At 72.5% G+C, this 57,671-nt stretch carries 44 protein-coding genes, 1 tRNA gene and 1 pseudogene (1 of these 46 cut by a window edge); 32 read left to right on the top strand and 14 right to left on the bottom strand.

Going from position 1 to position 57,671, the window contains the following annotated elements; genetic code table 11:
* On the top strand, positions 1 to 1,052 hold the 3' portion of the coding sequence (locus ACIBW6_RS27605) for a MarP family serine protease (protein WP_399064174.1). Its footprint begins 148 nt before the window's first position; only the last 1,052 of its 1,200 coding nucleotides appear in the window; the start codon falls outside the window, past its left edge; the stop codon is at positions 1,050 to 1,052.
* Between the two features lie 166 nt (positions 1,053 to 1,218).
* Here ACIBW6_RS27605 and ACIBW6_RS27600 read toward each other — a convergent pair whose 3' ends face one another.
* From ACIBW6_RS27600 to ACIBW6_RS27575, 6 genes are all read right to left on the bottom strand, one after another.
* Positions 1,219 to 1,404: a hypothetical protein gene (locus tag ACIBW6_RS27600; RefSeq protein ID WP_399064172.1), complete on the bottom strand. Its 186-nt coding sequence runs from the start codon at positions 1,402 to 1,404 to the stop codon at positions 1,219 to 1,221.
* 118 nt (positions 1,405 to 1,522) lie between these two features.
* Positions 1,523 to 2,476 carry an alpha/beta fold hydrolase gene (locus ACIBW6_RS27595; protein ID WP_399064170.1) on the bottom strand — a complete coding sequence of 318 codons (954 nt, stop codon included), beginning with the start codon at positions 2,474 to 2,476 and terminating at the stop codon, positions 1,523 to 1,525.
* On the bottom strand, positions 2,473 to 2,991 hold the full coding sequence (locus tag ACIBW6_RS27590) for a phage holin family protein (protein WP_399064168.1): 519 nt from the start codon (positions 2,989 to 2,991) through the stop codon (positions 2,473 to 2,475). Before ACIBW6_RS27590 ends, ACIBW6_RS27595 begins: the two co-directional genes overlap by 4 nt.
* A 64-nt stretch (positions 2,992 to 3,055) precedes the next feature.
* The gene (nhaA, locus tag ACIBW6_RS27585) at positions 3,056 to 4,456 is read right to left on the bottom strand and encodes a Na+/H+ antiporter NhaA (protein ID WP_399064166.1); all 1,401 of its coding nucleotides are present in this window, start codon (positions 4,454 to 4,456) and stop codon (positions 3,056 to 3,058) included.
* A gap of 210 nt (positions 4,457 to 4,666) precedes the next feature.
* Entirely contained in the window at positions 4,667 to 6,679 is a 2,013-nt protein-coding gene (gene acs, locus ACIBW6_RS27580) for an acetate--CoA ligase (RefSeq protein ID WP_399064164.1), read from the bottom strand.
* Between the two features lie 124 nt (positions 6,680 to 6,803).
* On the bottom strand, positions 6,804 to 9,179 hold the full coding sequence (locus ACIBW6_RS27575) for a bifunctional SulP family inorganic anion transporter/carbonic anhydrase (protein WP_399064162.1): 2,376 nt from the start codon (positions 9,177 to 9,179) through the stop codon (positions 6,804 to 6,806).
* Positions 9,180 to 9,519: 340 nt separating this feature from the next.
* Between ACIBW6_RS27575 and ACIBW6_RS27570 the strand changes: the two genes are divergently transcribed.
* Positions 9,520 to 10,812: a hypothetical protein gene (locus ACIBW6_RS27570; RefSeq protein WP_399064160.1), complete on the top strand. Its 1,293-nt coding sequence runs from the start codon at positions 9,520 to 9,522 to the stop codon at positions 10,810 to 10,812.
* A gap of 6 nt (positions 10,813 to 10,818) precedes the next feature.
* Here ACIBW6_RS27570 and ACIBW6_RS27565 read toward each other — a convergent pair whose 3' ends face one another.
* Entirely contained in the window at positions 10,819 to 11,799 is a 981-nt protein-coding gene (locus tag ACIBW6_RS27565) for an ATP-binding protein (protein WP_399064159.1), read from the bottom strand.
* 101 nt (positions 11,800 to 11,900) lie between these two features.
* Between ACIBW6_RS27565 and ACIBW6_RS27560 the strand changes: the two genes are divergently transcribed.
* Positions 11,901 to 12,725: an oxidoreductase gene (locus ACIBW6_RS27560; protein WP_399064157.1), complete on the top strand. Its 825-nt coding sequence runs from the start codon at positions 11,901 to 11,903 to the stop codon at positions 12,723 to 12,725.
* 540 nt (positions 12,726 to 13,265) lie between these two features.
* Positions 13,266 to 14,222, top strand: coding sequence for an IS481 family transposase (locus ACIBW6_RS27555; RefSeq protein WP_399064155.1), 957 nt, complete (start codon positions 13,266 to 13,268; stop codon positions 14,220 to 14,222).
* Here ACIBW6_RS27555 and ACIBW6_RS27550 read toward each other — a convergent pair.
* A complete protein-coding gene (locus ACIBW6_RS27550) occupies positions 14,219 to 15,067 on the bottom strand; it encodes an HAD family hydrolase (RefSeq protein WP_399064153.1) in 849 nt (282 codons plus the stop codon). The genes ACIBW6_RS27555 and ACIBW6_RS27550 overlap by 4 nt on opposite strands.
* A 594-nt stretch (positions 15,068 to 15,661) precedes the next feature.
* On the opposite strand from ACIBW6_RS27550, the gene ssd reads away from it, so the two are divergent.
* From ssd to ACIBW6_RS27515, 7 genes and pseudogenes are all read left to right on the top strand, one after another.
* On the top strand, positions 15,662 to 16,810 hold the full coding sequence (gene ssd, locus ACIBW6_RS27545; RefSeq protein WP_399064151.1) for a septum site-determining protein Ssd: 1,149 nt from the start codon (positions 15,662 to 15,664) through the stop codon (positions 16,808 to 16,810).
* A 286-nt stretch (positions 16,811 to 17,096) separates the two neighbouring features.
* Positions 17,097 to 18,275, top strand: a complete 1,179-nt coding sequence (locus ACIBW6_RS27540) for a TadA family conjugal transfer-associated ATPase (RefSeq protein ID WP_399064149.1) — start codon at positions 17,097 to 17,099, stop codon at positions 18,273 to 18,275.
* Entirely contained in the window at positions 18,269 to 19,117 is an 849-nt protein-coding gene (locus ACIBW6_RS27535) for a type II secretion system F family protein (protein ID WP_399064252.1), read from the top strand. The genes ACIBW6_RS27540 and ACIBW6_RS27535 overlap by 7 nt, the downstream gene beginning before the upstream one ends.
* Before the next feature lie 68 nt (positions 19,118 to 19,185).
* The gene (locus ACIBW6_RS27530; RefSeq protein WP_399064147.1) at positions 19,186 to 20,118 is read left to right on the top strand and encodes a type II secretion system F family protein; all 933 of its coding nucleotides are present in this window, start codon (positions 19,186 to 19,188) and stop codon (positions 20,116 to 20,118) included.
* A 318-nt stretch (positions 20,119 to 20,436) separates the two neighbouring features.
* Entirely contained in the window at positions 20,437 to 20,574 is a 138-nt protein-coding gene (locus ACIBW6_RS27525) for a DUF4244 domain-containing protein (RefSeq protein WP_399064146.1), read from the top strand.
* Complete coding sequence (locus ACIBW6_RS27520; protein WP_399064144.1) at positions 20,561 to 20,935, top strand: TadE family type IV pilus minor pilin; 375 nt, start codon at positions 20,561 to 20,563, stop codon at positions 20,933 to 20,935. The genes ACIBW6_RS27525 and ACIBW6_RS27520 overlap by 14 nt, the downstream gene beginning before the upstream one ends.
* Positions 20,932 to 21,402, top strand: a pseudogene (locus ACIBW6_RS27515) (Rv3654c family TadE-like protein); the annotation flags it as partial. The gene ACIBW6_RS27520 and the pseudogene ACIBW6_RS27515, both read left to right, overlap by 4 nt.
* A 40-nt stretch (positions 21,403 to 21,442) precedes the next feature.
* On the opposite strand, the gene ACIBW6_RS27510 reads toward ACIBW6_RS27515, so the two are convergent.
* Positions 21,443 to 24,328, bottom strand: coding sequence for a DEAD/DEAH box helicase (locus ACIBW6_RS27510; protein WP_399064142.1), 2,886 nt, complete (start codon positions 24,326 to 24,328; stop codon positions 21,443 to 21,445).
* An 82-nt stretch (positions 24,329 to 24,410) separates the two neighbouring features.
* On the opposite strand from ACIBW6_RS27510, the gene bldG reads away from it, so the two are divergent.
* The 6 genes from bldG (at position 24,411) to ACIBW6_RS27480 (ending at position 31,284) form a co-directional block, all read left to right on the top strand.
* Complete coding sequence (gene bldG / locus ACIBW6_RS27505) at positions 24,411 to 24,752, top strand: anti-sigma factor antagonist BldG (protein ID WP_003975386.1); 342 nt, start codon at positions 24,411 to 24,413, stop codon at positions 24,750 to 24,752.
* Between the two features lie 105 nt (positions 24,753 to 24,857).
* Positions 24,858 to 25,289 carry an ATP-binding protein gene (locus ACIBW6_RS27500; protein WP_399064140.1) on the top strand — a complete coding sequence of 144 codons (432 nt, stop codon included), beginning with the start codon at positions 24,858 to 24,860 and terminating at the stop codon, positions 25,287 to 25,289.
* Between the two features lie 547 nt (positions 25,290 to 25,836).
* Entirely contained in the window at positions 25,837 to 28,236 is a 2,400-nt protein-coding gene (locus ACIBW6_RS27495; protein ID WP_399064138.1) for a sodium-translocating pyrophosphatase, read from the top strand.
* 246 nt (positions 28,237 to 28,482) lie between these two features.
* Positions 28,483 to 29,064 carry a small secreted protein gene (locus ACIBW6_RS27490; protein ID WP_399064136.1) on the top strand — a complete coding sequence of 194 codons (582 nt, stop codon included), beginning with the start codon at positions 28,483 to 28,485 and terminating at the stop codon, positions 29,062 to 29,064.
* Between the two features lie 272 nt (positions 29,065 to 29,336).
* Positions 29,337 to 30,860 carry a methyltransferase gene (locus ACIBW6_RS27485; RefSeq protein ID WP_399064134.1) on the top strand — a complete coding sequence of 508 codons (1,524 nt, stop codon included), beginning with the start codon at positions 29,337 to 29,339 and terminating at the stop codon, positions 30,858 to 30,860.
* A 226-nt stretch (positions 30,861 to 31,086) separates the two neighbouring features.
* Positions 31,087 to 31,284, top strand: a complete 198-nt coding sequence (locus ACIBW6_RS27480) for a hypothetical protein (RefSeq protein WP_399064132.1) — start codon at positions 31,087 to 31,089, stop codon at positions 31,282 to 31,284.
* 168 nt (positions 31,285 to 31,452) lie between these two features.
* Here the strand turns inward: ACIBW6_RS27480 and ACIBW6_RS27475 are convergent, their stop codons facing one another.
* From ACIBW6_RS27475 to ACIBW6_RS27465, 3 genes are all read right to left on the bottom strand, one after another.
* Positions 31,453 to 31,737 carry a TM2 domain-containing protein gene (locus ACIBW6_RS27475; RefSeq protein ID WP_356489477.1) on the bottom strand — a complete coding sequence of 95 codons (285 nt, stop codon included), beginning with the start codon at positions 31,735 to 31,737 and terminating at the stop codon, positions 31,453 to 31,455.
* Between the two features lie 196 nt (positions 31,738 to 31,933).
* A complete protein-coding gene (locus tag ACIBW6_RS27470) occupies positions 31,934 to 32,332 on the bottom strand; it encodes a DUF2752 domain-containing protein (RefSeq protein WP_399064130.1) in 399 nt (132 codons plus the stop codon).
* A gap of 8 nt (positions 32,333 to 32,340) precedes the next feature.
* Positions 32,341 to 32,823, bottom strand: a complete 483-nt coding sequence (locus ACIBW6_RS27465; protein WP_399064128.1) for a TM2 domain-containing protein — start codon at positions 32,821 to 32,823, stop codon at positions 32,341 to 32,343.
* A gap of 383 nt (positions 32,824 to 33,206) precedes the next feature.
* On the opposite strand from ACIBW6_RS27465, the gene topA reads away from it, so the two are divergent.
* Positions 33,207 to 36,029 carry a type I DNA topoisomerase gene (gene topA / locus ACIBW6_RS27460; RefSeq protein WP_399064126.1) on the top strand — a complete coding sequence of 941 codons (2,823 nt, stop codon included), beginning with the start codon at positions 33,207 to 33,209 and terminating at the stop codon, positions 36,027 to 36,029.
* A 175-nt stretch (positions 36,030 to 36,204) separates the two neighbouring features.
* Positions 36,205 to 39,609: a dTMP kinase gene (gene tmk, locus ACIBW6_RS27455; RefSeq protein WP_399064125.1), complete on the top strand. Its 3,405-nt coding sequence runs from the start codon at positions 36,205 to 36,207 to the stop codon at positions 39,607 to 39,609.
* Between the two features lie 54 nt (positions 39,610 to 39,663).
* Here the strand turns inward: tmk and ACIBW6_RS27450 are convergent, their stop codons facing one another.
* Positions 39,664 to 40,122 carry a GNAT family N-acetyltransferase gene (locus ACIBW6_RS27450; protein ID WP_399064123.1) on the bottom strand — a complete coding sequence of 153 codons (459 nt, stop codon included), beginning with the start codon at positions 40,120 to 40,122 and terminating at the stop codon, positions 39,664 to 39,666.
* A gap of 211 nt (positions 40,123 to 40,333) precedes the next feature.
* Between ACIBW6_RS27450 and ACIBW6_RS27445 the strand changes: the two genes are divergently transcribed.
* The 10 genes from ACIBW6_RS27445 (at position 40,334) to ACIBW6_RS27400 (ending at position 50,472) form a co-directional block, all read left to right on the top strand.
* On the top strand, positions 40,334 to 41,539 hold the full coding sequence (locus tag ACIBW6_RS27445) for a DNA polymerase III subunit delta' (protein ID WP_399064121.1): 1,206 nt from the start codon (positions 40,334 to 40,336) through the stop codon (positions 41,537 to 41,539).
* Positions 41,540 to 41,821: 282 nt separating this feature from the next.
* Positions 41,822 to 43,399, top strand: a complete 1,578-nt coding sequence (locus tag ACIBW6_RS27440) for an alpha/beta hydrolase (protein WP_399064119.1) — start codon at positions 41,822 to 41,824, stop codon at positions 43,397 to 43,399.
* A 138-nt stretch (positions 43,400 to 43,537) separates the two neighbouring features.
* Positions 43,538 to 43,611: transfer RNA gene (locus ACIBW6_RS27435), tRNA-Thr, on the top strand.
* A 472-nt stretch (positions 43,612 to 44,083) separates the two neighbouring features.
* Positions 44,084 to 44,221 carry a hypothetical protein gene (locus ACIBW6_RS27430; protein ID WP_399064117.1) on the top strand — a complete coding sequence of 46 codons (138 nt, stop codon included), beginning with the start codon at positions 44,084 to 44,086 and terminating at the stop codon, positions 44,219 to 44,221.
* Positions 44,218 to 44,892: a hypothetical protein gene (locus ACIBW6_RS27425; RefSeq protein WP_399064116.1), complete on the top strand. Its 675-nt coding sequence runs from the start codon at positions 44,218 to 44,220 to the stop codon at positions 44,890 to 44,892. Before ACIBW6_RS27430 ends, ACIBW6_RS27425 begins: the two co-directional genes overlap by 4 nt.
* The gene (locus tag ACIBW6_RS27420; protein ID WP_399064114.1) at positions 44,892 to 46,883 is read left to right on the top strand and encodes a putative T7SS-secreted protein; all 1,992 of its coding nucleotides are present in this window, start codon (positions 44,892 to 44,894) and stop codon (positions 46,881 to 46,883) included. The genes ACIBW6_RS27425 and ACIBW6_RS27420 overlap by 1 nt, the downstream gene beginning before the upstream one ends.
* 477 nt (positions 46,884 to 47,360) lie before the next feature.
* Positions 47,361 to 48,398 carry an ADP-ribosylglycohydrolase family protein gene (locus tag ACIBW6_RS27415; RefSeq protein WP_399064250.1) on the top strand — a complete coding sequence of 346 codons (1,038 nt, stop codon included), beginning with the start codon at positions 47,361 to 47,363 and terminating at the stop codon, positions 48,396 to 48,398.
* A gap of 18 nt (positions 48,399 to 48,416) precedes the next feature.
* Positions 48,417 to 49,136, top strand: coding sequence for a toxin glutamine deamidase domain-containing protein (locus tag ACIBW6_RS27410; protein ID WP_399064113.1), 720 nt, complete (start codon positions 48,417 to 48,419; stop codon positions 49,134 to 49,136).
* Between the two features lie 95 nt (positions 49,137 to 49,231).
* The gene (locus ACIBW6_RS27405; protein WP_399064111.1) at positions 49,232 to 49,702 is read left to right on the top strand and encodes a hypothetical protein; all 471 of its coding nucleotides are present in this window, start codon (positions 49,232 to 49,234) and stop codon (positions 49,700 to 49,702) included.
* Positions 49,703 to 49,965: 263 nt separating this feature from the next.
* The gene (locus ACIBW6_RS27400) at positions 49,966 to 50,472 is read left to right on the top strand and encodes a hypothetical protein (protein ID WP_399064109.1); all 507 of its coding nucleotides are present in this window, start codon (positions 49,966 to 49,968) and stop codon (positions 50,470 to 50,472) included.
* A gap of 73 nt (positions 50,473 to 50,545) precedes the next feature.
* On the opposite strand, the gene ACIBW6_RS27395 is transcribed toward ACIBW6_RS27400, so the two are convergent.
* Complete coding sequence (locus ACIBW6_RS27395; RefSeq protein WP_399064107.1) at positions 50,546 to 52,246, bottom strand: bifunctional 3'-5' exonuclease/DNA polymerase; 1,701 nt, start codon at positions 52,244 to 52,246, stop codon at positions 50,546 to 50,548.
* A gap of 257 nt (positions 52,247 to 52,503) precedes the next feature.
* Here ACIBW6_RS27395 and bla point away from each other — a divergent pair, with 257 nt between their 5' ends.
* The 3 genes from bla (at position 52,504) to ACIBW6_RS27380 (ending at position 57,427) form a co-directional block, all read left to right on the top strand.
* Positions 52,504 to 53,391: a class A beta-lactamase gene (gene bla, locus ACIBW6_RS27390; protein WP_399064248.1), complete on the top strand. Its 888-nt coding sequence runs from the start codon at positions 52,504 to 52,506 to the stop codon at positions 53,389 to 53,391.
* A gap of 144 nt (positions 53,392 to 53,535) precedes the next feature.
* Positions 53,536 to 54,642: a DUF2786 domain-containing protein gene (locus tag ACIBW6_RS27385; RefSeq protein ID WP_399064105.1), complete on the top strand. Its 1,107-nt coding sequence runs from the start codon at positions 53,536 to 53,538 to the stop codon at positions 54,640 to 54,642.
* A 409-nt stretch (positions 54,643 to 55,051) separates the two neighbouring features.
* The gene (locus ACIBW6_RS27380; protein ID WP_399064103.1) at positions 55,052 to 57,427 is read left to right on the top strand and encodes an FUSC family protein; all 2,376 of its coding nucleotides are present in this window, start codon (positions 55,052 to 55,054) and stop codon (positions 57,425 to 57,427) included.
* Positions 57,428 to 57,671 lie beyond the last annotated feature (244 nt).

Below are 57,671 nucleotides of genomic sequence, written 5' to 3'. Positions count from 1 at the left end.
GCGCCGCCACCAGCGACGCCCAGGTCACCACGGTCGCCGCGGTCGTCGCCGTCGTCGTCGTGATCGTCTGCGCCTCGGTCGGCCAGGCCTTCACCACCCACCTGGGCAACAAGCTGCGGCGGTACATCACCTGGTCCCCGGCCCGCGCCGTCGACGCGACGGGCGGCGCCCTGGTCAACGTGGGGGCGATGCTCCTGGTCGCCTGGCTCATAGGCTCCGCCCTCGCCGGTACGGCGCTGCCCACCCTCGGCACCGAGGTGCGCGGCTCCAAGGTGCTGCTCGGGGTCGCGCGGGTGCTGCCCACCCAGGCGGACACCTGGTTCGCCGACTTCTCCTCCACGCTCGCGCAGAACGGTTTCCCCCAGGTCTTCAGCCCGTTCGCGAACGAGCCGATCACCGAGGTCCGGGCGCCCGACCCGGCGCTCGCGCACAGCCGGGCCGCACGCACCGCCCAGCGCTCGATCGTCAAGGTCGTGGGGCAGGCGCCCAGTTGCGGCAAGGTCCTCGAAGGCACCGGCTTCGTCTTCTCCGACCGCCGCGTGATGACGAACGCGCACGTGGTCGGCGGCGTCGACGAGCCCACCGTGCAGATCGGCGGTGAGGGCATCAAGTACGACGCCAAGGTCGTGCTCTACGACTGGAAGCGCGACATCGCCGTCCTGGACGTGCCTGAGCTGACGGCGCCCCCGCTGCGGTTCACGGCGACGGACGCGGAGCGCGGCGGCGGCGCGATCGTCGCGGGCTTCCCGGAGAACGGCGCGTACGACGTGCGCCCCGCGCGCGTGCGCGGCCGCATCACCGCGGACGGCCCCGACATCTACCACCGCGGCACGGTTAAGCGCGGCGTCTACTCGCTGTACGCGACGGTCCGTCAGGGCAACTCCGGCGGCCCGCTGCTGACCCCGGACGGCCAGGTCTACGGCGTGGTCTTCGCCAAGTCCCTGGACAACACGGAGACGGGCTACGCGCTCACCCGGGACGAGATCGACACCGACATCACCCAGGGACGCCGGGCGGTCCAGCAGGTCGACACGGACGCCTGCGCCCTGTAACCGCACCCGGGGCCGCGCGCACGGCACGGCCCGCCGCCAGCCAGGTACGCGGAAGGCCCTCGGGTCCGTAGCAACCCTGAGGTACGTGGAAAGCCCCGGGTACGCAGCACCCCTGAGGTACGCGGAAAGCCCGCAGGTACGTAGTAGCCCTGAGGCAGGTGAGGAGTCAGCCGCGCCCGCTGTGGCGCAGCCGGGCCGACACCCACCGGGCCCGCCGCCGCAGGATGCGCGGAATGCCCAGCCGGGGGTCGTGCGCCACGTACTCCTGCGGCGCCCCCCTCTGGAAAGAGCCCAGCGTCATCGCTGGGCGGCGATTGCGTGCTGCGTCACTGTAGTCGTGCGTCCAGCCCATACACCGACGTCTGCCCGGGCCCCATGGTCGGTAACCTCGCGCACGCCCCCCAAATTGGCCTATGCGGCAGGCATTTGGCTGTTCGTAGGACAGGCGTTCCCACCCGGGTCCCGGTCGCTCACCGGTCGGGTTCGGGGTCCCGCAGCCAGCTCACCAGTTCCTTGGAGAACGCGGCCGGATCCTCCTCGTGCGGGAAGTGGCCGAGGCCGTCGAAGAGCCGCCACCGGTACGGCGCTTCGACGTACTCGCCGGACCCCGCGGCGCTGCGCGTACGCATCACCGGGTCGAGCGAGCCGTGCAGATGCAGCGTGGGCACCCGCACCGGACGCTTCATGCGCCGGTTGAACTGGATGCCGTCGGGCCGCGCCATCGAGCGCACCATCCACCGGTACGGCTCGATCGAGCAGTGCGGGGTCGACGGGATGGACATGGCCCGCTGGTAGGTCTCGACGGTCTCGTCGTCGGGCTGTCGCGGCCCCGACCAGTCGCGGACCAGGCGGCCCACCAACGCCGCGTCGTCGGCCGCCAGTTGCCGCTCGGGCAGCCACGGCCGCTGGAAGCCCCAGATGTACGACCCCGCGGTGGTCTGCTTCACGTCGGACAGCATGGCCGAGCGCCAGCGGCGCGGGTGCGGCATCGAGGAGACGGCGAGCCGGCGCACCAGCTTGGGCCGCATCACCGCCGCCGTCCACGCGAGGTAGCCGCCGAGGTCGTGCCCGACCAGCGCGGCGTCCGGCTCGCCGAGCGAGCGCACCACCCCGGTGATGTCGAGCGCGAGGTTCGCGGGGTCGTACCCGCGCGGCGTACGGTCGCTGCCGCCCACGCCCCGCAGGTCCATCGCGACGGCCCGGAACCCGGCGTCGGCGAGGGCGCCCAGCTGGTGGCGCCACGTCCACCAGAACTGCGGGAAGCCGTGCAGCAGCAGCACGAGCGGCCCGTCGCCCAGCTCCGCGATGTGGAAGCGCGCGCCGTTCGCCGCGACGTCCCGGTGGATCACGTCGTAACCACCGGGGACGTCGAGCCGTACGACAGAGGAAGGCGGTTGGGCCGAAGGAGTGGCGGGGTCCGTCATGAAGACGAGCGTGCCACAGCCTCGATGGCCTCGGGGACACGGTCGTCGGCCGTCACCTGACGGGGGTGCGGCTTGGCGTTCTGCAGTACGCCCGCCGACTCCTTGACCGAGGCGGCGACCTTCTGCGGGCCCTTGCCCTTCTTGGCCTTCTTGGCGAAGGTCGAGCCGATCAGCGCGAGCAGCCCGGCGAGGAGCAGGCTGGCGGCGAAGGAGAGCAGGAAGCACCAGGCGAGGTTCCAGCCGCCGTTGCCGTTGTGCCCGCCCGTCCAGGCGTTGATGCCGTAGGCGAGCGCGAAGCTCAGCATCGGCAGCGAGAAGATCAACACCGTCAGCGCCGCCGAGAAGGCGCCACCGCTGACCGCGCCCTTCTTCACGTCCTGCTTGAGCTGCGCCTTCGCGAGGGCGATCTCGTCGTGCACCAGTGCGGACATCTCGGTCGTCGCCGAGGCGAACAGCTGGCCGATGCTGCGTTCGGCGCCGACTGTGCTGACCGTGCTGCCGTCGGGTGCGCTCATCGCGTACTCCCTGTTCTCCTGTAGAAGCCTGTGGATGCTCCGGATGTGCGGACTTGTTGTCAGATCATGCCGGACGCTCGCCCCCGGCGCCTTCCCCGGCCGCCACTTCGGCAAGCCTTCGGTGCTCCGCGGCCTTCTCCTCGTGGAGCGCCGCCATCCGCAGGTGGTACTCCGGACGGCCCACCTGGTAGATGTCGGGCACCCCGTCCTCGTCCTCGTCGCGCTCCTCCGCCTCCCACAGGGCCCGGTACTTGGCGTTGCGGATCTTCAGCAGGACGCCGCTGATCAGCGCCGCGATGACGGAGCCGACGAGCACGGCGGCCTTGACCTCGTCGGTGAGCAGGGCGTCGTCGGCGAAGGCGAGTTCGCCGATCAGCAGTGAGACGGTGAAGCCGATCCCGGCGAGCGAGGCGACCGCGAACACGTCGGGCCAGGCCAGCTCGGAGGAGAGCGAGGCGCTGGTGAAGCGGGCCGTCAGCCAGGTGCCGCCGAAGATGCCGAGGGCCTTGCCGACGACGAGGCCGAGCACCACCCCGAGCGTCTCGGGCCGGGCGAACACGTCGCCGAGCGCACCACCGGAGACCATCACACCCGCGCTGAACAGGGCGAACAGCGGCACCGCGAAACCGGCCGAGAGCGGGCGCACCAGATGCTCGATGTGCTCGCCGGGGGAGTACGCCTCACCCTCCCGGCGGTGGCAGCGCAGCATCAGCCCCATGGCGACACCGGCGATCGTGGCGTGGACGCCGCTGTTGTACATCAGCCCCCAGATGACGAGGGCCAGCGGCACGTAGACGTACCAGCCGCGGACACCCTTGCGCAGCAGCACCCAGAAGAGGAGGAGACCGGCGGCGGCGCCGCCGAGCGCGGCGAAGTTCAGGTCGTCGGTGAAGAAGACCGCAATGATCAGGATGGCCAGGAGGTCGTCGACGACCGCCAGGGTGAGCAGGAAGGCGCGCAGGGCGCCGGGCAGCGAGGTGCCGATGACGGCGAGGACGGCCAGCGCGAACGCGATGTCGGTCGCGGTCGGCACCGCCCAGCCGCCGAGGGACCCGTCCCCGAAGGCGTTCACCAGGGTGTACACCAGGGCGGGCGCGGCCATGCCGCAGACGGCGGCGACGACCGGGAGAGCGGCGGCGCGGGGATCGCGCAGGTCGCCCGCGACGAGTTCGCGTTTGAGTTCGATGCCGGCGACGAAGAAGAAGACGGCCAGGAGGCCGTCGGCGGCCCAGTGTTCGAGCGAGAGGTTCAGGCCGAGCGCGCCGGGCCCCAGATGGACGTCGCGGACGGTCTCGTAACTGTGGTGCAGCGCCGGAACGTTCGCCCAGACGACCGCCGCGACGGCGGCGACGAGCAGCAGCAGCCCGCCGACGGTCTCGGTCCGCAGGGCGTCGGTCAGGTAGGTCCGCTCGGGCAGGGAGAGCCGGCCGAAGATGGTGCGGTCGCTTTTCTGGGGGGCGCTCACTGAGGGGACCTCCGGTCGGGTACGGCTGATGACTTCGCCGACCAGACTTCCCGGCACACCCTGTGGACTGCTTACGCGTTCGTGACGCGTCTTCACCCTACCGGGTGTACCGGACGTGCCTGTTGATCATCACGATACGCACGGAACGGGCATCCGGCGCGCTCGCCGGATGCCCGTTCCGTCTGCCGCCGCCCTGGGCGGGGCGGCCGCTCAGTCCTCGCTCGGTGCTGCCGGCAGCTTGGTCTGGATGAGGTCCATGACGGAGGAGTCGGCGAGGGTGGTGACGTCGCCGACCGCGCGGTTCTCCGCGACGTCGCGCAGGAGGCGGCGCATGATCTTGCCGGAGCGGGTCTTGGGGAGTTCGGCGACGGGCAGGACCCGCTTGGGCTTGGCGATCGGGCCGAGTACGGAGCCGACGTGGTTGCGCAGCTCGGCCACGAGGCCTTCGTCGTCGGCGTTCGCGCTGGAGCGCAGGATGACGAAGGCGACGATGGCCTGGCCGGTCGTGGCGTCGTTGGCGCCGACGACGGCGGCCTCGGCGACGGCCGGGTGGGAGACGAGCGCGGACTCGACCTCGGTGGTGGAGATGTTGTGGCCGGAGACGAGCATGACGTCGTCGACCCGGCCGAGGAGCCAGACGTCGCCGTCGTCGTCCTTCTTGGCGCCGTCACCGGCGAAGTACTTGCCTTCGAAGCGGGACCAGTAGGTGTCGATGAACCGCTGGTCGTCGCCCCAGATGGTGCGCAGCATGGAGGGCCACGGTTCGGTGAGGACGAGGTAGCCGCCGCCTCCGTTGCCGACCTCGTGGGCCTCGTCGTCGACGACGGTCGCGCAGATGCCGGGCAGGGCGCGCTGGGCGGAGCCGGGCTTGGTCTCGGTGACGCCGGGCAGCGGCGAGACCATGATGGCGCCGGTCTCGGTCTGCCACCAGGTGTCGACGATCGGGCAGCGGTCGCCGCCGATGTTCTTGCGGTACCAGACCCAGGCCTCGGGGTTGATCGGCTCGCCGACCGAGCCGAGCACGCGCAGGCTGGACAGGTCGAACTTGGCGGGGATGTCGTCGCCCCACTTCATGAACGTGCGGATCGCGGTGGGCGCCGTGTAGAGGATGCTGACGCCGTACTTCTGCACGATCTCCCAGAAGCGGCCCTGGTGCGGGGTGTCCGGGGTGCCCTCGTAGATGACCTGCGTCGCGCCGTTGGAGAGCGGCCCGTAGGTGATGTACGAGTGGCCGGTGACCCAGCCGATGTCGGCCGTGCACCAGTACACGTCCGTCTCGGGCTTGAGGTCGAAGACGGCGTGGTGGGTGTAGGAGGCCTGGGTGAGGTAGCCGCCGGAGGTGTGCAGGATGCCCTTGGGCTTGCCCGTCGTGCCCGACGTGTACAGGATGAACAGCGGCTGCTCGGCGTCGAACGCCTGCGGGGTGTGCTCCGCCGACTGGCGGCCGACGACGTCGTGCCACCACACGTCCCGGCCCTCGGTCCAGGCCACGTCCTGCTTGGTGCGCTGCACGACGAGGACCTTCTCCACCGACACGCGGGTGAGGGCCTCGTCGACGGCGGGCTTGAGCGCGGAGGGCTTGCCGCGGCGGTAGCCGCCGTCGGAGGTGATGACGACCTTGGCGTCGGCGTCCTCGATGCGCTTGGCGATGGCGTCGGCGGAGAACCCGCCGAACACGACGGAGTGCGCGGCGCCGATGCGCGCGCAGGCCAGCATCGAGATGACCGCCTCGGGGATCATCGGCAGGTAGACCGCGACCCGGTCGCCCTGCTGGACACCCAGCTCGGTCAGCGCGTTCGCCGCCCGGCTGACCTCGTCCTTCAGCTCGGCGTAGGTGATCGCGCGGCTGTCGCCGGGCTCGCCCTCGAAGTGGATCGCGACCCGCTCGCCGTTCCCGGCCTCGACGTGCCGGTCGACGCAGTTGTAGGCGACGTTCAGCTTGCCGTCCTTGAACCACTTCGCGAACGGCGGGTTCGACCAGTCAAGCGTCTCGGTCGGCTCGGTCTCCCAGCTCAGGCGGCGGGCCTGCTCGGCCCAGAAACCGAGCCGGTCAGCCCTGGCCTGCTCGTACGCCTCCGCCGTGACGTTGGCGTTCGCCGCCAGCTCGGCGGGCGGCGCAAAGCGACGCTCCTCCTTCAAGAGGTTGGCCAGGCTTTCGTTGCTCACGACATCTCCCTTACGGTGCTTCGCCGGGCGACCGTTGTGTCCCAAACCACAGCTCATCAGACGCCGCCCCCCGGTGACAAGGGGGGTCGGCGAATTGGTTTAGACCTGTAGACGGCTCCCGGCCGCAGGAGCCGGGAGCCGTACGGTCTCATCCGTGGCACGGGAGAGGGAGAGGCAGGGTTCAGCTCCGCGTGGCGCCGGTGACCTCGCCGCCGACCTCGCTCTCGTCGAAGGAGGCCGCGGCGACCTGTCCGAAGACGAGGTCGGACTCCTCCAGCAGGTAGGCCTGCGCCTCACCCACGTGGAAGTACATGCCGTGCAGCTCCAATCTGCCCTGCGCCAGGGCCGCGGCCACCGACTCGTGCGCCCGCAGGTGCTCCAGCTGCTGCACGACGTTGCCGAGGCTGAGCCGCTCGACCGCGTCCGCGGGCTCCCGGCCGGCGAGCCGGGCTCCGGGCAGCCCCTGGTCGGCGAGGCGCGCCAGGCTGGGCGTGCCGTGCCGCAGCCACCGCTTGAGCGGGGTGAGCGCCCCGGTCCCGGCGGGCGGAGTGCTCAACAGGGCCTGCATGGCCCCGCATCCGGAGTGCCCGCAGACGGTGATCGACTGCACCTTGAGCACGTCCACCGCGTACTCGATGGCGGCCGCCACCGAGTCGTCGCCGCTCTCGGCGCCGGGCAGCGGGACCAGGTTCCCCACGTTCCGCACGACGAAGAGGTCGCCCGGGCCGCTCGACGTGATCATCGATGTGACCAGACGCGAGTCGGCGCAGGTCAAGAAGAGCTGCGTCGGCTGCTGTCCCTCCTTCGCCAGCCGGGCCAGCTCCTCGCGGACCAGCGGGGCCGTGTTGCGCTGGAACGCGCTGATCCCGCTGGCCAGATGGTGCCCGCCGCGCGGCGGGGCGGTCTCGGGCGCCGGGTCGGAGGGGCGGTCGCAGTGGTGGTTGCGCCACGGCGTCCAGGGGCGGCAGCAGGAGTGGCTCGCGCTCGCGGGCTCGGCGATCCGCTGCCCGCCGCGCCCCGCCAGCTCCACCTGGCCGCCCTGCGCGGTGTGTGTCTTCTCCCAGTCCTGCAGGGCCTCGTACGCGGCATGGTCCATGAATGATCCGTCCAGCTCCACGACGCACTGCGCGCCGTGCGGTACTTGGTGCAGCACCCGGCTGAGCCGCGGCACCGCGAGGAACGTCAACTGCCCGCGCACGCGCACATGGTGGCCGCCCCGCGCGTCCTCCTCGTGGGTGATGCGGGTGCGGGCGAGGCGGTGGAGCGCGACGGCGACGGCCACCGCGACCCCGAGCCCCACGCCTTGGAGAACGCCGAACACGACGACACCGAGGGTGGTCACCACGTAGACCAGGACCTCACGGTGGCGGGTGACCGTGCGGATGTGGTGGAGCGAGACCATCTGGATGCCGACCGCCATCACCAGGGCGGCGAGCGAGGCGAGCGGGATCAGCTCCAGGACGGGGACCAGGAGCAGCGTGGCCGCTACTACCCAAACGCCGTGCAGCATCGTGGAGTTCCGGCTGACCGCGCCCGCGTTCACGTTCGCCGCCGAGCGGACCGCGACCCCCGCGACGGGGAGCCCGCCGAGCGAGCCGGAGACGATGTTCGCCGCGCCCTGGCCGAGCAGCTCCTTGTTCAGGTTCGAGCGGCGGGCCGCGGGAGGCAGGTCGGGGCGGGAAGCGGCCAGCTTGTCGACGGCGACGGCCCCGAGCAGCGACTGCACGCTGCAGACCAGGGTGGTCGTCAGGACGGCGGCGGCGATCCCGAGGACGGGCCCGTCGGGCAGCCCGGCGAGCGCGTGGCTGCTCCAGGAGGGCAGGTCGACCGCGGGCAGGCGCAGGCCGAACAGGGCGGTGGCGGCGGTCGCCGAGGTCACCGCGACGAGGGCCGCGGGCACCTTGCGCAGCAGGCGTCCGGCCCGGCCCGGGATGCGTGGCCAGGAGAAGAGGACGGCGAGGGTGAGGGCGCTCACGCCGTAGGCGGCCGGCTGGGCGTCGGCCAACTGGGCCGGGAGCGCCGCCAAGTTGTCGAGGACCGCGCTTTCGGGGGTGCCGCCCAGGACGATGTGCAGCTGGGCGACGGCGATGGTGATGCCGATCCCGGCGAGCATGCCGTGGACGACGGCGGGGCTGACGGCGAGCGCCGTGCGGGCCACCCGCAGGCAGCCGAGGCCGAGCTGGGCGAGGCCGGCCATGACGGTGATCGCGCAGGTGGTCCGCCAGCCGTAGCGCTGGATGAGCTCGGCGGTCACGACGGTGAGGCCGGCCGCGGGGCCGCTGACCTGGAGCGGGGCGCCGCCCAGCAGGCCGGCGAGGAGTCCGCCGACGGCGGCGGCGACGAGGCCCGCCTCCAGGGGGGCGCCGGTCGCCAGGGCGATGCCGAGCGAGAGGGGCAGGGCGATGAGGAAGACCGCGATGGAGGCCGACAGGTCGGCCCCCGCGATCCGGAAGCGGCGGCGGGGCGCCGGTGGGGGGCTGTGCGCCGTGCGGGCGGTGGCTGTGGGCTCGTCCGTCCGGTCGGGGTCACTGGCGCGGGTGGGTACGCAAGCTGTCATGGATCCCGTCTCCTGAGGGGTGCAGCGCGGTCGCGGAAGGTGGGGGACCCCGAAGCGGTGGGCGGGGTCGATTTCGCGGCCGTGGTTCACGGCGTGCAGCGGCGGGAGGAAATACAACACTCGGTAAATGGACCGTAATGCAGAGTAAAGCTTGGGGTCGGATAAATGGGGCAAATGGCCTAAGCATTCACCCCATGGAGCTATTCGTAATTTAAGTCGGCTTGTCGTACTAATACTCCGCGATCCTCGTGCGACGTTGACGGGGCCGCCCGTGCATCCGCGGGCGGCTCCCGCAGTTCACCGTCTTGCAGGCCGACTCCAGAAAGTAGGTGGGCGGAAGATGGCCGCCACCCAGAGGATCGCCACCCTGAGGATCACCGCGGCCGTCGCCGCCACCGCGGCGTGCGCCGCGGCCCTCGCGGGGTGCGCACACCCGGACACACCCCCCGTCCGCGACCCGGGCGCGGGCGGCCCGAAGAAGGCCGCGCCCGCCGCGCCCGCCGCCGTCCGGCTGATCGGCGACGGCTCGACCGCGTACACCGGCCGGCAGCCGCACCTGCCGACCGCCAAGCGGCTCAGACCCGGACAGAAGCCCCCGCAGTTCGTGGTCTTCTCCTGGGACGGGGCCGGGGAGGACAGCCAGCGGCTGTTCTCGCACTTCCGCGAGGTCGCCAAGAAGAACCACGCGACCATGACGTACTTCCTCAGCGGCGTGTACCTGCTCCCCGGGGCCAAGAAGGAGCTCTACCACCCGCCGCAGCACTCGCCAGGACGTTCGGACATCGGCTTCAACGACGTCAAGGGGATCAAGGACACCGTCGAGCAGCTGCGCGGCGCCTGGCTCGAGGGCAACGAGATCGGCACCCACTTCAACGGCCACTTCTGCGGCAGCGGCGGGGGTGTCGGCGAGTGGTCGGTGGACGACTGGAAGAGCGAGATCCAGCAGGCCAAGTCCTTCGTCAAGGCGTGGAAGACGAACACGGGCACGCAGAAGGCGGCGCCGCTGCCCTTCGACTACGACAAGGAACTCGTCGGCGCCCGCACCCCCTGCCTCGAAGGGCAGAAGAACTTCATGCGCGCCGGCCGCGACCTGGGCTTCCGCTACGACACCAGCGGCGTCAACAACCAGCTGTGGCCCAAGAAGAAGGAAGGCCTGTGGGACCTGTCCATGCAGCTCGTCCCCTTCCGCGGGCACTCCTACGAGCAGTTGACCATGGACTACAACTTCATGGTCAACCAGTCGGGCACCACCAAGGGAGACCCCGCCCGGCACGCCTACTGGGGTGACCAGATGCGCGACAGCCTCCTGGCGGGCTTCGATCGCGCCTACAACGGCAACCGCGCGCCGCTGCTCATCGGCAACCACTTCGAGTCCTGGAACGGTGGTGTCTACATGCGGGCCGTCGAGCAGACCGTCGAGACGGTCTGCTCGAAGCCGGAGGTCCGCTGTGTCTCCTTCCGCCAGCTGGCGGACTGGCTCGACGCCCAGGACCCGAAGACCCTCGACAAGCTGGCCGCGCTGGAGGTCGGGAAGGCGCCCGAGCACGGCTGGGACGCCCTGCTCGCCGACAAGCCCGCCCCGGCGTCTCCGGCGGCCCCGGCCTCCTCAAAGGCGTCGGCCGCCACGTCGTGAGGCCGGTCAGACCGATGCGGTGACGCTCTCCTGAAGGACGAAACCGGGGTCGATCTGCGCCACCAGATCGGCTCCGGTCCGCTCGTTGCCCCAGCTCTGCGCGTTCTTCCGGTGGAAGTGCACCATCTGGCGCGTGTACCGCTCCCAGTCACGTGCCTCGTATGTCGCGTCGACGGCGGCCTGGAGTGTCCGCAGGGCCGCTTTGTTGGGCTCCTCCAGGAGGTCGAAGCGCGGCGGGCGCCCCTTCTCCATGGCGCGCACCCAGTCCGATTGCCCGGCGGTGACGAGCAGGTCGTCCCCGATCTCCGCGCGCAGGAAGTCGAGGTCGCCCTCGTCCCGCACCTTGTTTCCCACCACCTTCAGTGCGACGCCGAAGTCGCGGGCGTACTCCCGGTACTGGCGGTAGACGGAGACGCCCTTCCGTGTCGGCTCGACGACGAGGAAGGTCATGTCGAAGCGGGTGAACATGCCCGAGGCGAAAGAATCGGAGCCCGCGGTCATGTCCACCACCACGTACTCCCCCCTGCCGTCGACGAGGTGGTTCAGGCAGAGCTCCACCGCCCCGGTCTTGGAGTGGTAGCAGGCGACACCGAGGTCGGCCTCGGTGAAGGGTCCGGTGACCATCAGGCGCACGGTGGCTCCGTCGAGTTCCACCGGCCGCGCGCAGGCGTCGTAGACCGGATTGTTCTCGCCGACGCGCAGCAGCCGCGAGCCCTCCCCGGGCGGTGTCGTCTTGATCATCGTGTCGGCCGAGGCGATCCGCGGGTTCGAGCCGCGCAGGTACTCCTTGATGAGCGGCAGACGTGCGCCCATGGCGGGCAGCTCGGCCGCGACCTCCTCGTCGAGGCCGAGCGCGGCTCCGAGGTGCTGGTTGATGTCGGCGTCGACGGCGACGACCGGGGACCCGGTGGTGGCGAGGTGACGGATGAAGAGCGAGGACAGCGTGGTCTTGCCGCTGCCGCCCTTCCCCACGAAAGCGATCTTCATGTTCACCTAGCGTAGTGGTGTGACTCCGCGGAGTACCGGTTCCGCGTGAAGAAGACCACTCCTTCGTGGGGGGCGGGCCCCCGGCCCGTAGGGTCGTACTCATGAGTACGACAGCCGATCCCCTTGCCACGCTCGGCACGCTCGCGGGCGTGAGCGACTCCGTGGACTCTGTGCGCAAGGCCGTGGACCGGGTCTACGGACACCGGGTCATGCGGCGCCGCAGCAACGAGGTCACCTCCGAGGCCGCGCTGCGCGGCGCGCGCGGCAGCGCGGCGCTCTCCGGCGCCGACTGGGCGCTCGAAGAGGTGCGCAGGCGCACCGACTTCAGCGGCGGGGACGGCGACGACCAGGCCCCCGCGGTCGGCGCGGCACTGCGGCTGACCGCCGAGGCGGGCCAGCTGCTGTCGATCTGGCGGCAGTCGCCGCTGCGCGTGCTCGCCCGGCTGCACCTGGTCGCGGCCGCCGAGCACGGCGACGCCGTCGGGCGTCCGCGCACGGCGGGCGAGCCGGTCGACGAGCCACTGATCGAGCTTCCGCTGCCGGCGGCCGACGAGGTGGCGGGGCGGCTCGAAGGGCTCGCGCAGCTGGTCATCGGCGGGACCTCGGCGCCCGCGCTGGTGAGCGCGGCCGTGGTCCACGGCGAGCTGCTGGCGCTGCGCCCGTTCGGCTCGCACAACGGCCTGGTCGCGCGCGCCGCTGAGCGGGTCGTCCTGGTGGGCAGCGGCCTCGACCCCAAGTCGATCTGCCCGGCGGAGGTGGGCCACGCGGAGCTGGGCCGGGCGGCGTACCTGGCGGCGCTCGAAGGGTATGTCTCCGGCACGCCGGAGGGGATGGCGGCGTGGATCGCGCACTGCGGCAAGGCCGTGGAGCTGGGGGTCCGGGAATCCACCGCGGTGTGCGAGGCGCTCCAGCGCGGCGCCGCCTGAGCCGGTCGGCCGGACGGCTTCGGACGGCCCCGGGCAGCCCCGGACAAAGGGATGCGGCGGCACGATTCCTCGTACCGCCGCTGGCATGAAGCGCTGGGTTACCAAGCGTCCTCGAGATATGCCCATCAGGTCGGGACGTTGCCCGTGGCCTGGTGCGGCTGGCCCGTAATCGACGGGTCGACGTCGCGTGGGTGCCCGGCGTTCATGCTTCGGTCCGTGGGGCCTTGTTGCGGTTGAAGGTGATCCTCTCGGATGTCCCTGGTCTCGCGGGCCGTTGATTCCTTTGTACTCCTCCCCTGAGGGAAGCGGAAGCCCGGGCCGCACTTCTTTACTTTTACGGTCAAGTAGTGGCGAATCGGGCGCCTGCGGCGTGCGTCCGTCCTGCGGCTGGGAACCGCCGGTCGCCCTTCTGCCGGCCCCGCCGCCGGAAGCCGCCTAGGTGTATTGATCACGAGCGTTGTTGACACCGGCGGGTCTTGAACATGGCGAAGACCTCCGATGTGGTGGAGCTGTCTAGGAACACACCGCACGGAGGTCTTCGTGTCCCACCGTAATGCCCGGCTGACTCTTCATGGCAGGCGACTGCTCGTCGACCGTGTCGGCTCAGGCCGTCCCGTCGCTCATGTAGCTGCTGAGATGGGCATCTCGCGAGCCACGGCCCACAAATGGATCCACCGGTGGCGCCGTGAAGGCGAGGCCGGGCTGGTCGACCGTTCCAGTCGGCCGCACCGCACACCCCACCGCACCTCGGCCACGATGGAGGACCGGGTGTGCCGGCTGCGACGGGATCGCAAGCTCGGACCAGCCCGCATCGGCCCGGTTCTGGGCCTGCCCGCCTCCACCGTTCACCGCGTCCTGACACGCCACGGCCTCAACCGCCTGGCCTGGATGGACCGCCCCACCGGAGCCGTGATCCGCCGCTACGAACGAGACCGCCCCGGCGAGCTCATCCACGTCGACGTCAAGAAACTGGGCCGGATCCCCGACGGCGGCGGGCACAAGGTCCGCGGGCGCGAGGCGGGCCGGCCGATCCGCGGCATGGACTTCGACTACGTCCACTCCGCCGTCGACGACCACACCCGCCTCGCCTACAGCGAAATCCACCCGGACGAGAAGGTCGCGACCTGCGCGGAATTCCTCACCCGCGCAGCCGCCTTCTTCCACGCCCACGGCATCCCCCGCATCGAGCGTGTCCTGACGGACAACGCCTGGGCCTACCGCAAGGGCCTGGCCTGGAAGAACGTCCTGGCCGAACTCGGCGCGAGCGGCAAACTCACCCGCGCCTACCGGCCACAGACCAACGGCAAAGTCGAACGCTTCAACCGCACCCTCGCCGATGAATGGGCCTACCTACGGCCCTACACCTCCAACGACGAACGCACAGCAGCCCTGACAGACTTCCTCCACACCTACAACCACCACCGCTGCCACACCGCACTCGGCGGCCAGCCACCGATCAGCCGTGTCAACAACGCTGCGGGTCAAAACACGCCCTAGGAGGCTGCGGCCGTCCGGCGTCGGCTGGCGTACCAGACGAGCCCCGCGGTGGCCGCCGCGGCGCCCACCGCGGCCGCCGCGACCAGGGCCGGGCGGGACGGGGCGGAGAGGTTCGGCAGTCGCTGCTTGAGCCGGACCGGCTTGTGGAAGTCGAGGATCGGCCACGCGCGCGCGAGGGCCTCGCGGCGCAGCGCCCGGTCGGGGTTGACCGCGTGGGGGTGGCCCACGGCGCTCAGCATCGGCAGGTCGGTCGCCGAGTCGCTGTAGGCGTAGCACCGCGCGAGGTCGTACCCCTCGGAGGCGGCGAGCTCCTTGACGGCGTCCGCCTTGGTCGGCCCGTAGGCGTAGTACTCCACCTCGCCCGTGAAGCAGCCGTCCCCGCCGACGACCATGCGCGTGGCCACCACCCGGTCGGCGCCGAGCAGCCCGCCGATCGGCTCGACCACCTCGGCGCCCGACGTGGAGACGATGACGACGTCCCGGCCGGCCCGGTGGTGCTCCTCAATCAGGGACGCCGCTTCGTCGTAGATGATCGGGTCGATCAGGTCGTGCAGCGTCTCGGCGACGATCTCCTTGACCTGCTCCACGTTCCACCCGCGGCACAGAGCCGACAGGTACGCGCGCATCCGCTCCATCTGGTCGTGGTCGGCGCCGCCGGCGAGGAAGACGAACTGCGCGTACGCGGTGCGCAGCACGGCCCGGCGGTTGATCAGCCCGCCCTGGTAGAACGACTTGCTGAAGGTGAGCGTGCTCGACTTAGCGATGACCGTCTTGTCCAGGTCAAAGAAGGCTGCGGCGCGCGGCATGGAGTGGGGCAAGGACTGGATTTCCACGAGTTTGAGCATAGGCGCCCACCATTCGGCGTAAGCTGTGGCGTGTGGGTTTGCTTGAGAAGCCTCTCGGGTACACCATGGAAGTCACGGATCGTTCGCGACCGTGCTAACCCCGATCTGGCTCCTCCCCCCCCGAGTCAGATCGTGGGGACGACCCCCGCTCTCCCCCCCGGCGGGGGTCGTCGCATGTCCGGACCCGTTTTCGGGTCCTTTTTTCATGCCCGCGCGCCGGGTGGTCCGGGTGGTTCGCGCGGGGACGCCCGGACCGCCCCCGGGCTGGAGCCGTCACACACCGTGACCATAGGGCTGCTCTGGGGAAGTTTTACGTCGGCTCCGTCTTGTCACCGGTATGGGTGATGGGGATATTCACAAGCCTTCTCGTGTCCACAGTTATTGACCAAGATCCCCACGATTTCCCGGATCGCTGCACGGTGATTCCACACGCGAAGTCCGGGCCGGTGTTCATGGCCGGTTCGTTATGGCCGGGCCCTGCCGGGGCGGCCGGTATTCGGCGGTGCGGCGCCGGGCCTCGCGTGGTCGGAGCGCTCGCGGGTGCGGGCGGACGCGGAGGCGCGCGGAGGCGTGCGCGGAGACGGGGGTCGGATCGTGGTGGAGGCCAGGGCAGGAGAGACGCGGCGGGTGCGCCGCGCGCCGTTGATCGTGACGGAGGACGTGGAGCTGCTCGACGACCTCCTGCGGCTGTGTGCCGCGGCGGGCGTGCGGCCCGAGGTCGGACACGGGGCGCCCGAGGGCAGGGGCGGCTGGGAATCGGCGCCGCTGGTGCTGGTCGGGGACGACGCGGCGCCGCGGCTGCGGGGAGCGCCCCGGCGGCGGGGCGTCGTGCTGGTGGGACGGGATCAGGACGATCCCGGGGTGTGGCAGCGGGCCGTCGAGATCGGCGCCGACCACGTGCTGATGCTGCCCGACGGAGAGCAGTGGCTGATGGACCGGATCGCCGATGTCGCCGAGGGCGCGGGCCGCCCCGCGCTCACCGTCGGCGTGCTCGGCGGCCGGGGCGGAGCGGGCGCCTCCACCTTGGCCTGCGCGCTGGCGGTGGCCGCCGCGCGGGCCAGCCGGCGCACGCTGCTCGTCGACGCCGATCCGCTCGGCGGCGGACTCGACGTGCTGCTCGGCGCCGAGGCGGTGGAAGGCCTGCGCTGGCCGGCGTTCGCCCAGTCGCGAGGGCGCGTCGGCAGCACCGCGCTGGAGGAGTCACTGCCCCGGCTGCATGATTTGCGGCTGCTCAGCTGGGACCGCGGCGAGCCGGCCGCGGTGCCGCCCGAAGCGGTCCGCGCGGTGCTCGCGGCGGGCCGCCGCCGGGGCGGGGTCGTCGTGGTGGACCTGCCGCGCCGCGTCGACGCCGGGTCGGTGGAGGTGCTGGCCCAGCTCGACCTCGCGCTGCTCGTGGTCCCTCCCGAGCTGCGCGCGGTCGCGGCGGCGCGGCGGGTGGCCGGCGCGGTCGGGATGGTGGTGCGGGACCTCCGCGTGCTGACGGCGCCAGCGTCGGGGGCGGCGGCGCTCGACGCGGAGGAGGTGGCCCGGCTGCTGGGGCTGCCGCTCGCGGGTGAGGTGCCTGTGGACGGGCGGGTGTCGGCGGGGCGCGGCGAGGGGCTCTCGGCTGGGCTGGGGCTGAGGTCGGGGCCGGCCGGGACGGGGTCGGGCGCCGGGATGGCCATGGGCGGGCCGTTGGGGCGGTTCTGCGCGGCGTTCTGGGAGCGGATGCCGGTGGGGATGGAGGAGGGGGCGGCGGGGTGAGAGGGGGCTCTGGGTGAGCGGGAGTGGGTCGGGGGGAGGGGCTGGTCTTGGTGGGGGTGTGCGTGGCGGGTTGCGAGGGGCTCGGGGTGAATGGGAGTGGGGCGGGAGGCAGGGCAGGGGCTGGTCTCGGTGGGGGTGTGCGTGGCGGGGTGAGAGGGGTTCGGGGTGAGTGGGAGTGGGCTGGGAGGCAGGGGCTGGTCTTGGTGGGGGTGAGCGTGGCGGGTCGAGAGGGCGTGGTGAGCGTGGCGGTGGTGCCGTGGAGCGAGAGGGATGCGGGGGAGCGGGGATGAGTGCTGTGGTGGGGGCGCGGATGTTGGACGGCGTGCGCCAGTGGCTCGCCGAGAACGGGGCGGAGGCGACGCCCGCGCGGGTCGCGGAGGCGCTGCGGGCGCAGGGGCGGATCCTGGGGGACGCCGAGGTGTTGGGGGCGGCGGGGCAGTTGCGCTCCGAGCTGGTCGGGGCGGGCCCCTTGGAACCGCTGCTCGCGGACGCGTCCGTGACGGACGTCCTGGTCTCGGCGCCGGATCAGGTCTGGGTCGACAGAGGCGGCGGTCTGGAGCAGGCCGGGGTCTCCTTCGAGAGCGCGGCGGCCGTACGGAGGCTGGCGCAACGCCTCGCGGCGGTGGTGGGCCGGCGGCTCGACGACGCCCGGCCCTGGGTGGACGCGAGACTGCCCGACGGGACGCGGCTGCACGCGGTGCTGCCACCGATCGCGGTGGGCTGCACGTGCCTGTCGCTGCGGGTCGTGCGGCCACGCGCGTTCACGCTGGAGGAGCTGGTGGCGGCGGGCACGGTGCCACCAGGCGGCGATCGCGTGCTGCGGGCGTTGCTCGACGCGCGGCTGTCGTACCTGATCAGCGGCGGGACGGGCAGCGGCAAGACCACCCTGCTGAGCGCGTTGCTCGGTCTGGTCGGGCCGCAGGAGCGGATCGTCCTGGCCGAGGACTCCGCCGAGTTGCGGCCGGACCACCCCCACGTGGTCCGGCTGGAGGCGCGGCCCGCCAACCAGGAGGGGGCCGGGGCCGTCGACCTGGCGGATCTGGTGCGGCAGGCGCTACGCATGAGGCCCGACCGGCTGGTGGTCGGTGAGGTGCGCGGCGCGGAGGTCGTCTCGCTGCTCGCCGCGCTGAACACCGGGCACGAAGGAGGCAGCGGCACGCTGCACGCCAACGCGGCGAGCGACGTCCCGGTCCGCCTGGAGGCGCTCGGGACGGCGGCGGGGCTCGACCGGGCCGCCCTGCACAGCCAGTTGGCCGCCGCGGTGTCGGTGGTGCTCCATCTCGTACGGGACCGGGGCGGGCGTCGGCGGGTCGCGCAGGTCCATGTGCTGGAGCGGGACGCGGCGGGGTGGGTGCGGACGGTGTCGGCGCTGGAGTGGGGGGAGCGTGGGTTCGCACCGGGGGACGGGTGGCCGCGGCTCGCGGAGTTGCTGGGGGTGCGGACGCTGTGCGGCTCGCAGTGGTGACAGGGGTGTTGGTGACGGTGCTGGGCGTGGGGGCAGTGTTGTGGGCCGCTCGGTGTCGGGAGGCAGAGGTGCGGCGGGCCCGGGCGGTGCTGGGCGGCGGGGTCGGTGTGGAGGTGCCCGGGTGGCGGGACCGGGTCTGGTGGTGGGTGGAGTGGGTCCGGGCGCGGCCCGAGTGGGGGTGTGCGGTCGCCGGAGCGGTGATCGGGGTCGTCGGAGCGTCGCCGTTGCCACTTCTGTTCGGACTCTGTGTCGTGCCCGGGGTGGCGCGGGCGCGGCGGGCCCGGGAGGCGCGGCGGGAACGGGAGCGGCGGGGGGACGCGGTGATCCGGCTGTGCGGGCTCATGGCCGGCGAGGTACGGGCCGGGCGCCAGCCGGGTGAGGCGCTCGCAGTCGCGGTGCGGGAGTCGGACTCGCTGCCCGGGGCGAGAGGGGCGGTGGTGGTGGCCGCGGCCCGGTTCGGCGGGGACGTGGCCGGCGCTCTGCGGGAGGCGGCACGGCAGCCGGGGGCGGAGGGATTGCACGGGCTCGCGGCGTGTTGGCGGGTGGCTGTGGACAGGGGCGCCGGGCTGGCGGCGGGGCTCGACCGGCTGGCCGGGGCGTTGCGGGCGGAGCGCGACCAGCGGGCCGACCTTCAGGCGCAGTTGGCGGGCCCCTGGTCGACCGCGGTGATGCTCGCCGGGCTGCCGGCGCTGGGGTTGCTGCTCGGCTCGGCCATGGGCGCGCAGCCGTTGCGGGTGCTGCTGCACACCGGGGCGGGGGTGGGGTGCCTGGTGGTGGGCGGGGTGTTGGAGGCGGTGGGGATGTGGTGGGCGGTGCGGATCGTGCGGGGGGCGGAGGGGTGAGGGCGGGCCAGGTGGGGTTCGCGTAAGTGGCCGCTTTGGAGCGGGGGCCACCGACTGGGGGCCGTGGAATGAGGGCCGTGGGACGAGGGCTCTGGGGCGAGGTCCGTGGGACGAGGGCCGGGGGACGAGGGCCGGGGGACGAGGGCTCTGGGACGAGGTCCGTGGAACGAGGGCCGTGGAACGAGGGTTTCGGCGCGAGGGAGGGAGAGGTGATGGGGGTTTTCCACAGGCTGGGGGTAGTGCTGTGTGTCGCTGTGTTGGCGGTCTGGTTGGTGGCGGAGGTCGCGGCGCGGCGACGGGAACGAGCGGTGCGACGACGGATGCGGATCGTCCTGGGGGTGGCTGAGTCGCGGCCCGGGCGGCGTTCGTGGGGGATGCCGGTCGTGCTCCGGCGCTGGGCTCCGGTGGGCGGGGCGGTAAGCGCGGGTTACGTGGTGGTGGGTGGTTGGCCCGGGCTGGCGACCGGGATGGTCGCGGGGGTCGTCGTCCGCAGATGGTGGCGGGAGCGAGAGGCGGGGGCGAGCAAGGCGTCGGTACGAGGCGCGGCTGAGCGTGCTGCGGCTGAGCGGCAACTCCCGCTCGTAGCAGACCTCTTGGCGGCCTGCGTCGCCGCGGGGGCGGAACCGGTGGCCGCCGCGCGCGTCGTGGGCGAGTCCGTCGGGGGGCCGGTCGGGCGGGCGATGGAGCGGGGCGCCGCGCAGATGCGGCTCGGTGGTGAACCGCGAGTGGCATGGCGGGAGTTGGCGGCAATACCGCGGGCTGCGGCGCTGGTCCGGCTGCTGGAACGGGCCGGCGAGTCCGGGGCCCCTGCGGCGGCGCCCGTGGCGCAGTTCGCCGCGGAGTGCAGAGCCGAACGAGGGCGCCGCGCGACAGCGGTCGCCCGCCGGGCAGCGGTGATCATCACGGCGCCGGTGGGGCTCTGCTTCCTGCCCGCGTTCCTCGTGATCGGGGTGCTGCCGGTGGTGATCGGCCTGGCGGACGGGGTGTTGGGGGGCCGCTGAGGGGAGGCAGGCGGGGGTCCGCCTCTGGGGGCGGGCGGAATGAGTGAGAGGTGAACGACGTTGATGGGTGAAGGGGTTGAGGTCATGACGGCTGGGATGCAGGGGACGCGGGGCTCGCGGGGTGTGGGGGGCCGGTGGCGTGTGCGGGGGGCGAGGGGCGTTCGGGGTGTGCCGGGTACGCCGGTCGTGCCGGGCGCAGAGGGGCGGGGCGGCGCGCACGAGGTGCGTGGTGGTGACGAAGTGCGGTCCTACGAGCGTCTGTTGGACCGTGCGAAGCGCCGGGCGCAGGTGGTTCGGTCGGTGCGCCGGGATGCGGGCATGGTCAGCGCCGAGTACGCCGTGGGGCTGATCGCGGCGGTGGGGTTCGCCGGGTTGCTGTACCAGGTGGTGACCAGCGGGGGCGTGCAGTCCGCGTTGGAGTCCCTGGTGGCGAAGGCGCTCCATGGCTCGTTCTGAGGCGATGCGGGGGTGGCGGCGGGACCGGGGCATGGTGACGGCCGAGGCGGCTGTGGTGTTGCCGGTGCTGGTGGCGTTCACGATGGCGCTGCTCTGGGGGCTGCTCGCGGCGTCGGCGCAGATCCGGTGCGTGGACGCGGCGCGGGCCGGGGCCAGGGCGGTGGCGCGGCAGGAGGCGCGGGGCACCGCCGTCGACGCCGCGCGAGAAGCTGCGCCGCGGGGTGCGCGGGTCGAGGTGAGCCAGGAAGGCGACCTGGTCCGGGTGACGGTGCGGGCCCGGGCGGCCGGCCCGGGCCCCCTCGGCGTCGAACTGAGCGCGCAGGCCGTGGCGGCGGCGGAGGAGACGGTGGGGGAGGCGTGAAGGGGGACGAGAGGGACGAGGGGAAGGGTGCCGTGGGGAGAGGCGCTGGGGGAGCCGGGCGGGGGGATGCGCGGGCGGGTTCGGCCCGGGGTCCCGCGCCTCGCCGACTGGGTGCGGCCCGGGGCTCCTCGCCCCGCCGACTGGGTGCAGCGCGGGGGCCCTCGCGCCACCGACTGGGTTCCGCCCTTGCCCCCGCGGCCCGCCGACTGGGTTCGGACCGTGGGTCCGCCACCGTGTGGGTGGTCGTGGCACTGGCGGCCGTCGGGGCGGTGTTCGGGGGCGTGTTGGCCATGGGCCAGGCGGTGGAGGCGCGGCACCGAGCAGGTGGCGCGGCCGATCTGGCGGCGCTCGCGGCGGCCGAGCACTGGATGGAGGGCCGCGCCGAGGCATGTGCTCTGGCCGGGCGTGTGGCGCTGGCCCAGGGTTCGAGGGTCGTCCGGTGCTCGGTTGCCGGGCAGGTCGCTGACGTTGTCGCGGCGGCTGGATCGGCCCCGTTCGCCGCGCAGGTCAGAGCCCGGGCGGGCCCAGCGGGTCCTCTGGGTCCAGCGGAACCGGGGGGACAGGGGGGATCGGCCGCGCCGAGCGCGGGGCGGGTCCATTGGGAGCGGCCACCTCTGCCGGTCCGGGCCCGCTAGGGGCCGCCGCTTCCGTCGATCCGGGCCCGCGCCCGTCGGCCGGGGCCTGCTCCGCCCTGCGGGGATCAGCCTCGTCGGCCGCGGTTGCTTTTGCTCCGCCGGGTTGCCCCGGACCGCCCGCGTCCGACTCGGCCGGGCCGAGTCCCGCCCCGCCGGGTCGCCCCGAGCTACCCGTGCCCGACTCCGCCGGGCCGAATTCCACCCCGCCGGGTTGCCCCGGACCGCCCGCACCCGACTCCACCCGGCCGAGTCCCGCCCCGCCGGATTCCCCCGAGCCACCCGCGCCCGACTCCGCCCCGCCGGACTCAACCCCACCCGCCCCCTTCAGCAGGGTCGTCAGAAGGCGGATCGCTCCGCGTTTGTGGAGGGGGTCGTTGCCGTTGCCGCACTTGGGGGACTGGATGCAGGAGGGGCAGCCGGCCTCGCACTCGCAGGAGGCGATGGCCGCGCGGGTGGCGGTGAGCCACTCCTCGGCGGTGTGGAAGGCGCGTTCGGCGAAGCCCGCCCCGCCGGGGTGGCCGTCGTAGACGAAGACCGTGGGCAGGAGCGTGTCGGGGTGGAGGGGGACGGAGACGCCGCCGATGTCCCAGCGGTCGCACGTGGCGAAGAGGGGGAGCATGCCGATGGAGGCGTGTTCGGCGGCGTGCAGGGCGCCGCCGAGGATCTCGGGGTTGATGCGGGCGGCGTCCAGCTGGTCCTCGGTGACCGTCCACCACACGGCGCGGGTGCGCAGCGTGCGGGGAGGGAGGTCGAGTTTGGTCTCGCCGAGGACCTCGCCGGTGATGAGACGGCGGCGGAGGTAGCCGACGACCTGGTTGGTGACCTCGACGGAGCCGTAGCACAACCGGCCTTCGCCCCAGGGGACTTCGAGGTCCGTCTCCAGGATGGAGATGGCCGTGGTGTCGCGGGCGGTGGTGGAGTAGGTGGGGTTGCCGGGTTCGACGAGGGCGACGTCGTCGTCGAGGTCGAGGTGCTTGACCACGTAGGTGCGGCCCTGGTGCAGGTGGACGGCGCCGTCGTGGACGGTGGTGTGCGCGGAGGCGGCGTCGACCGTGCCGAGGAGCCGGCCGGTGGCGGCTTCGACGATCTGGACGGGGTTGCCGCCCTCGCCGCGGATGTCCGCGAGGTCGGCGGCGGACTCGCGGCGCGTCCAGTGCCAGGCCTTGACCCGGCGGCGCAGCAGCTTCGCCGCTTCGAGCTGGGGGAGCAGCTCTGTCGTGGCCGGGCCGAACAGGGCGAGGTCCGGTTCCGTGAGGGGGAGTTCCGCGGCGGCGGCGCACAGGTGCGGCGCGAGGACGTACGGGTTGTCGGGGTCCAGGACCGTCGACTCGACCGGCTGGTCGAAGAGGGCTTCGGGGTGGTGGACCAGATAGGTGTCCAGCGGGTCGTCGCGGGCCACGAGGACGGCGAGGGCGCCCTGGCCGGACCGTCCGGCCCGGCCGGCCTGCTGCCACAGGGAGGCCCGGGTGCCCGGGTAGCCGGCGATGACGACGGCGTCCAGGCCGGAGACGTCGATGCCGAGTTCGAGGGCGGTGGTGGCGGCGAGCCCGAGGAGCTCGCCGGAGTGGAGGGCGGCTTCGAGGGCGCGGCGTTCCTCCGCGAGGTATCCGCCCCGGTAGGCGGCGACGCGGTGGACGAGGGAGCGGTCGATCTCGGCCAGGCGTTCCTGGGCGATGACCGAGATCAGCTCCGCGCCGCGGCGGGAGCGTACGAAGGCGACCGAGCGGACGCCCTGCACGGTCAGGTCGGTGAGCAGGTCCGCGGTCTCGGCGGTGGCGGTGCGCCGGACCGGCGCACCCTTCTCGCCCTGCATCTCGGTGAGCGGCGGCTCCCACAGGGCGAAGACGAGGTCGCCGCGGGGCGAGGCGTCGTCGGCGACCTCGACGACCGGCAGCCCGGTCAGACGGCCCGCCGCGACCGCGGGATCGGCCGCCGTGGCGGAGGCGAGGAGGAAGACCGGGGAGGAGCCGTAGCGGGCGCACAGGCGGCGCAGGCGCCGCAGGACCTGGGCGACGTGGGAGCCGAAGACGCCGCGGTAGGTGTGGCACTCGTCGATGACGACGTACTTGAGGGCTTTCAGGAAGGAGGACCAGCGCGGGTGGGAGGGCAATATCCCGCGGTGCAGCATGTCGGGGTTGGTGAGGACGTAGTTGGCGTACTGGCGTACCCACTCGCGTTCCTCGAAGGGGGTGTCGCCGTCGTAGACCGCGGGGCGGATCGCCGTGCCGAGCGGTTGTGAAAGTTCTTTCACCGATCGGCACTGGTCCGCGGCGAGCGCCTTCGTCGGGGAGAGGTACAGGGCGGTCGCGCCGCGCCCGTTCGGAGCCTCGGATCCGGCCAGCAGCTCCGAGAGGACCGGGACCAGATAGGCGAGGGACTTGCCGGAGGCCGTGCCGGTGGCGACGATCACCGATTCGCCGTCCAGGGCATGCTCCGCCGCGCGGGCCTGGTGCGCCCACGGATCATCGATCCCGGCCGCCTGCACCGCCGCGATGACCTCGGAACGGATCCGGTCCGGCCAGACTGCATGACGACCCGGACGAGGGGGCAAGTGCTCCGTATGAGTGATGCGCGCAGCCCTGTTCGGACCCGAGGCGAGCCGCTCCAGAACCGCCCCGGGAGAGGGGCGGGAGGCAGCGGACGGCAGGGGTCGGTCGGGTCGGTGTTTCTCGGCCATCGGCACCGAGTGTGTCACTGGCGTGACGGACAATGCCTCCAAGGCGTCGTGCACGCCTGCCGGTAAGTGATTGAATGCCATCGCGGCTGGCGAACCGTCCCGGGGGATCAAGCCGAGGTATCCCCGAGGGGCGACCGCTCGATAGCAAGGTGCTGGAGGATCCGTGGACCTGTCCCTGTCGACCCGTACCGTCGGCGATCGTACGGTCGTCGAGGTCGGTGGCGAAATCGATGTATATACCGCGCCCAAGCTGCGCGAGCAGCTGGTCGAGCTGGTGAACGACGGCAGTTTCCACCTCGTCGTCGACATGGAGGGCGTGGACTTCCTCGACTCCACCGGGCTCGGCGTGCTGGTCGGCGGGCTCAAGCGGGTGCGGGCCCATGAGGGCTCGCTGCGCCTGGTCTGCAACCAGGAGCGCATTCTCAAGATCTTCCGGATCACGGGCCTGACCAAGGTGTTCCCCATTCACACCTCGGTCGAGGAAGCCGTGGCGGCGACCGACTGACCTCGTTCAGTCGGTCAGGCCGGTCCGGTGGATCAGCTTGATGGCGGGGATCGGGCCTGGCCGGCCCGGTCCCCGAAAGCACGCCCGTACGACCGAGGGGGATGCATGGCCACCGTCGAACTCCGCTTCAGCCCTCAGCCCGAGCACGTCAGGACCGCCCGTCTCGTGGCGGCCGCAGTGGCGCGCAGGGCCGGGGTGGACGAGGCGGTCCTCGACGAGGTCAGGCTCGCCGTCGGCGAGGCGTGCAGCCGCGCGGTCGGGCTGCACCAGAGCAGCTCCATCCAGGCGCCGGTGCGCGTGGCGCTGATCGAGGAGGAGAAGCAGTTCTCCATCGAGGTCGGCGACGAGGCGCCCCGGACGGTGGCCGATCCCGGCGCGCCCGGTGCCCAGGGCGCCGACGAGCTGGAGGCGGAGGGCGAGGACGAGATGGGTCTCGCCGTCATCAGCGGGCTCGTGGACGATGTCGAGGTCACCGCGGACGAGTCCGGAGGTCTCCTTCGGATGACATGGCCGACCGCGCCGTTGACGCTGCCGTAGCACCTCCGTGGCTGCGTAGCCCGTAGCCGGTAGCCGGTAGCCGGTAGCCGGTCGGTAGCCGTAGCTCCCTAGCTCTGCCCCGGCTCCCTCTTCTGGCCGAGTCCCGGCCGCCCCAGCCGCTTCTTCCGGCCGAGTCCGGCCGCCCGAGCCCGCTCCCGCCCGCCGCCCGAGCCCACTCCCGCCGGCCCTCCGTGCCGGTTCTGGACGAGGTTCCTCCGAGGCCCCGTTCGCCCCTGCGTGGTGAACCGGGCCTCTTCTGCGTTCCCTGGGTTTCCTGAGACGAATTCCGCGCGCACCCGCCTTGCCCTGCGCGAACGCCCTCGCATCACCCTCGCATCGCCCTCTAATTCCTAGATCAGCGATCTTTGTTAATGCTCTGAGGGTGTTATTCATTTCTTCCCCGGTGGGGCCCCGCCGGTGTCCGCCGATCTTTTGCCGGGTAGCAAGAAGAAGAACATCAACGTTTGCCCGCGCACTGTTTTGATCAGGTTCCGCTCCCTACAATCCGTCCACATCTTGAGCTCAGCCCAAGCGTCAAGGAGGACGAATGGCGGAGCCCTCTACCTTCGCAGCCGCAGTCCTGACGGACGACAACCGTCTGATCGTGATCCTCATCGCCGTCGTCGCGCTCGCGGCGCTCGCCGTCGCCGGAGTCCTGGTGCGCCAGGTGCTCGCGGCCGGTGAGGGAACGGATTCCATGAAGAAGATCGCGGCCGCGGTCCAGGAAGGCGCCAAAGCCTATCTGGGCCGCCAGCTGCGCACCCTCGGCATTTTCGCCGTCGTGGTGTTCTTCCTGCTCATGCTGCTTCCGGCGGACGACTGGAATCAGCGCGCGGGGCGGTCGATCTTCTTCTTGATCGGCGCCCTCTTCTCGGCGATCACCGGCTATATCGGAATGTGGCTCGCGGTGCGCAGCAATGTGCGCGTCGCCGCCGCGGCCCGGGAAGCGACCCCCACGGAAGGCGAGCCGGAAAAAGATCTCACCGCTGTCTCGCACAAGGCAATGAAGATCGCTTTCCGCACGGGCGGCGTCGTCGGCATGTTCACGGTGGGGCTCGGTCTGCTGGGCGCCTCGTGCGTCGTGCTCGTCTACGCGGCCGACGCGCCCAAGGTCCTGGAGGGATTCGGGCTCGGCGCCGCGCTGATCGCGATGTTCATGAGGGTCGGCGGCGGCATCTTCACCAAGGCCGCCGACGTCGGGGCCGACCTGGTCGGCAAGGTCGAACAGGGCATCCCGGAGGACGACCCGCGCAACGCCGCGACGATCGCCGACAACGTGGGCGACAACGTCGGGGACTGCGCCGGCATGGCCGCCGACCTCTTCGAGTCCTACGCCGTCACGCTGGTCGCCGCGCTGATCCTCGGCAAGGCGGCGTTCGGCGACGCCGGACTCGCCTTCCCGCTGATCGTGCCCGCGATCGGGGTCGTCACGGCGATGATCGGCATCTTCGCCGTCGCGCCGCGCCGCGCCGACCGCAGCGGGATGAGCGCCATCAACCGCGGGTTCTTCATCTCGGCGGTGATCTCGCTCGTCCTCGTGGCCGCGGCCGTCTTCGCGTACCTCCCTGGGAACTACGCCGACCTGGACGGAGTCACCGACGCGGCGATCCGCGGCCACGACGGCGATCCGCGCGTCCTCGCCGTCGTCGCCGTGGCGATCGGCATCGTGCTCGCCGCGCTGATCCAGCAGCTCACCGGGTACTTCACCGAGACGACCCGCCGCCCGGTCCGGGACATCGGCAAGACGTCGCTGACCGGACCGGCGACCGTGGTGCTCGCGGGCATCTCCCTCGGGCTCGAATCGGCGGTGTACACGGCGGTGCTGATCGGGCTCGGCGTGTACGGGGCGTTCCTGCTCGGCGGCGCGTCGATCATGCTCGCGCTGTTCGCGGTGGCGCTGGCCGGCACCGGGCTGCTCACCACCGTCGGCGTCATCGTGGCCATGGACACCTTCGGTCCTGTCTCCGACAACGCGCAGGGCATCGCCGAGATGTCCGGCGACGTCCAGGGCTCGGGCGCGCAGGTCCTCACCGACCTGGACGCCGTCGGCAACACGACGAAGGCCATCACCAAGGGCATCGCCATCGCGACGGCCGTGCTCGCGGCGGCGGCGCTGTTCGGCTCGTACCGGGACGCGATCCTCACGGCCGCCGGGGACGTGGGGGAGAAGGTCGGCGACGGCGGACCGATGAACCTCGTGATGGACATCTCGCAGCCCAACAACCTCGTCGGGCTGATCGCCGGCGCCGCGGTGGTCTTCCTCTTCTCCGGACTCGCCATCAACGCCGTGTCCAGGTCGGCGGGGTCGGTGGTCTACGAGGTGCGCCGGCAGTTCCGTGAGCACCCCGGGATCATGGACTACACGGAGGAGCCGGAGTACGGGCGCGTCGTCGACATCTGCACCAAGGACGCCCTGCGGGAACTCGCCACGCCCGGGCTGCTCGCCGTGATGGCCCCCATCGCGGTCGGCTTCACCCTCGGCGTCGGCGCGCTCGGCGCGTACCTCGCCGGCGCCATCGGCACGGGCACGCTGATGGCGGTCTTCCTCGCCAACTCCGGCGGCGCCTGGGACAACGCCAAGAAGCTCGTCGAGGACGGCCACCACGGCGGCAAGGGCAGCGAGGCCCACGAGGCGACCGTGATCGGCGACACGGTCGGGGACCCGTTCAAGGACACCGCGGGCCCCGCCATCAACCCGCTGCTGAAGGTGATGAACCTGGTCGCGCTGCTCATCGCGCCCGCGGTCGTCAAGTTCAGCTACGGCGACGACGCGAGCGTGCCCGTCCGGGTCGTGGTCGCCGTCATCGCGCTCGGCGTCATCGTCGGCGCCGTCTACGTCTCCAAGCGGCGCGGCATCGCGGTCAGCGACGACGACGGGGACGGCGGGAAGCCCGCGGGGCGGGTCCCGAAGCCGGCCGACCCGGCCGTGGAACCGTCCCGCACGTAGCGGCGTACGGAAGACCGGTCTCAACAGGTGGGCGGACAGCGGCGCTTGACGGGCTGTCCGCCCGCCGGTGTCTCCGCACCCGTGTCACCTGCGCCTTCCGCGCGTCTGCGGGGCCGGTGCGCGTTTCTTCCGTGAGCCTTCTCTCCCTTGGTGCAAATGGCTGCTAAAGGTCAACAAACCGGTCTTATGGGATGTCCGAGGTGCGATTGTCGTGTGCCCGGCGTGTAAGTTCCGGGGCCGAGAGCCATGGAAGGGACCGATCCGGTGAACAAGAAGCTTGCCGCCGCACTGTCCGGCGGTGCGGTACTGGTAATGGCCTTGTCGGGCTGCGGCGACGACGGCAACGACAAGCTCGACTCCTGGGCCAAGGAGGTCTGCGACAAGGTCCAGCCGCAGGCGAAGAAGATCGAGTCCGCCAACGCCGCGATCCAGAAGGAGACGTCGGACAACAGCGCGCCCGCCGACGTCAAGAAGACGGACTCGAAGGCGTTCCAGGACATGTCCGACGCCTACAAGGCGATCGGGGACGCCGTCGACAAGGCGGGCGCCCCGAACGTCGACGGCGGCGAGAAGAAGCAGCAGGACGCCGTCAAGGAACTGGACAAGATCTCCACGTCCTACGCCGACCTGCGCAAGCAGGTCGACCAGCTGGACACCGGCGACCAGGCGAAGTTCGCCGAGGGGCTCAAGAGCATCGCGGGCGAGCTGGACAAGCTCAGCCAGAGCGGCAGCGACGCCCTGAAGAACCTGGAGGAGGGCGACGTGGGCAAGGCGATGGCCAAGCAGGAGAGCTGCAAGAGCGCCTCCGCGACCCCCTCGGGTTCCTGATCCGCGATCCCGTCGGGTCCTGATCCGCGATCCCGTCGGGTCCTGATCCGCGATCCCGTCGGGTTCCTGAGCGGCGACCCCGTCGGATCGTGACCCACCACCTCGTCGGGTCCCGACCTGCCATCCCTTCGGCGCCCCCGGCGCCGCGGCACGACCGCGGCGCCGGGGGCGCCGTCGCGTCCCGCGGCGCACGCACGCCCGTGCGGCGCAGGACGGCGTCCCGCGTGGCGTGCGGATGCCCGTGCGGCGCAGGACGGCGTCACAATGGAGGCGTGAGTTCTTCCGCTTCCGCCGTCCTGCCCGCCGCCGACCGCCCCGACGCCGCCCGCGCGCTGCGCGACGCCCTGCTCGTCGCCGAGTTCACCGCCGACGGGCTGCTCGACCTGCTCGGGGCGCCCGCCTACGCCGCGCTCGCCCGCAGCGAGACCGTGCCCGCCCTGCGCGCCACCCGGGGCGACACGCCCCTGGAAACGCTCGTCCGGCTCTTCCTGCTGCAACAGCCGGTGCCGCGCGAGCGGGCCGCCGGGGTGCTGCCGCTCGACGCCTGCCTGGAGGGCGGGTGGCTGCGGGGCGCCGGCGACGACGTGGCCGCGACCGTCGACGTACGCCCGTACGGCGGGCCCGACGGCGAGGACTGGTTCATCGTCTCCGACCTCGGCTGCGCGGTCGGCGGCGCCGGTGGCATCGGCAGCGACGACGAGGGCGTGGTGCTCGGCGTCGGGGGCGCCTCCACGACGCTCGCCGGCCTCACCGTGCGCACCCCCGTCGACTCGGCGCTCGACCTGGGCACCGGCTCCGGCATCCAGGCGCTGCACGCGGCGCGGCACGCCACCCGGGTCACCGCCACCGACCTGAACCCCCGCGCCCTGCACATCACCGCGCTCACCCTGGCCCTGTCCGGGGTGCCCGCGGCCGACCTGCGCGAGGGCTCCCTCTACGAGCCGGTGGGCGAGGCGACGTACGACCTGATCGTGTCGAACCCGCCGTTCGTCATCTCACCCGGCGCGCGCCTGACGTACCGCGACGGCGGGATGGCCGGGGACGATCTGTGCCGCTCGCTCGTTCAGGGAGCGGGGGAGCATCTGAACGAAGGGGGATACGCGCAGTTCCTGGCCAACTGGCAGCACGTGGAGGGCGAGGAGTGGACCGAGCGGCTGCGCTCGTGGGTGCCGCGCGGCTGCGACGCCTGGATCGTGCAGCGCGAGGTGCAGGACATCACGCAGTACGCCGAGTTGTGGCTGCGCGACGCCGGTGACCACCGCACCGACCCGCAGCGGTACGCGGCCCGGTACGACGCGTGGCTGGACGAGTTCGAGGCGCGCAAGGTGACCGCCGTCGGCTTCGGATGGATCACGCTCAGGAAGGGCGCCGCCGAGGAGCCCTCCATCGTGGTGGAGGAGTGGCCGCACCCCGTCGAGCAGCCGCTCGGCGAGACGGTCCGGGCACACTTCGAGCGCGTCGACTGGCTGCGCACGCACGACGACGCGGCCCTGCTCGAAGCCTCGTTCACGCTGGCGGGCGAGGTCGTGCAGGAGCAGGTCGGGCTGCCGGGCGCCGAGGACCCGGAGCACGTGGTGCTCCGGCAGGGGCGCGGCATGCGCCGGGCGACGAAGGTCGACACGATCGGCGCCGGGTTCGCGGGCGTCTGCGACGGGTCGCTGAGCGCCGGGCGGATCCTGGACGCCATCGCGCAACTGGTCGGCGAGGAGCAGGTGTTGCTGCGCGACCGGACGCCGGCCCAGATCCGCACGCTGATCGAGCAGGGCTTCATCACGCCCGCCGGGCCGGTCGGATAGCGCGCCCCCCGGGCTCGCAGGGCTTCATCACGCCCGCCGGGCCGGTCGGATAGCACGCCCCCGGGCCCGCAGGGCTTCATCACGCCCGCCGGGCCCGTCGGACAGCGCGCCCGCCGGACAGTTCCTCTTCGCCTGCCGCTGCCCGGGAGTTCACCCGCGCTTCCCCCGCCCGTGCCAGCGTCCGGCCAGGGCGGCGTGCGCCGTCCCGGAGGCGGGAGGCAAGGCGATGGAGAGTGCACCTGCGGTCTTCGCGGGCACGGTGTTCGCGTTGTTCGGCGCGGGACTCGTCGTGTGGACGGGGGCGCGCACGGCACATCGCGAGCCGGTGGCGTACGGGGTGCGCCCGGTGGCGTCGGCGGTGGTCGCCGGGGTGAGCGGCGTGGTGTGCCTGGCGCTCGCGGCATGGTGTTTCAGCCAGATCTGACGCGGCCTCAGTACGGCATGGGAGAGCCCCGGCCGCAGTACGGCCGGGAAGAGCCCCGGCCTCAGTACGGCCGGATAAGCCCCGGCCGCAGTACGGCCGGAAAAAGCCCCGCACACGGCGACGCCCGCCTCCGGAAGCGGTCCGGGGCGGGCGTCGGCGCGTGTGACGTCAGCGGAGCGGGCGGCCCTGCGCGTCCGTGCGGTCGTTGCTGGTGAGGAAGATGATGCCGTCGATGAAGCCCCACAGACCACCGGCGCCGCAGGTCACGATGGAGACGACGAGCTGCCAGACACCGGTCTTGGTGTCACCCACGTAGAAGCGCCCGACGCCGAACGAGCCGAGGAAGATGCCGAGCAGACCCGCGACCAGCTTCTGCTTGTCGGAGTACGGGCGGCCCTGCGGGTCGACGCCGAACGGGGCCTCGGGCGTGGCGCCGGGGAAGGGCTGGGACATGGGAGTTGCTCCTAGGGACAGAAAAATGGCGCGACGACGCGCGCCGTTGAGCGGAAGGATTCCGAGAGCGACGCACCGGTGGGGACACGGCGTGGCCTCGGGAGAACGAAGCGTAGGGGGGTCCGCGGGGTGTCATGGACCCGGGGAGTCGATCGTGGCGAGTTCGTGACCTTGTGCGGACGGCGGTGACGTCGCGTCAGATCACGTTGCGCAGCACGGTCCACACCCCGGCGACGGCCAGCAGGGCCACCTGGAGCCGGGCGCCGGCCACCGGCCGCCAACGGCGCCCGCGCAGCCCCTCGTAGAGCCAGCGCCCCAGCAGGTACAGGACGAACGGGGACGCGGCCAGCAGCAGGCCGTTGTCGTGCCAGGCCGTGCCGAACCGGCCGTGCATCAGGTCGTACGCCATGCGGGTGCCGCCGCAGCCGGGGCAGAGCAGCCCGGTGAGCGCGCGGAACGGGCAGCCGGGCAGCCAGTGGCCCGGCTCGTGCGGATCGGTGCCGTACAGGTACGCGGCCCCGGCGGCCCCGGCGGCGAACACCGCGAGGGGTGCCGCGGCCGGGGCGCGGGGTGCGGTACGCGAGGAGGCGTCCACGCCGGCCACTAGGAGCGCAGGATCCGGCCCTGCGCGTCGGTCGTGTTGCTGCCGGCGAGCATGACGATGCCGTCGATGAAGCCCCACATGCCGCCGATGCCGCAGGTCAGGACGCCGACGAGGAGCTGTCCCACGGCCAAGCCGGTGTGGCCGGTGTAGAAACGGCCGACGCCGAACGTGCCCAGGAAGATGCCGAGCAGGCCGGCCGTCATCTTGGACTTGTCCGAGTACGGCCGCCCGTACGGGTCGTAGCCGTAGGGCGCCGTCGGGTCGTAGCCGACCGGCATGGCGGCGCCCGGCTGGGGCGGGTAGCCGCCGCCGGCCGGCGCGGAGCCCGGGTAGGGGTAGCCGTAGGTGGGCTGGCCGCCCTGCGGGGGCTGGCCGGGAGCGGCGCCGTAGCCGGGCTGGCCGCCCTGCTGCGGGTAGCCGTACGGGCCCGCGCCCGGCTGGTCCTGCGGGGGCTGCTGGCCGTAGGGGTTGCTGTCGGACATGGGGATGCTCCTGGGTCGGGATGCCGGTGGGGACGGACCGGGGCTTCCCTCGGGCTCCCCCAGCCGACCGCCATCTTGTCAGGAGCAGATAAGGCTGGGGAGCGCAGGAGCACGATAGGAGCGCAATAGGGACCTTCGTGACCAGAGTGTGGCACTGCGCGCCACGCACGGTGATCTTGCGGCTACACGGAGGCGAGGGCTCCGCTCCCCGGTCCGGGGGCAGGATCACGAGGAGTCGGGTTACCGTTCCGAGTGGCTGCTGCGTGCTTTTCCCGTTTGACACACGGGCGGGAGGTACCGTCACACTCCGCAGCAGTACCGCGACCACCGACGGGACACCGTCAAGAAACGGCCCCGACCGCCGACCGGAGAGAAGAGCGAAGTTGTCCCCGACCAGCGAGACCGCACAGGGCGGCCGCCGACTCGTCATCGTCGAGTCGCCCGCCAAGGCGAAGACGATCAAGGGCTATCTCGGTCCTGGGTACGTCGTCGAAGCGAGCGTCGGGCACATCCGCGACCTCCCCAACGGCGCGGCCGAGGTCCCCGAGAAGTACACGGGTGAGGTGCGCCGCCTCGGCGTGGACGTCGAGCACGACTTCCAGCCCGTCTATGTCGTCAACGCCGACAAGAAGGCACAGGTCAAGAAGCTCAAGGACCTGCTGAAGGACTCCGACGAACTCTTCCTCGCCACCGATGAGGACCGCGAGGGCGAAGCCATCGCGTGGCACCTCCTGGAAGTCCTCAAGCCCAAGGTCCCCGTCCACCGGATGGTCTTCCACGAGATCACCAAGGACGCGATCCGCAGCGCCGTCGCCAACCCCCGCGAGCTGAACAAGCGGATGGTCGACGCCCAGGAGACCCGGCGCATCCTCGACCGCCTCTACGGCTACGAGGTCTCGCCGGTCCTGTGGAAGAAGGTCATGCCGCGTCTGTCGGCGGGCCGCGTGCAGTCCGTGGCGACCCGGCTCGTCGTCGAGCGCGAGCGCGAGCGCATCGCCTTCCGCTCCGCCGAGTACTGGGACCTGACCGGCACCTTCGCCACCGGCCGGGCCGGCGACCCCTCCGACCCCTCGTCCCTGGTCGCCCGGCTCAGCGCGGTCGACGGCAAGCGCATCGCGCAGGGCCGCGATTTCGACTCGCTCGGCCAGCTCAAGGGCGGGAACTCGGCGAACACCCTGCACCTGGACGAGGCGAACGCCCGCGCGCTCGCCGCCGCCCTCCAGGACACCTCGTTCGCCGTCCGCTCCGTCGAGTCCAAGCCCTACCGCCGCTCGCCGTACGCGCCCTTCCGGACGACGACGATGCAGCAGGAGGCCTCGCGCAAGCTCGGCTTCGGCGCGAAGGCGACCATGCAGGTGGCGCAGAAGCTGTACGAGAACGGCTTCATCACCTATATGCGTACCGACTCCACGACGCTGTCGGACACCGCCGTCTCGGCCGCCCGCGCGCAGGTCACGCAGTTGTACGGCGCCGACTACCTGCCCGACAGGCCGCGCACGTACGCGGGCAAGGTGAAGAACGCGCAGGAGGCCCACGAGGCGATCCGCCCCTCCGGCGACCGCTTCCGCACGCCCGCCGAGACGGGCCTGTCCGGCGACCAGTTCAAGCTGTACGAGCTGATCTGGAAGCGCACCGTCGCCTCCCAGATGAAGGACGCCGTCGGGAACTCGGTCACGGTGAAGATCGCGGGCCGCGCCGCCGACGGCCGCGACGCCGAGTTCAGCGCGTCCGGCAAGACCATCACCTTCCACGGCTTCCTCAAGGCCTACGTCGAGGGCGCCGACGACCCGAACGCGGAGCTGGACGACCGCGAGCGGCGCCTGCCGCAGGTCACCGAGGGCGACCCGCTCTCCGCGGAGGAGCTGACGGTCGACGGCCACGCGACGAAGCCGCCGGCCCGCTACACCGAGGCCTCGCTCGTCAAGGAGCTGGAAGAGCGCGAGATCGGCCGCCCGTCGACGTACGCGTCGATCATCGGCACGATCCTCGACCGCGGCTACGTCTTCAAGAAGGGGACCGCGCTCGTCCCCTCCTTCTTGTCCTTCGCCGTCGTGAACCTGCTGGAGAAGCACTTCGGCCGGCTCGTCGACTACGACTTCACCGCCAAGATGGAGGACGACCTCGACCGCATCGCGCGCGGCGAGGCGCAGTCGGTGCCGTGGCTGAAGCGTTTCTACTTCGGTGAGGGCGACGGCTCCGGCTCGGCCGCGGAGGCGGGCAACGGGGACGGCGACCACCTCGGCGGCCTCAAGGAGCTCGTGACGGACCTGGGCGCGATCGACGCCCGCGAGGTCTCCTCCTTCCCCGTCGGCAGCGGCATCGTGCTCCGGGTCGGCCGCTACGGCCCCTACATCGAGCGCGGCGAGCGCGATTCCGAGAACCACCAGCGCGCGGACGTCCCCGAGGACCTCGCCCCCGACGAGCTCTCCGTGGAGTACGCGGAGGAACTGCTCGCCAAGCCGAGCGGCGACTTCGAGCTGGGCACGGACCCGGCCAGCGGCCACCAGATCGTCGCCAAGGACGGGCGCTACGGGCCCTACGTGACCGAGGTGCTCCCCGAGGGCACCCCGAAGACCGGCAAGAACGCGGTGAAGCCGCGGACCGCCTCGCTCTTCAAGACGATGACGCTCGACACGGTGACGCTGGAGGACGCCCTCAAGCTGATGTCGCTGCCGCGCGTGGTGGGGACCGACGCCGAGGGCGTCGAGATCACCGCGCAGAACGGGCGGTACGGGCCGTACCTGAAGAAGGGCACGGACTCCCGCTCGCTCCAGGCCGAGGAGCAGCTCTTCACGATCACCCTCGAAGAGGCGCTGGCGATCTACGCGCAGCCCAAGCAGCGCGGGCGCGCGGCCGCCAAGCCGCCGCTGAAGGAGCTCGGCGAGGACCCGGTCAGCGGCAAGCCGGTCGTCGTGAAGGACGGCCGCTTCGGCGCGTACGTCACCGATGGCGAGACGAACGCCACACTGCGCTCCGGCGACTCCGTGGAGGAGATCACGCCCGAGCGCGGCTACGAACTGCTCGCGGAGAAGCGGGCGAAGGGCCCGGCCAAGAAGACCGCGAAGAAGGCGGCCAAGAAGGCACCGGCCAAGAAGGCGCCCGCGAAGAAGGCGGCCGCCAAGAAGACCGCGGCCAAGACGACGACCGCCGCGAAGAAGACGGCGGCCAAGACGACCGCCGCCAAGAAGGCGGCTCCGGCCGAGTAGCAAGCAGGGCCCGGGCCCTGGGCGGTTCGCGCGGCACGGCGGAACGGTTCGCCCTCGCGGGGGTGGGCGGTTCGCGGCTTATGTGGAGGGGGCGCCTCCGGGTTCGACGACCCGGGGGCGTCCGTTTGTTCGGGTGGGCCTCCGGAGTGTCGGTCCGTCCCGATAGGCTGGACGAATGACCCGTGCCGAGCAGCCAACGGCCCCCCACACGGCCCCAGACGACGCCCTGGTAGCGGACTCCCGAGAGCGCGCCGTGCGTGCGCTCCTGCGCGCTCCCCAGTTGAGGCGGCTGTGGTCCGCACAGCTCGTCGGTGGGGTCGGTGATGTACTCGGGCTGCTTGTGCTCGTGGTGCTCGCGCTCCAGGCTGCCATCGCCCAAGGGGCGTTCGGCGGCGGATACCGGGGTGTGGCCTTCGCCGTCGCCGCGGTGTTCGGGGCGCGCATCCTGTCGACCCTGCTCTTCGGCGCCGTCCTGCTGGGACCGCTGACCTCGCTGACGACCCCCGGCGGCCCCCTCGACCGGCGCTGGACCATGGTCGGCGCCGACGGACTGCGCGCCGCCCTGCTGATCGTCGCGCCCCTGTGGATCGACTGGACCCCGGACAACGCACCGGCGCTGCTCCTCGTCACCGCGTTCGTCGCCGGTGTCGCCGAGCGGTTCTGGACCGTCGCCAAGGAGAGCGCGGCGCCCGCGCTGCTGCCCGCGCCGCCTCCGGAGGGCGCGGCCGTGCGGCCGCTGCCCGACCACATGGACGCGCTGCGCCGGCTCTCCCTGCGGACCGGCTTCGTGGCGATCCCGCTGGCCGCCGCCGTCCTCGTCCTCGTGACGCTGGTGCAGAACCTGATCGGCGCCGGCGTCGACTGGTTCGCCCAGCACCAGGTCGCGCTCTCCTCGTACGTGGGCGCGGGCCTCTTCGCCGCCTCGCTCTCGGTCGTCTTCTTCCTCGAACTGCCCGGCGCGCAGACCCCGCGCGCGCGGTCGCCGCTCGAAGGGCTGCGCCGCCCGCGGACCGGCGCCGGTGTCGACAAGGGCCGTACGGGCGCGATCCCGCTGCTCGTCGTCGCCTGCGCCGCCGTCGCCGGCGCGATCGCCGCCGCCGTCGCCGTGTCCGTGCTGCACGCCAAGGACCTGGGCGGCGGCCCGGTGACGTTCGGACTGCTCGTGCTCGGTCTGACCGGCGGCACCGTCGTCGGCATCCGCACCGCGCCGACCGTGCTCCCGTCGCTCTCCCGGCGCCGGCTGCTCGCGCTCGCCCTCGCGCTCACCGGCATCGCGCTGCTCGCCGCGGGCCTCGTCCCCGACGTCACCACCGTGCTCCTCGTGGTGACCGTCGCCGGGGTCACCGCGGGCATCGCCGCGAACACCGGGCACACGCTGCTCGACCAGGAGAGCGAGGAGTACCGGCGGGCCCGCGTCACCGAGCACCTCCAGGCCGTCGTCCGGGTCAGCGTCGCGCTCGGCGCCGTGCTCGCGCCGGTGCTGGCCGGGCTGATCGGGCCGCACCGCGTGGAGAACGGCAAGTTCGTCTTCGCCCACGGCGGCGCCGCGTTCACGCTGATGCTGGTGGGCGCCCTGCTGCTGCCCGTCGCCGCCCTGGTCCTCGCCAAGGCCGACGACCGCAGCGGCGTACCCCTGCGGCACGACCTGCGGGACGCGCTGCTCAAGGGGAACGACCCGGCGCAGGCCCCCGCCGCCACCGGCTACTTCATCGCCCTGGAGGGCGGCGACGGCGCCGGGAAGTCGACGCAGGCGGAGGCGCTCGCGGAGTGGATCCGCGGCAAGGGCCACGAGGTCGTGCTCACCCGCGAACCGGGCGCGACCCCGGTCGGCAAGCGGCTGCGCTCGATCCTCCTCGACGTCTCCTCCGCCGGCCTCTCGCACCGCGCCGAGGCACTCCTGTACGCCGCCGACCGCGCCGAGCACGTCGACACCGTCGTGCGGCCCGCGCTGGAGCGCGGCGCCGTCGTCATCTCCGACCGGTACATCGACTCGTCCGTCGCCTACCAGGGCGCGGGCCGCGACCTGTCCCCGACCGAGGTCGCCCGGATCAACCGCTGGGCCACCGGCGGGCTCGTCCCGCACCTGACGGTGCTGCTCGACGTGGACCCGCAGGCCGCCCGCGAGCGGTTCACCGAGGCGCCGGACCGGCTGGAGTCGGAGCCGGTGGAGTTCCACGCGCGCGTGCGCTCCGGTTTCCTGACGCTGGCCGCCGGCGACCCGGGCCGCTACCTCGTCGTCGACGCCGGCCAGGAGCCGGAGGCCGTCACGACGGTCGTCCGCCACCGGCTCGACCAGCTCCTGCCGCTCTCGGAAGCCGAGATCAAGGCGCAGGAGGAGGCCCGGAAGGCCGCCGAGGAAGAGGCGCGGCGCAAGGCCGAGGAAGAGGCCGCGCGCAAGGCCGAGGAGGAGCGCATCGAGCGCGAGCGCCAGGAGCAGCTCGCCAGGCTCCGCGCCGAGGAGGAGGAGCGCAAGCGCCGCGAGCTGGAGGAGGCGCAGCGGATCGAGGCCGAGCGGCAGGCGGAGGAGGCCCGGCAGCGCGCCGAGGAGGCCCGCAAGAAGGCCGAGGCCGAGCAGGCCCGCCTCCTCGCCGAGGAGAAGGCCCGGGCCGCCGAGCAGGAGCGGCTGCGCAAGCGGGCCGAGGAGGAGGCGCGGCTGCGGGCCGAGGCCGAGGAGCGCCGCCTGGAGAAGCAGCGCAAGGCCGAAGAGGCGCTGCTGCGGGCGGAGGAGGCGCGGCGGCTCGCGGCGCAGGCGGCTCAGGCCGCGCAGGCGGCTCAGGCGAGTACGGCGGGGAATCGGTCTGCTTCGGCGTCGTCGGGTTCGGCGTCGGCCTCTGCCGGGACGACGAGTTTCCGTAAGGCGGAGGCGGCTTCTACGTCCGAGGACTCCCAGGTCTCCGAGGTCTCCGAGGCGTCGGGGGCTGCGGATCGGTCCGCGGCGGCTGCCCCCGCTGGGCCGGCCGTGTCGCCCGTGCCGCCCGTGCCGGACAACGAGACCACGGTGCCGACGCCGATCGTGCGGCCCCAGGCGCCATCCGAGGCCGAGGAGACGGCGGTGCTGCGGCCGGTTCGGGACGTGCCGGGCCGGGACGAGCCGGGCCGACACGAGCGGGGCCGGGACGTGCCGGTTCGGGACGCCGAGGAGACCGCGGTGCTGCCGCCCGTCCGGGACGCGGCGCCGGGGCCGGTCCGGGAGGCGGAGGAGACGGCGCAGCTGCCCCGGCCCTCCGTCGGTGCCGCCGACGAGACGGCGGTCCTGCCGCAGTTCTCCGAGGGGGCCGCGAACCGGGTGCCGCAGGGGTACTTCCGTGACGAGCACCCCGCGTCGCCGTCCGCGCACGAGGTGCCGCCGGAGAGCGCCGCCGACCGTACGGCGGAGCTGCCGCAGCTCGACGAGGAGGGCCGGCCGCGTCGCCGCCCCCGCCCGGACTGGGCGGAGGAGACGCCGTTGGACGACCTGCCGACACTGGCGGACGAGCTGCTGGGCGACCAGGCCGACGACCACGAGGCGCACGATGCGCGCGCCGAGGGCGATGACGGTGGCGCCGGGGGCAAGGGCCGGAAGAACCGGCGCCGCCGTTAGGCGCTCCGCCTGAGGCGATATTGGGGCGTGGCAGGGCCGGGCTCCGGGTGGAGCTCAGGCCAGCCTCAGCTCCACCCAGTCCACCGTGTCGCCGTCCAGCCGGTACCGGTCGACCTCGACGGTGAACCCGGCGCGCTCGGCGAAGCGCAGCCCGGCCTCGTTCGAGGAGAGGAGCACGGTCTCGATGTGCTCGGCACCCAGCGCCCGCGCCGTGGCGAGCCCGCGCGCGTACAGGGCCCGGCCGAAGCCGCGCCCCCTGTAGGCGGGCAGGACCCGGGAGATCACCGTGGCCACGCCGTCCCGCGGCCTGCGCACGGTGGAACAGCCGACGAGGTCGTCCCCGGCGTAGGCGACCTCCAGGACGTTACGCCCGGCGCGCTCGATGACGTCGTCGAGCGAGAGGTACGCCGAGTCGGCCGGCACGATCATGTTGTGCGCGCGCTGCCAGTCGACGGCACGCACGCCGTCGGTGGCCGGGTCGCCGGTCAAGGTCTCGATACGGAGATCTGTCATCCGGGTAGCCAAGCGGGTGCGGGGCCGGTTTGTCAGTGGGGTTCGGCACATGGGTGGCTCGGGGTTGGTGGTGGGGGCCGATGCGGGGGTTGTCGGTGCGGCCCGCCACGGCCGTGCCGGGTGGGGGGCCGCCAGGGGCCCTGCCGCGGCGGCGGGACTTGTCAGTGGTGCCCGGCACAATGGCGGGAGCACGAGAAAGGGCGGTGCCCCCATGACCGTATGGGACGACCTGGTCGGTCAGGAGCGCGTGGTCGCGGAGTTGAGCGCGGCGGCGCGGGACGCGGACGCCCTGGTGACCGCGGCCGGGGCCGGGGCGCCGCCGCCCACCGCGTCGAAGATGACGCACGCCTGGCTGTTCACCGGCCCGCCGGGCGCCGGCCGGGTCACCGCGGCGCGGGCCTTCGCCGCGGCCCTCCAGTGCGTGTCGCCGGACCGGGCGCTCGGCGGCGCCCCCGGCTGCGGGTTCTGCGACGGCTGCCACACCGCCCTGCTCGGCACGCACGCCGACGTCTCGGCGGTCGCCGCGGTCGGTACGCAGATCCTGGCCGAGGACATGCGCGACACCGTCCGCAAGTCGTACACGTCACCGGCGACGGGCCGCTGGCAGGTGATCCTCGTCGAGGACGCCGAGCGGCTGAACGAGAAATCGGCGAACGCCGTGCTGAAGGCCGTCGAGGAGCCCGCCCCCCGCACCGTGTGGCTGCTGTGCGCGCCCTCCGTGGAGGACGTGCTGCCGACGATCCGCTCCCGCTGCCGCCTGTTGACGCTGAGCACGCCCGGCGTGGACGCCGTCGCCGACATGCTCGTACGGCGTGACGGCATCGAGCCCGACGTCGCCGCGACCGCCGCCCGCGCCACCCAGGGCCACATCGACCGGGCCCGCCGCCTCGCCACCGACCCGCGCGCGCGGGAGCGCAGAGCCGCGGTGCTGAAGGTGCCGCTGCGCGTCGCGGACGTCGGTGGCTGCCTTAAGGCGGCCCAGGAGCTGGTCGACGCGGCCGCCGAGGACTCCAAGCAGCTCGCCGAGGAGGTCGACACCAAGGAGACCGACGAGCTGAAGGCGGCGCTCGGCGCGCAGGCCGGCGGGCGGATGCCGCGCGGCACGGCCGGGGTCATGAAGGACCTGGAGGACAAGCAGAAGCGGCGCCGCACACGGTCCCAGCGCGACTCGCTCGACCTGGCGCTCACCGAGCTGACCGGCGTCTACCGGGACGTGCTGGCGCTCCAGCTCGGCTCACGGGTGGCACTCGCCAACACCGACGTCCAGGACACGCTGGAGCGACTGGCGCGGGACACGTCGCCGGAGTCGACGCTGAGACGCATCGAGGCGATCGGGGCGTGCCGGGACGCCCTGGACCGGAACGTGGCGCCGTTGCTGGCGGTCGAGGCGATGACGATGGCTCTGCGCGCGGGGTAGGGCGACGGCGGGGGCCGGGGGCCGGGGGTAGCGGGTTGGCGCAGGGCCGGGGGCGGGGGTAGCGGGTTGGCGCAGGGCCGGGGGCGGGGGTAGCGGGTCAGCGCGGGGCTGGCGGCGGGGGTAGCGGGTCAGCGCGGGGCTGGCGGCGGGGGTAGCGGGGTCAGCGCAGGGCCGGAGGCGGGGAGTAGCGGGATACCGCGCGGGCGGGCCCCCGGCGGAAGGCAGAGCAAGACCATCCGCACCGAAAGTGACGAGCACTTCGCGGAGCGTTACTCTCACTCGATGGACTTCAGGCGCCACCCCTCCACCGTCCGCCGCCGTACCGCCCTGCTCGCCGCCGCCACCGCAGTGGTCGTGGCCGGCATCTCGGCCTGCTCGCAGGGGAGTTCGGGCTCCACGGACGTCGCGCTCGCCGCGCTGCCCAGCTCCGACCAGACGCGGCTGAGCGCCTACTACGACCAGACCCCGAAGTGGCGCGAGTGCGGCACGGCCGGCTTCGAGTGCGCCACGCTCAAGGCACCGCTCGACTACGACGAGCCGTCCGCGGGCGACATCGACCTCGCGGTCTCCCGGAAGAAGGCCACCGGACCGGGCAAGCGGCTCGGCTCGCTCCTGGTCAACCCGGGCGGCCCCGGCGGCTCCGCGGTCGGCTACCTCCAGGCGTACGCGGGCATCGGCTACCCCAAGCAGGTCCGCGCCCGCTACGACATGGTCGCCGTCGACCCGCGCGGGGTCGCCCGCAGCGCGCCCGTCACCTGCCTCGACGGCAAGCGCATGGACACGTACACGCAGACGGACGTCACCCCCGACGACGCGCAGGAGAAGAAGCAGCTCTCCGCGGCGTTCGACCGGTTCGCGTCCGGTTGCCAGACGGGCAGCCGGGTCTCCAAGCGGGTCCTGCCGCACGTCTCCACCGTCGAGGCGGCCCGCGACATGGACCTGGTGCGGGCCGCGGTCGGCGACGAGAAGCTGAACTACGTCGGTGCTTCCTACGGCACGTTCCTCGGCGCGACGTACGCGGGCCTGTACCCGGAGCGGGTCGGGCGGCTCGTGCTGGACGGCGCGATGGACCCGTCGCTGCCGGCCCGCGAGATGAACCGGCAGCAGACCGCGGGGTTCGAGACCGCGTTCACGTCCTTCGCGAAGGACTGCACGGCCCGCGCCGACTGCCCCCTCGGCACCGGCACCCCGAAGGAGGCGGGACAGCGGCTGACCTCCTTCTTCACGCAGCTCGACCGCACGCCGATCGCCACGGGCGACCCCGACGGCCGCAAGCTGGTCGAGTCCCTCGCGACGACCGGCGTGATCGCGGCGATGTACGACGAGGGGGCCTGGCCGCAACTGCGCGAGGCGCTCACCGCGGCCATGACCAAGAAGGACGGGGCGGGGCTGCTGGCCCTCTCCGACAGCTACTACGAGCGGGACCCCGACGGCTCCTACACCAACCTGATGGCCGCCAACGCCGCCGTGAATTGCCTGGACCAGCCGCCCTCCTTCACCTCCGCGAAGGAGGTCGAGGACGCGCTGCCCGCCTTCGAGAAGGCGTCCCCGGTCTTCGGCGCGGGCCTCGCCTGGTCCGCCCTGAACTGCGCGTCCTGGCCGGTCGAGGCCACCGGGGAGGCCCACCGCATCACGGCCGACGGCGCCGCCCCGATCGTGGTGGTCGGCACGCTCCGCGACCCGGCGACCCCCTACCCCTGGGCCAAGGCCCTGGCCGCCCAGCTCTCCTCCGGCCGCCTCCTCACCTACGACGGCGACGGCCACACCGCGTACGGCCGCGGCAGCGACTGCATCGACGGGGCGATCAACACGTACCTGCTCACCGGCACCCCGCCGAAGGACGGAAAGCGCTGCTCATAGGGGCCGGGCCGACCCCGCTCCCGGTCCTCGCCCCGCCTCCTCCTCTTGATCCACGGCGGGGAAAACCCGGGGCGGAGCACCCCACCGGACCGTGTAGGATTGGCGACGTTGCTGACGCACTCCGGTGCGCGCGGCGGCGCCGCCTTAGCTCAGATGGCCAGAGCAACGCACTCGTAATGCGTAGGTCTCGGGTTCGAATCCCGAAGGCGGCTCTTGTGGAAGCCCCAGAACTCACTCGCCGTGATCTGGGGCTTTTGCTTTTGTAGGCCATGACGTCCTGAGTGGCGCCCTCCCTCCTCGTCTCGCCCTTGCGCCCCGCCCCCCTGTGCCTCGGCCCGGGCCACCGCATCCCTCGGCGGCGGCGCCTGCTCCGCGAGATACGGGGGCCGGCCTCGCGGGAGGCTCCTCGGCCTCCCGACGCTATTTGGTGTGGTTCTCGCCTTCTCTCGTTGCGATCGGTAAGCCGTGAGTGTGAGGATGCTGGGCATGTCGGGGGGCGGGGGATACAGCGGGGCACCGGAGGCGATCCGCCGGACCGGGCCCGATGAGTACGCCGAGATAGCCCCCTCCCGCCGCGGGCAGGACGCCCTCCGGCAAGGTGTGGAGTGACGGACCGCCCGCACCTTGACGGCACCGGAAGGACGCGTCGGCCCGGCGCCGGATGAGTCCCGGGAGCCGCGGAGCGTGACCGAGCCGTCCGGTGCCGAACACTTCCCGTTGCCTTGTACGCCGAGATTCGCAACAGATGGCTACGCGCACATGACGGGCATCGCGCCGGACGAGGCCGTAATGGACATCGAGGATGAGGGGATACAGGCGTGACCGACGGGGGCGGCAAGGGTGCGAAGGATCTTCAGGCCAAGGGCCTCGATCTGATCACCAGGGGCCTGACCGAAGCCCTGGGCGAGCTGAGAGAACTCGGGATGGTCGGCGAGGCAGGGGCCGGGCGGGGGTTCGGTGACATCTCGCTGTCCGGGCTCGAGTTGGGGCACGAGGGCGTGACGGAGAAGCTCCAGTCGTTCTGTGAGCGCTGGGAGTGGGGCGTGCGCTCGCTGATCCAGGAGGGGAACACGTTCGCGGAAGGCGTCGGTCTCTCAGCAGGCACCTACTACGAGACCGACCACTACGTAGAGGGTGCCTTGAAGATCGGGCTGAACTCTGCGATCGGCAATCCCTACGCCGCTGAGGACGAGGTCACGCGGCAGGGCTGGGGAGACATCGCGACCTCCGGTGTGCTCGGCGGCCCCGACTACAGCGCGGAGTCGTGGGACCGGGCCAACGAGAACGTCAAGCAGGGCTACAAGGACGCGGGCCGCGACATCATGACCTCCCGCACCGCGCTGTACGGCCTGAATCCGCAGAACCTGCACGGCAAGGCCGGGATGTCCGACGCCGAGTACAACCAATGGCTCGACGATCGGTTCGGACCCTCCCCCGAAGCCCGCGCCGAGGCTGCCGGGCAGCAGGGCGGTCGGGCCGGGGGCGAGCAGTAGTGGGTCTCATCGGCGACCTCAAGGACGGCTTCAACGACGGCCTGAAAGCCGGCGAGGACCTGATCGACTCGGGCAAGAAGAAGCTTGGGGAGGTCGTCGACTACGGCAGCGACAAGCTCGGCGACGGTCTGGACCACGTCGGCCTGGACAAGGCCGGCGACTGGGTTCATCGGGGCGGTGACTACGTCGCGGCGGGCCTGGGAGCGACCCCGACCGAACAGGGCCTGGGCCACACCGACGACCCCACCGAACTCGTCCATGGCAAGCCCGGCGCGATCCGGGGAGCGGCCAAGCACCTCAAGGACTTCTCCACCGCCTTCGACAAGGTCGGCCGGGGCATGCGGAAGGTCGACGCCTCGGGATGGAAGGGCGAGGCCGGGGATGTCTTCCACCGCAAGATCAGCATCCATCCCGCCAAGTGGGCCCAGGCGGCTGACGCGTGTGAGGACGCGGCCAAGGCGCTGGACTCGTACGCCGACTCCGTCAAGTGGGCACAGGACAAAGCGCAGGACGCGATCGACGCGTACAACCGCGGCAAGCGCACCAGCGCGGAGTCGGCCAAGGCGTACAACAAGAAGATCGACGCCTACAACGCCAAGGCCCTCGCCGGCGAGGATCCCGGCCCCGAGCCGGAGCCCTGGAAGGACCCGGGTGCGGCGGAGCGCGCGACGGCCGAACACATCCTGGAGGATGCCCGCCGCGCCCGTAACGAGGCCGGTGCACGTGCCGAGGCCGCCGTGGCGTCCGCTCTGGCGCATGCTCCGGCCGAGCCGCCGCCCCTGACCCAGCTGAGCAACACACTCAGCGACGCCGGCACGGCACTCGACGTCGAGTCCACGCACCTGCTGGGCGGTGTGATCAAGGGCAGTGCGGGCCTGGTCAACTTCGCCCGCGGCCTGAACCCGTCCGACCCGTACAACCTCACGCACCCGGCCGCGTACTACCAGAGCCTCAACATGACGCTGACCGGCCTGGTCTCCACCGGTACCCATCCCGAACGCGTCGTCACGGCCGCCATCGACGGACTGAAGAACGACCGGTCGGAGTTCGTCGGGCGACTGCTCCCGGAGTTGCTCGGCACCAAGGGTGCGGGATTCGCCAAGAGTGGCGTGCGGCTCGCCATGAGGGAGGGCACGGAGGCCGCCGCGACCAGCATGGCGAGCCGGGGCCTGCGGACGGCGGACGACCTCGGGAGCGCGCGCGGAGGTCTGCAGGCGGTGGACGACATCGGTGGCGCACCGCATCTGCCGGACTCGTGGAAGTTGGGCGAGGACACCCTTGGGAAGGACCTCGAGGGCGCGGCGCACGCGGACGACGGGCTTCGTCCTGCAAAGGGCGTCACGGATGGGGAGTTCGCACAGCTCACCAATGAACAGAAGCACGCAGTCGCTTCATCTGAACTGTATGACGGTGCGCTCACCTTCCGGGACGAGAACGCGGCGATCGCCCACGGACGAGAAACGTGGAACAGATACGCGGACGATCTCCCCGCGTCAGCCAAAAAATCTCTGCTCGACTACTCGGACGACCACTTCGGAGACGCGAGCCCACACTATGCGACCTACAAGGAGATGAACGGGTACCTCCGCGGAGCCGATGAGTTGGGCACTCCTCAGGTCATGCACAACATCGCGGAGGCCGACAAGGCGCTGGCCGGGAATGCGCTCACTCAGGACACCATGGTGGTGCGCGGGCAGGACGTGGAGTACCTGGGTGTCTCGAAGCCCGAGCACCTGATCGGGGAGCAGATCCACGACCCCGCATACATGTCGACATCACTCGGCGACAATGGGGCCGTCTTCGACAAGGATGCGATCGTGCATCTGCGAGTGCCTGAGGGGCACCCAGCCCTGTGGATGGAGAAGGTGAGCCATTACGGCCTCAGTGAGCGAGAGCTACTCCTCGGGCGCGACACCACTTACCGAGTGACCCGTGCATTCACGGACGGCGACAAATGGCACATCTACGGCGAAGTTCTGCCTCAGCGATAGATTAGGAAAGCTCACATGAACTCCGAGCGCGACGACGCAGAACCCCGCTTCGTCCAGCGGACCACCAACCCCCACTTCGAGGAAAGTCCCAAGGTCGTCGTGAGTGGTGGTCCGCCGCGCTATGCCTTCGGTACGGGCCGTCCCGTGCGGTACGTGGCTCTTGCTGACGATCAGGACGAGGTGTTCGGCTACCTCTGGTTCAACGACGAGGACGATGCTGCGGACTGGACGCCGCTAGCGGCAGGGGGCGCACGCGCCAGAAGCCTCGGGGGGGTATGGACCTTTCGCCTGGATGCGGGCAAGGCTCGAGGGCTCACGCCCTCGCAGACCGTGACCGAGTTGGTGGAACAGTGGCCCACCGCCGGGAGCACCCATATCGTCGCGGGCCCTTACGCCGAGGCGGAGAGTTCGGCGGCGTTGGAGGCACTTGCCGGACACTCCACGCAGAAACGCCGGAAGAATGCCGCCGCCGGTTCCATGTTCGGGCTGGCCCTTGGTGACGCCATGGGTTACCCCACGGAGTTCTTGAACATGGCTCAGATCACGGCCAAGTTCGGGCCGTGGGAAAAGATGGGCCTGCCGCTTTCCGCGGGCGACGTGGTGCGGGTCACTGATGACACCCAGATGGCCTTGGCCGTCGGCGAGGCGCTGGTGGAGGCCGGCGCCGGTGAGCCGGGAGCCCGCCGTACTCGCGGAGCCACCGGTGTTGCCGCGGCACTGACTCCTGCCTCCGTCGAGTCGGCGTTGCGCAAGCAGTTCGTGGCCTGGCTCCACGACCCCGACAACAACAGGGCCCCCGGCCAGACGTGCTTGCGTGCGTGCGCGGCTCTGGAACGAGGTCTGCGTTGGCAGGACGCCACGGTCCGGGGTTCCAAGGGTTGCGGCGCCAACATGCGTGTCACTCCGGTCGCCCTGATCCCGGGTCTCCGACCGGCACACCGTGCAGGCATCGCACAGTTGCAGGCGGCGCTCACTCACGGCCATCCCACCGCGCTCGCGGCCAGCGACCTGACCTGTCATGCCACCTGGCTGCTGGCACACGGTTGCGAACTCGCCGACCTGCTACCCCGGTTGCGTGCCTACGCGGAGGACTCCCGGAACACGTACCACGTCGAATGGCTGGGTGATCTGGCCGTCTCGGCGGGCGCTCCCGACCCGCGCGCGTTCATCGCCCTCGGCTGGGACGAATGCCTGCGTGCCCTCGACACCGCGGCCGCTGCCCTGCGAACGAAGGACGTGAGCCGCGACCCCTGTGAGGCGGTCGGTGCGGGGTGGGTCGCCGAGGAAGCCCTGGCCACCGCTCTGTACTGCTTGTTGGTCGTTAACGGCGACCCACGAGGGGCGGTGGCGCGCGCTGCGCACTCGTCCGGCGATTCGGACTCGATCGCCGCACTGGCAGGAGCGTTCGCCGGGGCCAGGCACGGGCTCACCTACTGGCCGCCGGAGTGGCGCGAGGCGTTGGAGTACAAGGAGCGGATCGCTGCCTTGGCCGCGGTCTGGGACAACGCGGCCTGAACCACGAGGACGCGGACGATGATGAGTGCCGGTGCGCGAGGGCCTGCTCAGCGCGCCTACGACTGGCTCGGCGAGGTCTACGGCGGACTGGTCGAGCTCGCCGCCCCGCGCCCCGTGGCCGAGACGGACTCCGCTTGGATGATGGCCTGCCGTGCCGTGACCCAGCCGGGGTTCCCGCGCACGCCGATGCTCGCGGCCTCGGTGGTGGTTCCCAAGATCGGTGGCTACCCGCACCACCCCGCGTCGGCCGATCCGCTGACGGACCTTCTCTCCGTGCCGCCGGAGGAGGCCGCTCTGCGGGTCACCGACCAGAGCCACAGAATCAACGGCCGAGGCCGCGTCGTCGCCACCCATACCGCCCTCGGCGGCCACCCCTCGGTCGCGGTGCCCTGGCAGCCGGCGCACGAGGCCCCCGGCTGGTGGGCCAGGCTGAACCGGCGCTACTTCCCGCACTTCGAGCACGTACCCGTGGGCGACTGGGACCAGGTGGTACGGGCCGTCGGGGAACCGGGCCCGGGCACCCGGAGCGTGGTCTGGGTGCGTCGCGCGATCGGCGGGTACGAGGCCACGGGCCAGTTGATCTACGCCCACAACGACCGCGGCCGGGTGGTCTTCCTCGACGGGCCTACGGGCTCGCTCGCCCGGCTCGACACGCAGTGGGTCCGCGAGGTGACCCTCCTCCGCGCTCTGCCCGGCGTGTGTCGGGCCGTGGGCGAGGACCGAGGGGAAGCGGAATGATCCTCGCCGGCCCCGCCCGAGTCCGGTCACGGACAGCGCTTCTGGTCGCGCTGCCTGTTACCGCTCTCCTGTTCGCGACAGGATGTTCCAAGACCGTGGACGAACTCGATCACACACCCGAAACCATGACCGTCGACAAGGCCCGCGACAAGGCGGGTGAAGTGTCCAGCCAGATCCTTGACCTGATCGGCATCAAGGACGGGAAGGTCACCGAACCCGGTCCGAGGATCTCGCCTTGCAAGGAAGACACCGAGCACCTGTTCTCAGCCAGTCACCCATGGTCCGTCTACGGAGTGTCCGAGGACGAGCTGACCGCCGGGTTCCAGCGTCTTCGCAAAAGCCTGCCTGGGCACGGCTGGAAGATCGTCGCCTACGGGCCGAACAAGAGCAAGGCCAAGACGCTCGAACTCACCGCCGACTCCACGAAGCATCGTTTCTCAGTGAACGCCGAATTGTGGGTGTCGAATCCCGCGACGGGAAAGGAGCCTGAGCCGAAGATCCTTGTTCATGTCGTCTCGGCGTGCTACCGGGCTCCCAAGGGCACGAAGCTGGACCAGGAGTTCTGACGGCGTGGAGCGGAGTGGAGTGGAATGGTCGGTGGGCGAGGCGTTGGCCTTCCGTCGGTGTATGCGCAGACCGTGGTGGTGCTGTTCGACGTCCTGCGAGTGCCTGGAGGGGCTGACAGCGGCGCCTCGACCGCTCCTCGCTTCCGCCGGCAACCTCTAGGAGCCGCGTGCCTCCCGCCTCCCCGTCCGCCCACCGGCGGCGCCGCCTTCACCTTGGATCGCTCACTCTCTTAATGATCGGCCTACTCATCAGTGGGTGCGGTGTGACGGACGACAATGCGAGGACGCCTTTGTCGAGCGACCCCGGCACGTCGGGCGGTTCCGCCGTGAAGATCCCCTCGGCCGGGACCGCCACGACCGACGACGGTGTCGCCGCCGTGAAAGCGGTCTCCAGCCAGATCTACGAGTTCACCGGCGTCGCAGGCACCGCTTCCGCGGCGGGGCCGGGGGTCAGGGAATGCGCGGGCAAGGACCCCGACCGGTACTTCCAGGTCTACCACCCGTGGAACTTCAAGCCGAAGTCCGCAGCCGACAACGACGTGGCGGTGCGGAACCTCAAGGAGAGGCTGAGCACCGGCGGTTGGGTGATCAAGGATTCCTACCGCGACAACAGCCCGAACAAGAACCTGAACCTCGTCGCCGACAACGACGCGAAGAAGATGAGTGTCTGGGTCGTCGCCTACAGCAAGCGGACCACCCCGAGCCTCGGCATCGAAGTCACCTCGGGCTGCTACCAGGTCCCCGAAGGCGAGACGGTCGAGCACTCCTGATCGGCTGCGTCTGTGAGTGCGCCGGCGGCGGGAGGGGGAACCAGTGGTGGGCGGGGCGGCCGCGGTGTGTGTCTCACTTCGCGTCCGCATAGCACTCCACCACCGCCACCGTGAACGGGAACCGCACCGGCGTCTCGCCGAACGTCAGGCGGCCCGCCAGGTCCGAGGCCGCCGCGATCGCCGCGGTCACCTGGGCCGTCTCCTGCTCGGGGCAGTGCACGATCACCTCGTCGTGCTGGAAGAAGACAAGTTCGGCCGCCAGGCCCGCGAGGGTCTGGCGCAGTGCCGCCAGCATCAGCAGGGCCCAGTCGGCGGCGCTGCCCTGTACGACGAAGTTGCGGGTGAAGCGGCCGCGGGCGCGGGAGTTCGAGGACGCGTAGCCGTACCCGGGGCCCTGCGCCGGGCCGCCGCCGGGTTCTGCGCCGTCCGGCGCGTCCTGGGGCAGGCCGGCCTCCTCGGCCTCGGTCGCGCCCGCCGCCGGCGGGCAGGTGCGGCCCAGCCAGGTGCGGACGAGCCGGCCCTCCTCGCCGGCCCGGGCGGCCTCGTCGACGTAGGCGACCGCCTTCGGGAAGCGGCGGCGCAGCAGCGCGAGGTTCTTCAGGCCGTCGCCGGACGTCTGGCCGTATATCGCGCCGAGCACGGCCAGCTTGGCCTGGCCGCGGTCGCCGGAGAACGCGCGGTCCGAGACCGACTGGTACAGGTCGCCGGCCTGCCCCGCGACCTCCATGAACCCCGGGTCGCGCGAGATCGCCGCCAGCACCCGCGGTTCCATCTGCGCCGCGTCGGCGACGACGAGCCGCCAGCCGGGGTCGGCGACGACCGCGCGGCGGATGATCTTCGGGATCTGGAGCGCGCCGCCGCCGTTCGTCGTCCAGCGGCCCGAGACCGAGCCGCCCGGCAGGTACTCGGGCCGGAACCGGCCGTCCCGCACCCAGTCCTGCAGCCAGGACCAGCCATGCGCGGTGTAGATGCGGTACAGCTTCTTGTACTCCAGCAGCGGCGCCACCGCGGGGTGGTCGAGGGAGCCGATCTCCCAGCGCCGGGTCGAGGTGATCTTGATCCCGGCCTCCGCGAACGCCTTCACCACGTCCGCGGGCAGCTCGGGCCGCACCCGCCGCCCGAACGCAGCGGAGATCTCCTCCGCCAGCTCCGCGAGCCGGCGCGGCTCGCCCCCGCCCGTGTACCGCTCGCCGAGCAGGTCGTGCAGCAGGTCCCGGTGCACGTCGGCCCGCCAGGGGACCCCGGCCGCGTGCATCTCGGCGGCGATCAGCATGCCCGCCGACTCCGACGCGGTGAGCAGCCGCATCCGCTCCGGCAGGCCCGTCGCCGCGTGTCTGCGCTGCTGGTCGGCGTAGACCTCGACGAGGTCGCCGAGCGGTACGTCGACCGGCGGGCGCGGCTCGAACAGCGAGGACTGCGAACCCGGTTCGGCGACGCGCGGCGGCGGGTCCGGCGGGACGGGCAGCGCGCGCAGCCGGGCCAGGGCCGCGGCGGCGGAACGGGGCTCGCCGTGCCGGCCCGCGTGGGCGAGCAGGAGGTTCTCGGCGGCCTCTATGTCGTAGCAGCGCTCGACCGGTACCCCGGCGGCGAGCAGCCGCGGGTACACCGCGTGCGTCTCCCGCCACACCCACCGCGCCACCCCGGGCCGGTCCCGTACGGCCGTCACCAGGTTGGGCTCCCGGACGACCGGTCCCGCGGGCAGCCCGTCCCGGCCCAGCGGCACGAGCTCCGCGCCGCCGTGCTCGGTGGGGGCGAGAGCCCAGCGATCGTTCACACGGCCGAGTGTCACACCCGCCACTGACAATTCCGCGCGCCGACATCTCGGCCGGGGCGCGGGGGAGATTCCCGTGCGTGGCGTGGCGTGGCGTGGCGTGGCGTCGCCGTTGTTCGGTTGTTTGACTGGGGCCCCGCTCCCTTGCCCCCCGAGCCGCCGACCCGCCGACCCGGAAACCGTATGAGCAACGGCCCGTACGAGAATCCGCGGAGCCGCAACGTAGAGGACGTGACGACGTGCGCATCAGCCGCCGCACCCTGCTGACCACCGGCACCACCCTGGGCGCGACCGCCCTGACGGGAGTGGGAGCCGCCTCCGCCTCCGGGACCGGCTCCGCGGCCGGGGCCCGCGGTGGGCTCGGGCGCCGGCTGGCCGCCCTGGAGCGCGAGCACGGCGCCCGCCTGGGCGTGTTCGCCCAGAACCTCCGTACCGGCGCCGCACACACCCACCGCGCGGACGAGCGCTTCCCGCTCTGCTCCACGTTCAAGACCCTCGCGGTCGCCGCCGTACTGCGTGATCTGGACGACGACGGTACGTACCTGGCTCGCCGCGTCCGTTATACGCGGGCCGACCTCGACCGGGCCGGGGGCGCCCCCGTCACCGGGCGGCCCGAGAACCTCGCGCACGGCATGACCGTCGCCGAGCTCTGCGGCGCCGCGCTCTCCTACAGCGACAACACCGCCGCCAACCTCCTCCTGGACCGGCTCGGCGGCCCCGCGGCCGTCACCCGGTTCGCGCGGTCGGCCGGGGACCGGGTGACCCGGCTCGACCGCTGGGAGCCCGAGCTGAACTCGGCCGAGCCGGGACGGATCACGGACACCACCACGCCGCGTGCCATCGGCGCGACGTACGCGCGTCTCGTCCTCGGCCGGATCCTCGACCCCGGTGACCGGGCCCGCCTCGCGGGGTGGCTGCTGGCCAACACCACCAGCGACGAGCGGTTCCGCGCCGGTCTGCCCGCCGGCTGGGTCCTCGCCGACAAGACCGGCACGGGTGCGTACGGCACCGCGAACGACGTCGGCGTCGCCTGGACCCCCGGCGGCGACCCCGTCGTCCTCTCCGTCCTCACCACGAAGCCCGCGCGGGACGCCACCGCAGACGACGCGCTGGTGGCCCGGGCGGCCGAGCTGATCGCCGCCGCGTGAGCACCGGCCCCTGACCGCCCAGGCCACCGGGCGTACCGCCCCGGCTGCGACCATGGGAGGAGGGCACTCAGAACGTAGAAGGAGGCAGGGGATGTCAGTGGGTCTCGCCGGGGCGGCCGCCCCCGAGCCGGGCGCCGGCGCGGCATGAGCGCCGGTTCCACCGTCGAGCGCGCCTTCGCCGCCGCGCTGTTCTCCGCCGACGGCGACCTGGACACCGCCGCCTCCCTCCTCGCGGCCGATCCGTCCGCCGACGCGGAACTCGCCCTGCGCGGGCGGGAGTTCGTTCGCCGGGCCTGGGAGCGCGGCTGGCAGCCCGCCGACGTGATCCGGATGGTCGGGCGCGAGCTGGAACCCGCGCACGCGGGGCGGGCGGCCCGGTTGATCCGCGCCGAGACGGGCCGCTACGCGACGCTGCCGCCGCGCTGGCCGGACCAGCTCGCCGCGCTGCCCGCCGACGAACCGCGGCAGGACCGGTTCTCGGCCGCCACCACGGCCCTGGAGCTATACCGCCTGCTGCTGCGGCTGCCCGCCATCGAGCCCGTCGGGCCGGTGCCGGGGGAGGCCGTCAGCACCCCCGTCGCGGGTGAGCCGCGCACCCTGGCGCGGATCCGGGCGCTGCTCGCGAAGGCGGAGGCGACCGGGTATCCGCCGGAGGCCGAGGCCCTGTCGGCCAAGGCGCAGGAGCTGATGGCGCGGCACTCGGTCGACGAGGCGCTGCTCGCCGCCCGGACGCACGCCGCGGACGCGCCCGTCGCGTGCCGGATCGGCGTCGACGCCCCGTACGAGACGGCCAAGGCGGTGCTCCTCGACGCGGTGGCCGGGGCGAACCGCTGCCGCGCCGTGTGGAACAGCGCGTTCGGCTTCTCCACGGTCGTCGGCTTCGCGCCCGACCTGGAGTCCGCCGAGGTGCTCTATACGTCGCTGCTGGTGCAGGGGGTCGCCGCGATGACGCGGGCCGAGGCGGAGCAGCGGGCCGGGGGCCGCAAGCGTACGAAGACGTTCCGGCAGGCTTTCCTGGCCGCGTACGCGCACCGGATCGGCGACCGGCTCACCGCCGTGGCCGAGCAAGTGGTGGACGGGCAGGACGCGTTGCTGCCGGTGCTCGCGGCACGGGACGTCGCGGTGACCGGCCGGGCGCAGGAGATGTTCCCCGAGACGGTGACGACGCGGATGAGGGGGGTCGCGGACGAGGCGGGCTGGGTCGAGGGGGCGGCTGCGGCGGAGCGGGCCCGGGTGGGGCGGGGTTCGTAAGGGGGCGCGCCGCGGGTGGCGCCGCCTTCGTTGGCGGGTGCGGCGCCGTCGTGCCTGGCGGGGCACCACATGCGCCCCGTCAGGGGCGCGGGGAACTGCGCGACCAACCACGACGGCGCCGCACCGACCGATGCACCCATCGAGGCCCCGCCACTGAAGCGCGCCGCTCCGTCGAGGCCCCGCCACTGAAGCGCGCCGCTCCGTCGAGGCCCCGCCACTGAAGCGCGCCGCTCTGTCGAGGCCCCGCCACTGAAGCGCGCCGCTCTGTCGAGGCCCCGCGACTGAAGCGCGCCGCTTCGTTGAGGCCCCGCGACTGAAGCGCGCCGCTTCGTTGAGGCCCCGCCACTGAAGCGCGCCGCACCACGCGCACACCGAACCCACCCGCACCGAATGCCCGTATTATCACGGAGTGAGCTGGTTCCGGGCGCTGAAGGACACCACCCGCTCGGGCCTGACCGTCGAGCGGAAACGCCTGGAGCCCCTGATCGCCCTGCGCGGCACGGTCGGCCTCGCGATCGTGATCGCCATCAGCCTGTCCCTGTTCGGTCCGGCGGTGGCGGCGGGTTCGGCGTTCGGCGGGTTCCAGGCGGCGATCGCCACGTTCCAGCGCAGCTGGCGGCCCCGGCCGGAGCTGGCGCTCGCCTCCGGCGCAAGCCTCGGCGTCTCCACCTTCCTCGGGTACCTCACCGGCTCCCACCTGTTCCTGTTCCTGCCGCTGCTGGCCCTGTGGACGTTCCTGGCGGGCCTGTCCTGGGCGGCCGGCCCGACCATCGGCATCATCGCGTCGTCGAACGTGGCGATGATGCTGGTCACCATCACCCTGCCGACGACGGTCGCCGAGGCCGCGGGGCACGCCGCCATGATGGCCTTCGGCGGCCTGGTCCAGGCCACGCTGGTGATCCTCTTCCCTGTACGTCGCTGGGGAGCGCACCGGGACGCCCTCGCCGACGCGCTGGCCGCCGAGGCCGACTACGCGCGGCGGCTGCGCCACGATCCGGTCGCCGAGTTCGACCCGGCGCCGCTGATGCTGGCCCGCAGCGCCGCCGCGCTCACCCCGCGTCAGGCCCGCACGCGCCCCGCCCAGCTGCGCGGCACGCGCGGGGTGGCCGAGCGCATCCGGCCGGTGCTCGCCTCGCTCGCCGATCCGGCGGTCGGCGTCCCCGCCGAGGGGCCCGAACGGGACCGGGCCCGCGAACTGCTCGCCGCGGCCGGTTCGATCCTGGACGCGGCGGCCCGCGCCATCCGTCAGGGCACGCCGGTCGCCATCCCGCCCGGCGCGGTCGCCGCGTTCCGCGCCCCTGACACCGGGACCATCCTGTCCGGCCCGGCACAACGGGCGGCGAACCGCCTCGGACCGCTCCTGCGGGACGTCCTGGAGACGGCGGGCGGCACTCCGGACGAGGAGCCCGTCACGCTCCCGCCGGCCGCGGCCCTACGCCGCCGCCTCACCCGTCCCCGCCGCCGCGGCGTCCCGTCACCCGCCACCCCGGACCTGACCCCGCTGGCCAAGACCGCCCCGACTCCCGGGGACCCGGCCCCGCCGGCTGAGGAGACCGCACCTGCATCCCGCCCCTCGGACCCGGCCCCGCCACCCCGGGCCGACTCCCCGGACCCGGCCCCGCCGCACCAGAACCCACCGCCCCCATCCCCATCCCCATCCCCACCCACGAAGCCCCCACCCCCTCGCCCCCTCCGCCGTCCCTCCCTCTTCCAGCTGGTCCCCGCCGCCGTGCGGGCGATTCGCCGGGAGGCGCGGCCGGGGTCGCCGATCCTGCGGCATGCCACCCGGGTCTGCGGGGTCGCCGTCGCCGGGTACCTCATCGGCGGCGCCCTGCCGCTCGGCCACGGCTACTGGGCGCCCATGTCGGCCGTGATGGTCATGCGGCCGGACTTCTCGCAGACGTACTCCCGGGCCGTCGCCCGTTTCGGCGGCACCCTCGTCGGGGTCGCGCTGGCCACCGCCGTCGTCCAGCTCGCCCATCCCGGCACGGAACTCTCCGCCGGTCTCGCCGTACTGTGCGCCGGGCTGATGTACCTGCTGATGCGCACCGGCCAGCTCGCGTCGCAGGCCTGCGTCGCCGCGTACGTCGTGTTCCTGCTCGGGATGGGCGGCGAGGCCTGGAGCCAGACGGTTCCCGAGCGCCTGGTGCTCACGCTCGCCGGGGGGCTGCTGGCGACCCTCTCCTACGCGCTCTACCCGGCGTGGGAGACCCCGCGCCTGCGCACCCGGCTCGCGGACTGGCTCGCCGCGCTCGGCGAGTACGCGGCCGTCGTCGTCGATCATTACGCCCACCCGGCGGGCAAGGCCTGCCCGGACGTGCGCGCGGCCCTGCTGAAGGCGCGGGACGCCCACATCGCCTGGCAGGAGGCCGTGAACCGGGCCGGCACCGAACCCGTCCGCCACCGGGGCCTGTCCAACGCCGCCGCCGACGACGCCGCGCACGCCCTGCACCACCTGGGGCGCGTCGCGATGCTGATGGAGGCCCACCTCCCGGAGCGCGACGCCACCCCCGTCCCGGCCGCGGCGGCCCTCGCCGACGCGCTGCGCACGGCGACCCGCGACGGCGCGCGCGCCCTGCGCGAGCGCCGCGTGCCGCGGTGGCAGCCGGTCCGCGAGGCGCTGGAGGCCTGGGACGGCGAGGGCGTCCCCGACCGCGTCGTGCGGCGGGGCGCCGGGATGCTGGTCGAGACGCTGGAGGAGCTCTCGGACGCGCTGGACACCGACGTGCCGCCGATGACCGTCAAGGCGGCGGAAAAGAAGGCGGACGGGCCACGCGACCCGTGAGGCCCCGCGACCCGTGAGGCCGCGCGACCCGTGAGGCCGCGCGACCCGTGAGGCCGCGCGACCCGTGAGGCCCCGTGACCCGTGAGGCCCCGCGACCCGTGAGGCCCCGCGGCCCATGGCATCGCGGCCCATGGCACCGCGAGAATGCGGCCGTCAGCCGTCAGCCGTCAGCCGTCAGCCGTCAGCCGTCAGCCGTCAGCCGTCAGCCGTCAGCCGTCAGCCGTCAGCCGTCAGCCGTCAGCCG

It is taken from the genome of Streptomyces sp. NPDC049813, from assembly GCF_044465085.1.
GTDB lineage: Bacteria > Actinomycetota > Actinomycetes > Streptomycetales > Streptomycetaceae > Streptomyces.
This window is presented reverse-complemented; position numbering and strand designations above follow the sequence as displayed.

Bases quoted from the DNA above. Each gene is read 5' to 3' on its own strand.
- ACIBW6_RS27550 (WP_399064153.1), bottom strand. From the start codon at position 15,067: ATGCTCAAACTCGTGGAAATCCAGTCCTTGCCCCACTCCATGCCGCGC.
- ACIBW6_RS27490 (WP_399064136.1), top strand. From the start codon at position 28,483: ATGGAAGGGACCGATCCGGTGAACAAGAAGCTTGCCGCCGCACTGTCC.
- ACIBW6_RS27600 (WP_399064172.1), bottom strand. From the start codon at position 1,404: ATGGGCTGGACGCACGACTACAGTGACGCAGCACGCAATCGCCGCCCA.
- ACIBW6_RS27500 (WP_399064140.1), top strand. From the start codon at position 24,858: ATGGCCACCGTCGAACTCCGCTTCAGCCCTCAGCCCGAGCACGTCAGG.
- ACIBW6_RS27475 (WP_356489477.1), bottom strand. From the start codon at position 31,737: ATGTCCCAGCCCTTCCCCGGCGCCACGCCCGAGGCCCCGTTCGGCGTC.
- ACIBW6_RS27520 (WP_399064144.1), top strand. From the start codon at position 20,561: ATGGCTCGTTCTGAGGCGATGCGGGGGTGGCGGCGGGACCGGGGCATG.
- ACIBW6_RS27465 (WP_399064128.1), bottom strand. From the start codon at position 32,823: ATGTCCGACAGCAACCCCTACGGCCAGCAGCCCCCGCAGGACCAGCCG.
- acs (WP_399064164.1), bottom strand. From the start codon at position 6,679: ATGAGCTGTGGTTTGGGACACAACGGTCGCCCGGCGAAGCACCGTAAG.
- ACIBW6_RS27440 (WP_399064119.1), top strand. From the start codon at position 41,822: ATGGACTTCAGGCGCCACCCCTCCACCGTCCGCCGCCGTACCGCCCTG.
- ACIBW6_RS27540 (WP_399064149.1), top strand. From the start codon at position 17,097: ATGAGTGCTGTGGTGGGGGCGCGGATGTTGGACGGCGTGCGCCAGTGG.
- ACIBW6_RS27590 (WP_399064168.1), bottom strand. From the start codon at position 2,991: ATGAGCGCACCCGACGGCAGCACGGTCAGCACAGTCGGCGCCGAACGC.
- ACIBW6_RS27495 (WP_399064138.1), top strand. From the start codon at position 25,837: ATGGCGGAGCCCTCTACCTTCGCAGCCGCAGTCCTGACGGACGACAAC.
- ACIBW6_RS27415 (WP_399064250.1), top strand. From the start codon at position 47,361: ATGTTCGGGCTGGCCCTTGGTGACGCCATGGGTTACCCCACGGAGTTC.
- ACIBW6_RS27560 (WP_399064157.1), top strand. From the start codon at position 11,901: ATGAGTACGACAGCCGATCCCCTTGCCACGCTCGGCACGCTCGCGGGC.
- ACIBW6_RS27450 (WP_399064123.1), bottom strand. From the start codon at position 40,122: ATGACAGATCTCCGTATCGAGACCTTGACCGGCGACCCGGCCACCGAC.
- ACIBW6_RS27480 (WP_399064132.1), top strand. From the start codon at position 31,087: ATGGAGAGTGCACCTGCGGTCTTCGCGGGCACGGTGTTCGCGTTGTTC.
- ACIBW6_RS27445 (WP_399064121.1), top strand. From the start codon at position 40,334: ATGACCGTATGGGACGACCTGGTCGGTCAGGAGCGCGTGGTCGCGGAG.
- ACIBW6_RS27410 (WP_399064113.1), top strand. From the start codon at position 48,417: ATGATGAGTGCCGGTGCGCGAGGGCCTGCTCAGCGCGCCTACGACTGG.
- ACIBW6_RS27385 (WP_399064105.1), top strand. From the start codon at position 53,536: ATGAGCGCCGGTTCCACCGTCGAGCGCGCCTTCGCCGCCGCGCTGTTC.
- ACIBW6_RS27595 (WP_399064170.1), bottom strand. From the start codon at position 2,476: ATGACGGACCCCGCCACTCCTTCGGCCCAACCGCCTTCCTCTGTCGTA.
- ACIBW6_RS27510 (WP_399064142.1), bottom strand. From the start codon at position 24,328: ATGGCATTCAATCACTTACCGGCAGGCGTGCACGACGCCTTGGAGGCA.
- ACIBW6_RS27575 (WP_399064162.1), bottom strand. From the start codon at position 9,179: ATGACAGCTTGCGTACCCACCCGCGCCAGTGACCCCGACCGGACGGAC.
- ACIBW6_RS27565 (WP_399064159.1), bottom strand. From the start codon at position 11,799: ATGAAGATCGCTTTCGTGGGGAAGGGCGGCAGCGGCAAGACCACGCTG.
- ACIBW6_RS27525 (WP_399064146.1), top strand. From the start codon at position 20,437: ATGGTCAGCGCCGAGTACGCCGTGGGGCTGATCGCGGCGGTGGGGTTC.
- ACIBW6_RS27570 (WP_399064160.1), top strand. From the start codon at position 9,520: ATGGCCGCCACCCAGAGGATCGCCACCCTGAGGATCACCGCGGCCGTC.
- tmk (WP_399064125.1), top strand. From the start codon at position 36,205: ATGACCCGTGCCGAGCAGCCAACGGCCCCCCACACGGCCCCAGACGAC.
- ACIBW6_RS27530 (WP_399064147.1), top strand. From the start codon at position 19,186: ATGAGGGCCGTGGGACGAGGGCTCTGGGGCGAGGTCCGTGGGACGAGG.